We start from the raw sequence: 55,133 nt of genomic DNA on the forward strand, positions 1-55,133 counted from the left end.
GCCGACCCGTGGAGCGCCGGCACCGAGTTCGATCCGGCGCCGGCCTGGTCGCGGGCGCGCGTGCTGCGCGGCGCTTCCTTCGCGGCCCGTTCGCGCATGCGCTCGCCGCGCTGGCGCGGCTTCGCGGCGCCGGGGTGGGATGCCGGCTTCCTCGGCTTTCGCACCTGCGCACCATGACCTGACAGGTCATCGACCGGCGGCCGCGGCGCGGCGACCATGCGTGCACCCCAACGCACACAGGAGATCGCCATGACCACCACCACCGTCGACGCCCGGGCCCTCGCCGGACACTACATCGCGCTGTGGAACGAGCCCGACGCCGCGCGCCGCGCCGAGCTGCTGCGCAGCCACTGGTGCGAGGACGCCGCCTACGCCGACCCGCTGGCCGCCGTGCGCGGCCACGAGCAGATCAGCGCCCTGGTCGGCGCGGTGCAGGAACGCTACCCGGGCTTCCGCTTCGCGCTGGTCGGCACGCCCGACGCGCACGGCGAGCACCTGCGCTTCTCGTGGACGCTCGGCCCGCAGGAGGCGCGCGACCTGATCCAGGGCACCGACTTCGCCGACCTGCAGGGCGGCAGGCTGCGCCGCGTGACCGGCTTCCTGGACAAGGTGCCGGAAGGCGCCTGAGCGGGGTCGCTGCTCAGGCCGCGATCGAGTAGCCGCCGTCCACCGGGATCGCCGTGCCGGTGACGAAGTCCGAGGCGGCGCTGGCCAGGAACACGGCCGTGCCCGCCAGGTCCTTCGGCTGGCCCCAGCGGCCGGCCGCGGTGCGGGCGATGACGCGTTCGTTCAGGCCCTGCACCTGGCTGCGGGCGGCGTCGGTCAGCTCGGTGGCGATCCAGCCCGGCAGGATCGCGTTGACCTGGATGTTGTCGACGGCCCACGAGGCCGCCGTCGCCCGGGTCAGTTGCACGATGCCGCCCTTGCTGGCGCCGTAGGCCGGCGCGTAGGGGGCGCCGAAGATCGACATCATCGAGCCGATGTTGATGATCTTGCCGCCGCCGGCGCGCTTCATCAGCGGATGCGCGGCGCGGCTGCACAGGAAGGCGCTGGTCAGGTTGGTGTCCATCACCTGCTGCCACTCGGCCAGCGCAAGGTGGTCCACCGGCTTGCGCACCGTGGTGCCGGCGTTGTTGACGAGGATGTGCAGCGCGCCGCAGCGCTCGGCCAGGGCGTCGAAGCCGCGCTGCACCGAGGCCTCGTCGGCCACGTCCATCGGCAGCGCGAAGCTGTCCGTGCTGCCGGCCGCGCGCAGCTGCTCGACGGCGCCTGCGGACTTGGCCTCGTTGCGCGCCGCGACCGCCACGCGCGCGCCGGCCTGCGCCAGCCCCAGCGCCAGCCCCAGGCCGATGCCCCCGTTGCCGCCCGTCACCAGGGCGACCTTGCCGCTCAGATCGAACATGTCCCGACTGCCTTCCTCGTTGCCGCAGGTCAAAGCAGCCTATTGAACCAGAGCAGCGACAGCGCGGCCGACAGCAGCGCCAGCAGCGCGGCGCCCAGGGCGAAGAGGGCGGAGATCTCGGTTTCCTTCTTCTCCACCGTCAGGCGCGAACTGAGCGTGTCGTAGACCTTCTTCAGGTCGGTGGCGGTGCCGGCGTAGAAGTACTCGGCGGCGGTCTGCTTGGCCACGGCCTTGAGCGTCTCCTCGTCCAGCCGCACCCGCATCGACCAGCCCTCGAAGCCGATGGTCTCGCCGTCGACCGTGCCGATGCCCACCGTGTAGACGCGCACGCCGCGGTCGGCAGCGGCCTTGGCGGCGTCCATCGGGTCCACGCCGGTGGTGCGCTGGCCGTCGGTGAGCATGATGATCGCGGCCGAGCTGTACGAGCCCGGCGGCACCGGGGTGAACTCCTTCTTCTGCCGCCCGGCCTGCTCGATCGGGATGCCCTGCCGGCGGCTCGCCGGGCTGAAGTCCGTCACCTCGATGCCCGCGTCGGGGAACAGCGTGGCCAGCGAGACGACGATGGCGTTGCCGGTGGCGGTGGCGCGCTGCAGGTGGAAGGAGTCGATCGCCGCCGTCAGGTCGTCGCGGTTGGTGGTGGGCAGCTGGGCCACGTTGGCGCTGCCGGCGAAGGCCACCACGCCCACCTTCACGTTGCGCGGCAGGTCCTTGATGAAGCCCTTGGCCGCCTCCTGCGCGGCCATCAGGCGGTTGGGCTTGACGTCCTCGGCGCGCATGCTGCCCGAGACGTCCATCGCCAGGATGATGGTCTGCTGGTTGGAGGGCAGCGTCACCACCGCCAGCGGCCGCGCGGCCGCGATCATCATCGCCACCAGGGCCAGCAGGAACAGCAGCGGCGGCAGGTGGCGGCGGATCGACTGGCCCGGGCCCATCGCCTCGCGCACGATCGACAGGCTGGCATAGCGCACCGCCAGCTTCTTCTTGCGGCGCAGCAGCCACACGTACAGCAGCACCAGCACCGGCACCGCGGCCAGCAGCCAGAGGAGTTGGGGCCAGAGGAAGCCCATCGGCAGGCCCCGGAGCAAGGTGGAGAAGTCCATATGCATACCGGTAGGGATGATGCGTCACGCCATCGCGGCGGCGGCGCGGCCGTGGCGCACGCGGCGCCGGCGCATGTCGGCGAAGCGCACCACGGCATCGACCAGGTCGTCGTCGGTGGAGAGTTCGAGCGTGTCCACGCCGGCACGGGCCAGCGCCTCGCGCAGCCGCGCCTCGCGCTCGGCCGCGATGCGGGCGAAGCGGCGGCGGAAGCCCGCGTCGTGCGTGTCCACCCACATCTGCTCGCCGGTCTCGGCGTCGGTCAGCGGCACCAGGCCCAGGTCGGGCAGCTCGCGCTCCAGCGGGTCGAACAGGCGCACCGCCACCACCTCGTGGCGCTGCACCAGGTGGCCCAGCGGCTTTTCCCAGCCCGGCTCGGAGAGGAAGTCGGACACCACGAACACCATCGAGCGCCGCGGCATCATGGCCGCCGCCGAGCGCAGCAGCTCGGCCAGCCGCGTCATGCCCTTCTGCGCCTTGGTGCCGCGGGCCTCCGGCACACGGCGCGCCATGCGGTGCAGGAGCTGCAGCACCTGCGGGCGGCCGCCGCGCGGCGGCAGCACCGCCTCCAGTTCGGTGCCGTAGACCAGCGCGCCGACCCGGTTGCCGTGGCGCGTGAGCAGCCGTGCCAGCACGCCGACGAAACCCTGCGAGATCTCGCGCTTGGCGCGCGTGCCGGAGCCGAAGTCCACCGAGCGGCTGAGGTCCAGCACGAACCAGGCGGCCATCTCGCGGTCTTCGGTGAACACGCGCACGTGCGGCTGCTGCAGCCGCGCGGTCACGTTCCAGTCGATGTGGCGCACGTCGTCGTGCAGCTGGTACTCGCGCAGGTCGGCCAGGTCCAGGCCGGCGCCGCGCATCAGCGTGCGGTAGTCGCCCTGCAGCAGGCCGTCGAGGCGGCGCACCACCGTCCATTCGAGCCGGCGCAGCAGCCGCTCGGCGGCCTGCGCCGTCTCCAGCGGGCGCTCGTCGTTGGCGGCGCCGCCGGGCTTGGACTTGCGCCACCAGGCCATCACGCCACCTGTCTTTCGTGTTCCAGCGGGCGCGCGGGCGGCGGCACGGCCTTCATGATGCGCTCGACCAGCACGTCGGGCGTCAGGCCCTCCGACAGGCCCTCGTACGACAGCGTGATGCGATGCCGCAGCACGTCGGGCACGAGGTCGCTCATGTCCTCGGGCAGCGCGTAGCTGCGGCCGCGCAGCATCGCCAGTGCGCGCGCGCCCTCGGTCAGGTTGATGGTGGCGCGCGGGCTGGCGCCGAAGGTGATGAGCGCGCGTGTGTTCTTCAGCCCGAACTTCTCGGGGTTGCGCGTGGCCGAGACCAGCCGCACCGCGTACTGGATCAGCGAGGGGTCGACATACACCTTGCGCGCCTGGGCCTGCAGCTGCGCCAGCTGCAGCGTGGTGGCCACCGGCACCGCCTCCGGCGTGTCGCCGATCACGCGCTGCACGATCACGAACTCCTCTTCCTCGCTCGGGTAGTCCACCAGCACCTTCATCATGAAGCGGTCCACCTGCGCCTCGGGCAGCGGGTAGGTGCCCTCGGTCTCGATCGGGTTCTGCGTGGCCATCACCAGGAAGGGGCGCGGCACCTTGTGCGTCTCGCCGGCGATGGTGACCTGGCGCTCCTGCATCACCTCCAGCAGCGCGCTCTGCACCTTGGCCGGCGCGCGGTTGATCTCGTCGGCCAGCAGCAGGTTGGCGAACACCGGGCCCAGCGCGGTGGTGAAGTCGCCCGTCTTCTGGTTGTAGATGCGCGTGCCCACCAGGTCGGCCGGCACCAGGTCGGGCGTGAACTGGATGCGCTTGAACTGCCCGCGCACGGTGTCGGCCAGCGTCTTGACGGTGAGCGTCTTGGCCAGGCCGGGCACGCCCTCGACCAGCAGGTGCCCGCCGGCGAGCATGGCGACCATCACCCGCTCCAGGAAGCGGTCCTGCCCGACCACCACGCGCTTGACCTGGTAGAGGATCTGCTCCATCAGCTCGGCGGTGGAGGCGGGCGTGGGGGCGGCGGCGGTGATGTCTTCCTGGCTCATGCGTCGGTCCTCGGACTAAAGGTCAGAAGGGCGGCGAGCCCGCGGCCGAGGCCGCGTTCTCGATGGGCACCGCGAAGCCGATGCCGATGAAGGTGCGCTGCTGCGTCGGGTTCAGGATGGCGGTGACGATGCCCAGCACCTCGCCGTCCATGTTCACCAGCGGCCCGCCGGAGTTGCCGGGGTTGGCCGCCGCGTCGAACTGGATCAGGTTGTCCAGTTCCTGCTTGCCCTCGGGCGAGCGGAAGGAGCGCTTCAGGCCCGACACCACGCCGGCCGACACCGACGGCCCGATGCCGAAGGGAAAGCCCACCGCCGCCACCTGGTCGCCCGACCGCAGATCGGCGGTGGAGCGCATCGTGGCGGCGATCAGGTCGTCGGGGATCTTCTGCGCCTGCAGTACCGCGAGGTCGTTCTCGGGCTGCACGCCGGTGAGGGTGGCGGGCGACTCCAGCCCGTCGAAGAAGGTGACCTTGATGGTGTCGGCGCCGGCGACCACGTGCAGGTTGGTGAGGATCACGCCCTTGTCGACGATCACTACGCCGGTGCCCACGCCTCGCTCGACCTCGCCCGGCGGCTCGGCGGCTTCGGGCGCCTTGCCCTTGGCCAGGTTGCGACCGCGCTTTTCCGTCTTGGCGGCGGGCGTCTTCTTCTCCTCGCCGTAGCCGACCACGCGCACCACCGAGGGCCGCACCGCCTCGGCCGCGCGGGCGGCGGGGGAGGGCAGCGTCTCCTTCTGCAGCGTGCGCAGCACGGCGGCGTCGATGTCTTTCTGCGTCAGCACCTGGCCCGGCGCGCGCGGCCACAGGTAGCCGGCACCGCCGGCCAGGCCGAGGGCGGCCGCGGCGAGCACGGCGGCCGCCGCGGCGCGGCGGCCACGCCGGGCCTTCGGGGGGGCCGAAGCCGGCGCGACGGCCGGCGCCTCGGCGGCGGCCTCCGGCGGCGCGCCTTCGGCCTCGGGCGCGGCGCTCCGGGGCGAGCTGCTGTAGTGGGCTGGCCTGCGCATCGTGGACCTCCGCAATGTGTCGGATGCAGGAACGACTTCACGGTAGCACGCTTCGTTGCGCCGTGCATGCGTTGCGGCATCATCCCCGCATGGCGGTCTTCATCGATACACACTGTCACCTCGACGCGCCGGAGTTCGGCGCCGAGGCGCCCGCCGTGAGCGAGCGCACACGCGCCGCCGGCGTGGCGCTGTGCGTCATCCCCGCCGTCGCGCCCGGCAACTTCGCCACGGTGCGCGAGATGGCGCACCGGCAGGGCGACGCCTACGCGCTGGGCATCCATCCGATGTGCACCGGCACCGAGGCGGAAGGGCCGGCGCTGGACGCGCTGGCCGGCGAGCTGCAGCGGCGGCAGGACGATCCGCGCCTGGTCGCGGTGGGCGAGATCGGCCTGGACTTCTTCGTGCCCGGCCTGGACGGCCCGCGGCAGGAGCGCTTCCTGCGCCGGCAGCTCGAGCTGGCGCGCACGCACGGCCTGCCGGTGCTGCTGCACGTGCGCCGCTCCGTCGACAAGGTGCTGATGCACCTGCGCCAGGCCGGCGCCGGCGTGCCCTGGCACGGCATCGCGCATGCCTTCAACGGCAGCGCGCAGCAGGCGCAGGCCTGCATCGAACTGGGCCTGAAGCTCGGCTTCGGCGGCGCCGTGACCTTCGAGCGCGCGCTGCAGCTGCGCCGCCTGGCCGCCTCGTTGCCGCTCGAGTCGATGGTGCTGGAGACGGACGCGCCCGACATCCCGCCCTTCTGGCTCTACCGCACGCGCACCGAGCGCGAGGCCGGGCAGCCGCAGGGGCGCAACGAGCCGTCGCAGTTGCCGCGCATCGCCCGCGACATCGCTGCCCTGCGCGGCCTGGCCGTCGACGCGCTGGCGGCGGCCACCACCCGCAACGCCTGCGCCGCCCTGCCGCGGCTCGCGCCGCTGCTGGCGCCGGACGGCGGCGTGTAGCCGGCGTCCCATCGCCGTGTCATCGCCAGGCCGACGCGCCCTGTAGGCCGAAGGCGCAACCCGCCGGCCAGCCGCGCCAGGCGGCGTTTTTGGTGTCATCCTGCGGTGCATGGCAGGCGTTCGACCTGCGTGGCACCACGCCACGGGCGCGATGCCCCATTCCACAGAAGGAGAACCATTCCATGAAGCAAACGACTCTGCGATTCCTCCCCGCTGCCCTCGTGCTGGCGCTGGCCTCGATGGGCCTGACGGCCGTTGCGCAGACGAATGCCACCACCACCTCCGAGCCCACGGCGACCGAGAAGGCCAAGGAAGTCGGACGCGACGTGAAGGAAACCGGCAAGGACGCCGTGGACGCCACCGAGCGCGGCGCCAAGAAGGCCTGGAGCGCCACCAAGAACACCAGCGAGAAGGCCTACGACGCCACGAAGTCGGGCACCAAGAAGGCCTACAACGCCACCAAGAAGACCAGCAAGAAGGCCTACGACGCGACCAAGAAGGGCGTGGGCAAGGCCGTCGACGCCACCGAGAACGTCGGCCACAAGGCAGCCGACGGCATGCGCAACACGGGCGACAAGATCGGCGAGAAGATCCCCGGCACGCCGCAGCATGACGCGACCAAGCAGTAAGCAGGTTGCGAGAGCGCCATGCAAAAAAAGACCCGCTTCGGCGGGTCTTTTTTTTTGTCGCCGGGCCGCCTCAAGACAAAAAAGCATCCCCTCGGGGGATCGGGCAAGCGCGAAGCGGTTGCCCGAGGGGTCTTTTTTGTCGCCGGGCCGCCCCAAGACAAAAAGCATCCCCTCGGGGGATCGGGCAAGCGCGAAGCGGTTGCCCGAGGGGCCTTTTTCGTCAGGCCGTCCGGCGCTGCACCATCGGCGTTTCGGGCACCGGGTAGCCCGCCGCACCGAAAGTCTGCACGATGGCCTTGTGCGTGTCGAAGTAGACCTGCCAGTAGTGGTCGGTGTGGGTGTAGGGCCGCACGGCCAGCAGCGGGCCTTCGGGGGTGAACTGGAGGATCTCGACGTCCGGTGCCGGGTCCTTCGTCACGTTGGGGATGGCGGCCACCGCCGTCTTCAGCCGGGCGATGGCGTCGTTCACGTCGACGCCGTTGGCGACCTTGGCGGTGGTGTCCACCCGCCGCCAGCCCAGCGTGCTGTAGTTCTGGATGGTGCCCGAGAGCACGCTGTTGTTGCCCACCGTGGCGACCACGTTGTCGGGCAGCACCAGCGTGGTGCCGAACAGGCCCAGCTCCTTCACGGTGCCGGTCACGCCCGCCACGGCGACGAAGTCGCCCACCTTGTACGGGCGCAGCACCTGCAGGAACACGCCGGCCGCGAAGTGTGTCAGCAGCCCGCCCCAGGCCGTGCCGATGGCCAGCCCCGCGCCGGCCAGCAGCGCGGCGAAGGAGGTGGTGCGCACGCCGAACAGCTCCAGGATGGCGAGAATCAGCACCACGTTCAGCAGCACGCCGACGATGGACTGCAGGTAGCCGCTGAGGGTGGGGTCGATCGAGCCGCCGCGCTGCAGGGCGCCGCCCATCAGCCGCAGCGCCATCTTGATGAGCCAGCGCCCGATGAGCCAGGCCACGATGGCGCCCAGCACCTTCAGGCCGAAGTCCACGCCCTGCGTGGTGAGGAAGGCCCAGGCGGATGCCGCAGTGATGTTCTCCATGTTCCCTCTTCCTTCGTTTCTGGTTCGATGACGCCGACCCGCTCCGACGGCCCCGTGCAAGAAGGGCCCTGGCTGGAGGGGCTGCCGCCGCTCGCGTCGCCGCACACGGTGGTGCTGGTGCTCGGCAGCTTTCCCAGCGCCCGCTCCCTCGCGCAGCGCCAGTATTATGCGCACCCCCACAACCAGTTCTGGAAGATCTTGCAAGCCATCTGGCCCCAGGAGCCGCTGCCCGCGGACAGCTATCAGGAACGTGGCAGATGGCTGCTCGACCGCGGCCTGGGCCTGTGGGACGTCTACGCCCGCTGCCGCCGTGTCGGCAGCCTGGACGCCGCCATCCGCGATGCCGAGGCCAACGACATCGCCGGCCTGCACCTGCCGCGGCTGGCGGCCGTGGCGCACAACGGTGCCGAGAGCCACAGGCAGGCGCGCCATGCGGCGCCGCCCGGCGTGCCGGCCTATCGGCTGCCCTCCACCAGCCCGGCGCATGCGGCGATGCGCTTCGAGGACAAGGCCCGCGCCTGGCGCGAGGTGATGGTCCGCCACGGGCTGGTCTGATGGCGGGCCGCGCTCCCCTTTCTTCGTTGTTGCCCGAGGTCAATTTCTCCGACTGGGGCGACGTGCGCTACCTGCACCTGGGCACCGAATGGGTGCAGGGCTCGATGCGGCTGGACGCGCCCTACGAGATCGAGCTGGAGTACGTGCAGCGCATGATGGCCTGGCTGCTGTTCGTGGCGCCGGCCGAGGTGCCGAAGCGCCATGCGATGCAGCTCGGCCTGGGCGCCGGCGCGCTCACCAAGTTCTGCCGCAAGCAGCTGCGCATGCGCACCACCGCCATCGAGCTCAACCCGCAGGTGCTGGCCGCCTGCCGCGGCTGGTTCAAGCTGCCGCCCGAGGACGCGAAGCTGCGCGTGGTGATCGCCGACGCGGCCGGCGAGATCCGCAAGGACGAGTGGCAGGGCGCCGTCGACGCGCTGCAGGTGGACCTGTACGACCACGAGGCCGCCGCGCCGGTGCTCGACAGCGAGGCCTTCTACATCGACTGCCGCCGCCTGCTGACCGAGGACGGCTGCATGACCGTGAACCTCTTCGGCCGCTCGTCCAGCTACGAGCGCAGCCTGGCCAAGATCGCCGCCGCCTTCGGCCCCGAGGCGCTGTGGGCCTTCAAGCCCACGCGCGAGGGCAACACGGTGGTGCTGGCCCAGCGCAGCCCCGAGCGGCCGAAGCGCGAGCGCCTGGCCGAGCGGGCGCAGGCGATCCAGACGCGCTGGGGGCTGCCCGCGCCGAAATGGTTGCGGGTGTTCAAGCCCGTGTCATCATGAATGGCATGAGCGCCGCGCCGGGCCGCCCCAAGCAAGCTCGCACCGCAGTGCGAAGCACGGAGGTTATCCAATGAGCGCTGTCCCTTCCGCTTCCACCCGTGGGCCCGAGGGGCCGCTGCAACTGCGCCAGCTCATCGAGTGGCTGGCGCGCGACGCCGTCATCTCGCCGGCCGAGGCGCAGCGCACCATCGCCCGCTGCGCGCAGGTGGAAAGCCGCCAGCACCCGCTGGTGCGTCTGGCCAACGTGGCGATGGCGCGCGAGGCCGACGGCAAGCCGCTGGACCTGGAATCGCTCACCCAGTGGCTGGCTGGCCGTGCCGGGCTGGAGTACCTGCGCATCGATCCGCTGAAGGTGGACGTGGGCAAAGTGGCCGACACCATGAGCGCCGCCTACGCCGAGCGCCACAAGGTGCTGCCGGTGCAGGTCACGCCCAGCGAGGTGGTGGTCGCCACCGCCGAGCCCTTCCTCGCCGACTGGATCGCCGAGGTGGAGCGCCAGGCGCGCCGCACCGTGCGGCGCGTGGTGGCCAACCCGCAGGACATCCAGCGCTACACGGCCGAGTTCTTCGCGCTGGCCAAGTCGGTGCGCGCGGCGCAGAAGCTCGGCGGCAGCAGCGGCAGCGCCAGCTTCGAGCAGCTGGTGGAGCTGGGCAAGTCCAACAAGCAGCTCGACGCCAACGACCAGAGCGTGGTGCAGGTGGTGGACTGGCTGTGGCAGTACGCCTTCGACCAGCGCGCCAGCGACATCCACCTGGAGCCGCGGCGCGAGCAGGGCGTGATCCGCTTCCGCATCGACGGCGTGCTGCACCCCGCCTACCAGATGCCGCTGGGCGTGATGAACGCCATGATCGCGCGCATCAAGCTGCTCGGCCGCATGGACGTGGTCGAGAAGCGCCGCCCGCTGGACGGCCGCATCAAGACCCGAAGAATGCGTGCCCCCACGCCCGGCTCCGCCGTGCTGCCCCCCGAGGGGGCGCAGCCGCCTTGGGGCGGCCCGGCGGCGGCTGGCGCGACGGAGGAGGTGGAGATGCGCCTGTCGACCCTGCCCACCGCCTTCGGCGAGAAGATGGTGATGCGCATCTTCGACCCCGACAACGCCGTCAAGGACCTGGACGCGCTGGGCTTCCCGCCGCAGGACGCGCAGCGCTGGGAGCAGCTGGTGTCGCGGCCGCACGGCATCGTGCTCGTCACCGGTCCCACCGGCTCGGGCAAGACCACCACGCTCTATTCCACGCTCAAGCGCGTGGCGACGGAGGAGGTCAACGTCAGCACCGTGGAGGACCCGATCGAGATGATCGAGCCGGCCTTCAACCAGACGCAGGTGCAGCCGCAGCTCGATTTCGGCTTCACCGAGGGCCTGCGCGCCCTGATGCGGCAGGACCCGGACATCATCATGGTCGGCGAGATCCGCGACCTCGACACCGCCGAGATGGCGGTGCAGGCCGCGCTCACCGGCCACCTGGTGTTCAGCACCCTGCACACCAACGACGCGCCCAGCGCCACCACGCGGCTGATGGAACTCGGCGTGCCGGCCTACCTGATCAACGCCACGCTGCTGGGCGTGCTGGCCCAGCGCCTGGTGCGCACGCTGTGCCCGGCCTGCAAGCAGCCCGACGAGAGCCTCGACGCCGAGCGCCTGGCCGAGGTGGTGGCGCCGTGGAAGATCAACGGGCAGGTCAGGGCCTACCGCCCGGTAGGATGCGTGGACTGCCGCATGACGGGCTACCGCGGCCGCATGGGCCTGTACGAACTGCTGGCCGTCACCGAGCCCTTCAAGAACCTGCTGGGCAAGGCGCCGAGCATCGACGCGCTGCGGCGGCAGGCGGTGGCCGACGGCATGCGCCCGCTGCGCCTGGCCGGCGTGCTGCGCGTGGCCGAGGGGCTGACCACGCTCGACGAAGTGCTCAGCGCGACGCCGCCGATCGAGTAGCTGCCGGCCGCGCTGCGCCGGTGGCCCATAGGTGTTTTCCCTGGCGCTTCGCTAGGTGGAATCCACATCGAAGCTGACCGCAGGCTGACTAAGAATTCACGGGTTTGATCTGTATCAGGAGAGCTTCGTGAAACTGAAAAGCCGCAAGGACTTTTTTGCGGGCCTGATGTTCGCGGTGGTGGGCGTGGCCTTCGCGTGGGGCGCGACCACCTACACCGTGGGCACCGGCGCCCGCATGGGGCCGGGGTACTTCCCGCTCATGCTGGGCATCCTCATGGCCCTCATCGGCCTCGGCGTGATCTTCGGCTCGCTGGTGGTAGAGACGTCCGACGGCGAGCCGATCGGCAGCATCGCCTGGCGCCCGCTGGTTTTCATCATCGCCGCCAACGTGGCGTTCGGCATCCTGCTGGGCGGCCTGCCCAGCATCGGGCTGCCGGCGATGGGGCTGATCATCGCCATCTATGCGCTGGTCATCATCAGCGGGTTCGCAGCGCCGAACTCGTCGTTCAAGCTGTCGCTGATCCTCGGCACCGTCCTGGCCGTGGGCAGCTATCTCACCTTCATCGTCGGCCTGAACCTGCAGTTCCAGGTCTGGCCGACCTTCATCACCGGCTGAGACCCGCACCATGGAATTGATCGAACATCTCTCGCTCGGGTTCAGCCACGCGATCTCGCTGCAGAACCTGATGTACGCCTTCATCGGCTGCCTGCTGGGCACGCTGATCGGCGTGCTGCCGGGCCTGGGCCCGGTGGCCACCATCGCCATGCTGCTGCCGGCCACCTACGCGCTGCCGCCGGTGGCGGCGCTGATCATGCTGGCCGGCATCTACTACGGCTCGCAGTACGGCGGCTCCACCACCGCCATCCTGGTCAACCTGCCGGGCGAATCGGCCTCGGTGGTCACGGTGATCGACGGGCACCAGATGGCCAAGGCCGGGCGCGGCGGACCTGCGCTGGCGGCGGCCGGCCTGGGCTCCTTCTTCGCCGGCTGCGTGGGCACGCTGATCCTGGCCGCCTTCGCGCCGCCGCTGACCGAGCTGGCCTTCAAGTTCGGCCCGGCCGAGTACTTCAGCCTGATGGTGCTGGGCCTGATCGGCGCCGTCGTGCTGGCCTCGGGTTCGCTGCTCAAGGCGATCGGCATGATCGTGCTGGGCCTGCTGCTGGGCCTGGTGGGCACCGACGTCAACTCGGGCGTGGCGCGCTACAGCTTCGACGTCCCGGAGCTGACCGACGGCATCGGCTTCATCGCCATCGCCATGGGTGTGTTCGGCTACGGCGAGATCATCTCCAACCTGGCCAAGCCGGAGGAAGAGCGCGACGTGATGGTCTCCGAGGTCAAGCACCTGTGGCCGACCAAGGAAGACTTCAAGAACATGGTGCCCGCCGTGCTGCGCGGCACCTCGCTCGGCTGCTGCCTGGGCATCCTGCCGGGCGGCGGCGCGCTGCTGTCGTCCTTTGCGGCCTACACGCTCGAGAAGAAGATGAAGCTCAAGCCGGGCGAAGTGCCCTTCGGCAAGGGCAACATCCGCGGCGTGGCGGGCCCCGAGTCGGCCAACAACGCCGGCGCCCAGACCTCCTTCATCCCGATGCTGACGCTGGGCATCCCGCCCAACCCGGTGATGGCGCTGATGGTGGGTGCGATGACCATCCACAACATCCAGCCCGGTCCGCAGGTGATGACCAGCAACCCGGACCTGTTCTGGGGCCTGATCGCCTCGATGTGGGTCGGCAACCTGATGCTGATCATCCTGAACCTGCCGATGATCGGCATGTGGATCAAGCTGCTGACCATCCCCTACAAGTGGCTGTTCCCCGCCATCGTGCTGTTCTGCGCGATCGGCGTGTACTCCACCAACAACAACACCTGGGACATCTGGATGGTCGCCATCTTCGGCGTGATCGGCTACGGCTTCATCAAGCTGGGCTGCGAACCCGCGCCGCTGATGCTGGGCTTCATCCTGGGGCCGATGATGGAGGAGAACCTGCGCCGAGCGCTGCTGCTCTCGCGCGGCGACTGGTCGGTGCTGGTCACGCGGCCGATCTCGGCGGGGCTGCTGATCGCCTCGGCCCTGATGATCGTGATCGTGCTGCTGCCGGCCGTGAAGTCCAAACGCGAGGAAGCCTTCGTGGAGGAATGACGGGCCTGCGAGCGCGGCAGCCGTTCGGCTGCAGCGGCGCAAGCGCACGCAACGGCACCTTCGGGTGCCGTTTTCTTTGGCGCGGCGCCTCGGTCGGGCCTGAGATAAATGCGCAGAAATCATGGATTCATCAGATAAATCCATTTCCTTCGCGCGGGGCCTCCGGTTCCAATCGGCCGCGACAGCGCCGCGCGCAGGAGGGCCGCGGCGCTTTCCGCCGTGCCGGCGCCTTCACCCGAGACATCCATGCAACGCAGACACCTGATGCTGGCCGCCGCCGCGGCCAACCTGCTTCCCGCTTCCCGCGCCTTCGCGCAGACGTACCCAGGCAAGCCGATCCGCCTGATCGTGCCCTTCCCGGCCGGCGGCGCGACCGACCTGTTCGCGCGCACCCTGTCGCAGAAGATGAGCGAGAAGCTGGGCGCGGCGGTGGTGGTGGACAACAAGCCCGGCGCCGGCGGCGCCATCGGCTCGGACCTGGCCGCCAAGGCGCCGGCCGACGGCTACACGCTGCTGCTGGCCACCACCAGCACCCATTCGATCGGGCCGTCGATCAACAAGCTGCCCTACGACACGGTGCGCGACTTCACGCCCATCGGCCACGTTGGCGACGCGCCCAGCATCATGCTGGTGCCCAACGACTCGCCGGCCAAGAGCGTGCGCGAGTGGATCGACTACGCGAAGAAGAACCCCGGCAAACTCAACTACGCGTCCAGCGGGCCGGGCACCATCGTCCAGCTCACGGCGGAGCTGTTCAAGTCGATGGCGGGCGTGTTCGTCACGCACATTCCCTACAAGGGCACGGCGCTGGCGATGCCCGACCTGATGAGCGGCAAGGTGGACCTGCTGTTCGACGCGCTGCCCACCGGCCTGCCCTTCGTGCGCGACGGGCGGCTGCGCGCGCTGGCCGTCACCTCGCCGAAGCGCAGCCCGCTGGCGCCCGACCTGCCGCCGGTGGCCGACACGCTGCCCGGCTTCGAGTCGACCACCTGGTTCGGCCTGTTCGGGCCCAGGAGCCTGCCGGCCGATCTGGTGGCGCGCGTGAACGCGGCCGCCAACCAGGCGGTGAGCGACCCCGAACTGCGCGACAAGCTGGCCAAGCTGGGCATCGAGCCCGCCACCGGCACGCCGGCGCAGTTCGCCGCCCTGGTGGCGCAGGACGCGGCCAAATGGAAGAAGATCATCGTCGAGCGCAAGATCGTCAACGAGTGATCGCCTTCGGTCCTTTCCCCTGTCCGAGCAGCAGCCCATGAAGCATTTCGACCACGCCAACCCCTACACCTCCACGCGCATCCCGGTGTTCGCGCGCAACGTCGTCTCCACCTCGCACCCGTTGGCCGCGCAGGCCGGCCTGCGCATCCTGCACCAGGGCGGCAACGCGGTGGACGCGGCGGTGGCCGCCGCCGCGGCGATGACGCTGGTGGAGCCCGTGAGCAACGGTCTGGGCGGCGACGCCTTCTGCATCCTGTGGGACGGCCGGCAGCTGCACGGGCTGAACAGCTCCGGCCCGGCTCCCGCGGCCTGGACGCCCGATTACTTCCGGCGCAAGTACGGCAACGACGCGCAGCATCCGCCGCTGCGCGGCATCGATGCGGTGACGGTGCCCGGCGCGGTGGGCGCCTGGGCCGCGCTGTCGGAGCGCTTCGGCAGGCTGCCCTTCGCCGACCTGATGGCCCCGGCCGTCGAGATCGCCGAGCGCGGCTACCTCGTGCCGCCGGTGGTGCGGCAGAAGTGGGCCGCCGCCACGCCGCTGCTGAAGGACGCGCCGGGCTTCGCCGGGACCTTCCTGCCCTGGGGCCGTGCGCCCGAGGTGGGCGAGCTGTTCCGCTTCCCGGCGGCGGCGCGGGCGCTCAGGGCCATCGGCGAGACCAGGGGCGAAGCCTTCTACCGCGGCGAGATCGCGGCGGCGATCGCGAAGTTCGCCGCCGCCAACGGCGGCAGCCTCACGGCCGCCGACCTGGCCGCCTGGCAGCCCGAGTGGGTCACGCCCGTCAGCAAGAGCTACCGCGGCTACACGCTGCACGAGATCCCGCCCAACGGCCAGGGCATCGCGGCGCTGATCGCGCTGGGCATCCTCTCGCACTTCGACGTGGCCGCGCTGCCGGTCGATTCGGTGGCTTCGCAGCACCTGCAGATCGAGGCGATGAAGCTGGCCTTCGCTGACGTATACCGCTATGTGGCCGAGCCATCGTCGATGGAGGTGACCCCCGAGCAGATGCTCGATGACTCGTACCTCGCCAGCCGTGCCAGACTCATCGACGTGAAGCGCGCGCAGGAATTCAAGCCCGGCAACCCCGTCAAGGGCGGCACCATCTACCTCACCGCGGCCGACGAGAGCGGCATGATGGTCAGCTTCATCCAGAGCAACTACATGGGCTTCGGCTCCGGCTGCGTGGAGCCCGGCTTCGGCATCAGCCTGCACAACCGCGGCCACGCCTTCAGCCTCGCCGAGGGCCACTCCAACCAGGTGGCGCCGGGCAAGCGGCCCTTCCACACCATCATCCCCGGCTTCCTCACGAAGGACGGCCAGCCCGTGATGAGCTTCGGCGTGATGGGCGCCAACATGCAGCCGCAGGGCCACATGCAGACCCTGGTGCGCATGCTCGACTACCACCAGGCGCCGCAGGCCGCCTGCGACGCGCCGCGCTGGCGCTTCAACGCCGGCCGGGCGATCAACGCCGAGGCGGCGATGGACCCGCGGACGGTGCAGGGCCTGGTCGACCTCGGCCACGAGGTCGAGGTGATCCAGGACTCCTACCAGGACTTCGGCGCCGGCCAGTTCATCTGGCGCATGGGCGACCCGGCGGTGGAGGGCTACCAGGCCGCCAGCGATCCGCGCCGCGACGGCCTGGCCGCCGGCTTCTGAGCGAGGACGGGTGCCCGCGACGACGTCCACCGCTGCCCCGCCGACCGCCAAGGCATCGACCGCGGCCGGCCTGCTGCTGGCCTGCTTCGGCGCCATCGCCTTCAGCGGCAAGGCCATCATCGTCAAGCTCGCCTACCGCTACGGCGTCGACGCGGTGACGCTGATCATGCTGCGCATGCTGTTCGCGCTGCCCCTCTTCGCCGTCATGGCGTGGTGGGCGGGGCGCGGCAGGCCGGCGCTCACGCGGCGCGACTGGTTCGGCGTGCTGGGCCTGGGCTTCACCGGCTACTACCTGGCCAGCTTCCTGGACTTCGCCGGGCTGGCCTACGTCACGGCCAGCCTGGAGCGGCTGATCCTGTACCTCAACCCCACGCTGGTCATCCTGTTCGGCTGGCTGGCCTACCGCCGGCGCGTGCGCGCGGGCCAGATGCTCGGCATGGCCGTCAGCTACGCCGGCGTGCTGCTGGTCTTCGGCCACGAGGTGCAGATCGGCCAGGGCGGCGCGGCGGCGTGGGGCGCGCTGCTGGTCTTCCTCAGCGCGGTGAGCTATGCCGTCTACATGGTGTGGAGCGGCGAGTTCGTCCGGCGCCTGGGCTCGCTGCGCCTGGTGGGGCTGGCCACCAGCGTGGCCTGCGTGCTGTGCATCGTCCAGTACCTGCTGCTGCGGCCGGCCGGCACGGTGCTGGCCGTGGCGCCGGAGGTGATCTGGCTGTCGGTGCTCAACGCCACCCTGTGTACGGCGGTGCCTGTCCTGGCCGTCATGATGGCCATCGAGCGCATCGGCGCCGCCGCCGCCGCGCAAACGGGCATGATCGGGCCCATGTCCACGATCGCCATGGGCGCGCTCATCCTGGGCGAGCCCTTCACCGCCTGGGTGGCGGCCGGCACGGCGCTGGTGATCGCGGGCATCTACGTCTTCTCGCGCGCCCGCTGAGGCGTGCGCCAACCGACAAGGAGTTTGAAAGCATGGACCTGGGAATCGCAGGCAGGACGGCGCTGGTGTGCGGCGCCAGCAAGGGGCTGGGCCACGGCAGCGCGCTGGCGCTGGTGAAGGAGGGCGTCAACGTCGTCGTCGTCGCCCGCGGCGCCGAGGCGCTGCAGGAGGCGGCCGCGAAGCTGCAGGCCGCGGCGACGGGCGGCGCCTTCGTCAAGGCCGTGGCCGCGGACATCACCACGCCCGAGGGCCGCGCCGCCGCCTTCGCCGCGCATGCCGACTACGACATCGTCGTCACCAACGCCGGCGGCCCGCCGCCCGGCGACTTCCGCGAGTGGGACCGCGAGGCCTGGCTGAAGGCCGTGGAGGCCAACATGCTCACCCCCATCGAGCTGATCAAGGCCACGGTCGACGGCATGGCCGCGCGCGGCTTCGGGCGCGTCGTCAACATCACCTCCAGCGCGGTGAAGGCGCCGATCGACATCCTCGGCCTGTCCAACGGCGCGCGCAGCGGCCTCACGGGCTTCGTCGCCGGCGTGGCGCGCAGCGGCCTGGCGGCCCAGGGCGTGACGATCAACAACCTGCTGCCCGGCGTCTTCGACACCGACCGCGTGCGCACCATGGCCGCCGGCACGTCGAAGAAGACGGGCCAGAGCGTCGAGGCGATCCACGAGGCGCGCCGCAAGGCCATCCCCGCGCGGCGCTTCGGCACGCCGGAGGAGTTCGGCGCCATCTGCGCCTTCCTGTGCAGCGTGCATGCCGCCTACATGACGGGCCAGAACGTCCTGGCCGACGGCGGCGCGTACCCCGGCACCTTCTGACCCAGAGTTTGCATGTCGTTCAGCGTCATCTACAAGATCACCTATCCGAACGGCAAGATCTATATTGGGCAGGACGTTACCGACAGCATCAACTATTTCGGCAGCGCAAGCTCGGCACTCATCGCCGCGGATTTCACGAGAGAGCAACGACGGACATTCACTGTCACAAGAGAGATTCTCTGGGAGATGCCGGACGCGCCGAAGGCCGAGGTCAATGCAAAGGAGATCGAGTTCATCCTTGCTCTACGAGCAAATGATCCAGCGATCGGATACAACCGATGGCCCCAGCAAAGACGGTTTCGCCCGAAACACGGTAATTCCCATCTACAGATCAGCATGACCACCAGCCGCGCCATCCGCATCGACCGCAACGGCGGCCCCGAGGAACTGAAGCTCGTCCAGGTCGAGGTCGGCGAGCCGGGGCCGGGCGAGATCCGCATCCGCCACAAGGCCGTGGGCCTGAACTTCATCGACATCTACCAGCGCAGCGGCCTGTATCCCTTCCCGATGCCGCTGCAGCTGGGCATGGAGGCCGCCGGCGTCGTCGAGGCGGTGGGCGAGGGCGTGACGCACCTCGCGCCCGGCGACCGCGCCGCCTATGCCAGCGCGCCGCCCGGCGCCTACTGCGAGCTGCGCGTGATGCCGGCCCGCAGCGTGTGCCGCCTGCCCGACGCGATCTCCTTCGAGACCGGCGCGGCGATGATGCTCAAGGGCCTGACGGCGCAGTACCTGCTGAAGAAGACGCTGCCGGCCGAGGGCCTGCAGCCGGGCGACTTCATCCTCTTCCATGCCGCCGCCGGCGGCGTCGGCCTGATCGCCTGCCAGTGGGCGAAGGCGCTGGGGCTGAAGCTCATCGGCACCGCCGGCTCCGACGCCAAGTGCAAGCTGGCGCTGGAGCACGGCGCGGCGCACTGCATCAACTACAGCACCGAGGACTTCGCGGCCCGCGTCAAGGAGATCACCGGCGGTCAGGGCGTGAAGGCGGTCTACGACTCGGTGGGCAAGGACACCTTCGAGGGCTCGCTGAACTGCCTGCGCCCCTTCGGCCTGCTGGCCAGCTTCGGCAACGGCTCCGGGCCGGTGCCGCCCTTCAACCTGGGCGTGCTGGGGCAGAAGGGCTCGCTGTACATCACGCGGCCCACGCTGTTCACCCACATCGCCACGCGCGAGGCCACGCAGGCCATGGCGGACGACCTGTTCGCCGTGGTGGAAAGCGGCGCGGTGAAGATCCCGATCGACCAGCGCTACCCGCTGGCCGAGGTGCAGCAGGCGCACCGCGACCTCGAGGCACGCAAGACCACCGGCTGCACCATCCTCACCCTGGACTGACACCCTGTTGCCGCCGCATGCCGGCGGCAACATCGTGGATCAGGCTCCACACCCGCTGCGCCAGCGGCGAGGGCGCGCGGTTGCGCCGGTGCACCAGCACGATGTCGCGCTCCACCGTGGGCCGCAGCGGCCGCACCGCCAGCCCGGGGATGCCGCCCGGCGGCAGGGCCAGCGCCGGCATCACGCTGATGCCGATGCCGGCCTCGATCATGCGGAAGACGGTGGTGGCGTGGCCCAGCTCCTGCGCCACCTCGCAGCGCGCGCCGTGGCGCTCCAGTGCGGCGTCGATCAGGCGGCGGCTGCCGGAGGCGTGGTCCAGCAGCACCAGCGGCCGGCCCGAGAGCGCCGGCCAGCGCACGCTGGCCGCCTTGGCCAGCGGGTGGTTCTCGGGCGCCACGAGCACGAAGGGGTCCTGCAGGATCGGCTCCTGATGCAGGTCGTCGGCGTCCTGCGGCTCGATCACCACGCCGAAATCCACCTCGCCGGCACGCACGCTGCCCAGCACGTCCTGCTGGATGCGGTCGAGCAGCACCAGCTGGATGCCGGGCTCGCGCTCGCCGCAGGCGGCGATGCACTGCGGCATCAGGTTGGCCGAGAGGGTGGGGCTGCTCGCCACCCGCACCTTGCCGCGCCGTGCGCGCGCCAGGCCGCCCACGTCCAGCAGCATCTGGTCGAGTTCGTCCAGCAGCCGGTCCAGCCGCAGCGCCAGCGCCTGGCCGGCCTCCGTCAGCGCCACCTCGCGCGTGGTGCGGTCCAGCAGCTTCACGCCGAGCTGCGACTCCAGCTCCAGGATCGAGCGGCTCACCGCCGGCTGCGTGAGGCCGATGCCGTCGCCGGCGCGGCTGAAGTTGCGTTCCAGCGCGACGGCGCGGAAGACGCGAAGCTGGCGCAACGTGACGTTCATGCGGTGCAATTATGGATTCATCAGATAAATCCATTTCACTTTTGAATGCGCCGCGGGCCCAATCGGCGGCATGGCCCGTTCGCGCTTCCTCCCCGACAACTTCACGCTCGCGCTGGTGGGCACCGTCGTGCTCGCCACGCTGCTGCCGGCCAGCGGCGGCACGGCCCGCTTCTTCGAGGGGCTGACCACGGTGGCCATCGGGCTGCTGTTTTTCCTGCACGGCGCCAAGCTCTCGCGCGAGGCCGTCCTGTCCGGCGTCACCCACTGGCGGCTGCACCTCCTGGTGTTCGCCGCCACCTTCGTGATGTTCCCGGTGTTGGGATGGGTGCTGCGGCCGGTGCTGGCGCCGCTGGTCACGCCGGAGATCTACACCGGCGTGCTGTTCCTGTGCGTGCTGCCGGCGACCGTGCAATCGGCCATCGCCTTCACCTCGATGGCGCGAGGCAACATCCCGGCGGCGGTGTGCAGCGCCTCGGCCTCGACGCTGCTGGGCGTGTTCGTCACGCCGCTGCTGGCCAACTGGCTGGTGGCGCAGGGCCATGCGGATTCCCAGCTCGACGCGATCGGCCGCATCCTGCTGCAGCTGATGGCGCCCTTCGTCGCCGGCCACCTGCTGCGGCCGTGGATCGGCGGCTTCGTCAAGCGGCACGCCAAGGTGCTGACGCTGGTGGACCGGGGCTCGATCCTGCTGGTGGTCTACACCGCCTTCAGCGCGGCGGTGATCGAGGGGCTGTGGAAGCAGGTGCCGCTCACGGCCCTGGCCGGGCTGCTGGTGGTGTGCGCGGTGCTGCTGGCGCTGGCGCTTTTCTTCACCACCTTCGCGGCGCGGCGGCTGGGCTTTTCCAAGGCCGACGAGATCACCATCGTCTTCTGCGGCTCCAAGAAGAGCCTGGCCAGCGGCGTGCCGATGGCCAAGGTGCTGTTCGCCTCGTCGGCGGTCGGCGCGATCGTGCTGCCGCTGATGCTGTTCCACCAGATGCAGCTGATGGTGTGCGCGGTGCTGGCGCAGCGCTATGCGCGGCGGCCGGCGGACGAGGAAGGCGCGGCTCCCAAGGCCGCGTCGACGGCGGCGGGCTGAGGCGACCCCAGCCAAGCCGTTCACGCTGAGCCTGTCGAAGCGTGGCACCCGGCTTCGACAAGCTCAGCCCGAACGGCTGTTGTTGCTTGCCGCCCGGACGGGCGCAGGCTTCAGAGCGCCAGGCTCTTGAGGTACTCGCGGAACGAAGCGCCCACCTCCGGGTGCGCCAGCGCCAGCTCGACGGTGGCCTGCAGGAAGCCTTCCTTGCTGCCGCAGTCGTAGCGCACGCCCTTGTAGGCGTAGGCGTAGACGCTCTCCTTCTTCAGCAGCGAGGCGATGCCGTCGGTGAGCTGGATCTCGCCGCCCGCGCCCTTGGGCTGGTTGCGGATCTCGTCGAACACGCCGGGCGTCAGGATGTAGCGGCCGGCCACCGCCAGGCGCGAGGGCGCCTTCTCGGGCGAGGGCTTCTCGACCATCGCGCTGACCTTGGTGATGTCGTCGCCCTTGGACTCGCCGGCCACGATGCCGTAGCGCTTGACCTGGTCCAGCGGCACCTCCTGCACGGCCAGCACCGAGCCGCCGAGGTTGTTGTAGGTGCGCACCATCTGCGCCAGCACGCCTTCGCCGCCCTCGGGGCCGACCATCAAGTCGTCGGCCAGCAGCACGGCGAAGGGCTGGTCGCCCACCAAGTGCTCGGCGCACAGCACGGCGTGGCCCAGGCCCAGCATGCGCGGCTGGCGCACGTAGGAGCAGGTCATGTCCTCGGGCGCGACCGAGCGGGCGATCTCCAGCAGGGCGCTCTTGCCGCTGGCTTCCAGCTGGCTTTCCAGCTCGTAGGCGGTGTCGTAGTGGTCCTCGATGGCGCGCTTGTTGCGGCCGGTGACGAAGATCATGTCGCGGATGCCCGCGGCGTACGCCTCCTCGACCGCGTACTGGATCAGCGGCTTGTCCACCACCGGCAGCATTTCCTTGGGCTGGGCCTTGGTGGCGGGCAGGAAGCGGGTGCCGAAGCCGGCCACCGGAAAGACGGCCTTGCGGATGCGAGTCGAGATGGGCATGGGCTTGGAAACTGTGGACGGTGGTATCAACAAATGCGCTCTCTATCCTACGGGACAGCCCTGTGACAGGATGTCAGCCGAGGCGCTGCAACTGTGACTGAAGACGCGCCAGCGTCGCGCCGAAGTCCGCCACGCGCTGTTTTTCCTGCGCGATGACGGCGGCCGGCGCCCGGGCGACGAAGGATTCGTTGGCCAGCTTGCCCTGCGCCTTGGCGATCTCGCCCTCGATGCGCGCGACCTCCTTGCCGAGGCGCGCGCGCTCGGCCGCCACGTCGATCTCCACGTGCAGCGCCACCCGCGCGGCGCCGACCACGGCCACCGGCGCCGCCTGCGCGGCGGCGGTCCAGGCGGCCTCGTCGTCGAAGACCTTGACCTCCGACAGGCGGGCCAGCGTCTGCAGCACCGGCGCCGCGCCGCGCAGGAAGGCGGCTTCGTCGGCGCTCTCGGCCAGCGCATACAGCGGCAGGCGCTGCGCGGGAGAGACGTTCATCTCGCCGCGCAGCTGGCGGCAGGCGGCCACCAGCGACTTGAGCCGGGCCACGTGCGCCTCGGCTGCCTCGTCGATCTTCTCGGGCTGGGCGACGGGGTAGGGCGCGACCATGACCGAGTCGCCGGCGCGGCCCGCCACGGGCGCGACCTGCTGCCACAGCGCCTCGGTGATGAAGGGGATGACCGGATGCGCCAGGCGCAGCAGTGCCTCCAGCGTGCGGATCAGCGTGCGGCGGGTGGCGCGCTGCTCGGCCTCGCCGCCCTGCTGGATCTGCACCTTGGCGATCTCCAGGTACCAGTCGCAGAACTCGTCCCAGGCGAACTGGTAGATGGCGTTGGCCACGTTGTCGAGCCGGTAATCGGCGAAGCCCTGCGCCACCTCGGCCTCCGCGCGCTGCAGCCGCGAGGCGATCCAGCGGTCGGCCTGGCTGAAGTGCATGTAGCCGTGGAAGGCGCCGCCCGGTTCGCATTCGGCCTTCGTGTGTTCCAAGAAAGCGCCGGGCCGCCCCAAGCTTTCTTGCTCCCCTTGGGGGACGGGCTGGGCGCAGCCCAGCCCTGGGGGCTCTTGTATGCCGCAGTCGTGGCCTTCGCAGTTCATCAGCACGAAGCGGGTGGCGTTCCAGAGCTTGTTGCAGAAGTTGCGGTACCCCTCGCAGCGCTTGGAATCGAAGTTGATGCTGCGGCCCAGCGAGGCCAGCGCGGCGAAGGTGAAGCGCAGCGCGTCGGCGCCGTAGGCCGGGATGCCCTCGGGGAATTCCTTGCTCGTGTTCTTGCGCACCTGCGGCGCCGTCTCGGGCTTGCGCAGACCCTGGGTGCGCTTGTCCAGCAGCGGCTCCAGCGCGATGCCGTCGATCAGGTCCACCGGGTCGAGCACATTGCCCTCGGACTTGCTCATCTTCTTGCCCTGCGCGTCGCGCACCAGGCCGTGGATGTAGACGTGCCTGAACGGCACGCGGCCGGTGAAGTGCGTGGTCATCATGATCATCCGGGCGACCCAGAAGAAGATGATGTCGTAGCCGGTCACCAGCACGGTGGAGGGCAGGTACAGGTCGTAGTCCTTCAGCGCGTTCTTGTCGTCGAGCGCCTCCGGCCAGCCGAGCGAGGAGAAGGGCACCAGCGCCGAGGAGTACCAGGTGTCGAGCACGTCCTCGTCGCGCGTCAGCGTCTTGCCGGGGGCCTGCTGCTGCGCCTCTTCCTCGCTGCGCGCGACGTAGACCTTGCCGTCCTCGTCGTACCAGGCCGGGATCTGGTGGCCCCACCAGAGCTGGCGGCTGATGCACCAGTCCTGGATGTTGTTCATCCACTGGTTGTAGGTGTTGACCCAGTTCTCGGGCACGAAGCGCACTTCGCCGGACTGCACGGCGTCGATGGCCTTCTGGGCGATCGACTTGCCCTTCGCGTCGGGCGCCCCGGCGCCGGGCCGCCCCAAGCCGGGGCCGGCCCCCTCGGGGGGCAGCGAACCACGCGAAGCGGGGAGCGTGGGGGCCTTGTTCATCGCGACGAACCACTGGTCGGTCAGCATCGGCTCGACCACCTGGCCGGTGCGCGCGCAGCGCGGCACCATGAGCTTGTGCTTCTTCGTCTCGACCAGCAGGCCCTGCGCTTCGAGGTCGGCCACCACCGCCTTGCGCGCGGCGAAGCGGTCCAGGCCGCGGTATGGCTCCGGCGCGTTCTCGTTGATCTTCGCGTCGAGCGTCAGCACGCCGATGACGGGCAGGCCGTGGCGCTGGCCGACGGCATAGTCGTTGTGGTCGTGCGCGGGCGTCACCTTCACCACGCCGGTGCCGAACGCGCGGTCGACGTAGTCGTCGGCGATCACGGGGATCAGGCGGTCGACCAGCGGCAGCTTCACGTTCCTGCCGATCAGCGCCGTGTAGCGCTCGTCCTCCGGGTGCACCATCACCGCCACGTCGCCCAGCATCGTCTCCGGCCGCGTGGTCGCCACCGTCAGCGTGCCCGAGCCGTCCTCCAGCGGGTAGGCGATGTGCCAGAGGAAGCCGTCCTCCTCCTCGCTCTCCACCTCCAGGTCGCTCACCGCGCTCTTGAGCTCCGGGTCCCAGTTCACCAGGCGCTTGCCGCGGTAGATCAGGCCCTCCTCGTACAGGCGCACGAAGGTCTCGGTCACCACCTTCGAGAGCTTCCCGTCCATGGTGAAGTACTCGCGGCTCCAGTCCACCGTGTCGCCCATGCGGCGCATCTGCTGGGTGATGGTGTTGCCCGACTGCTCCTTCCACTCCCACACGCGGGCCACGAAGTTCTTGCGGCCCAGGTCGTGGCGGTTCTGCCCCTGGCCCTGGAGCTGGCGCTCCACCACGATCTGCGTGGCGATGCCCGCGTGGTCGGTGCCCGGCACCCACAGCGTGTTCGCGCCCGCCATGCGGTGGTAGCGCGTCAGGCTGTCCATGATGGTCTGGTTGAAGGCATGCCCCATGTGCAGCGTGCCCGTCACGTTGGGCGGCGGGAGCTGGATGGCGAAGGAGAGCGCGCCCTCTTTCGGCTGCTGCGTGCCGCGGAAGCCCGCCCGCGCGTAGCCGCGGCGTTCCCACTCGGGGCCCCAGTGCGCTTCGATGGCGGCGGGTTCGAAGGACTTGGCGAGGCTCTGGAGGCCGGGTTGGGCAGGGGTGTCGCTCATGGCGTGAAAGGGTGTCGGGTGCGGCCGCAGGGGCCGCGCCGTGCCAGGGGAATCGGGGGAAACACGCGATTTTATCGAGGGGGTTGCCGCCCCGGGCCGCTGGTGATAATCCCGCGATGCTCTTCCTGCTCTCGCCTGCCAAATCCCTGGACTACGAATCGCCCCTGCCCGCCGGCATCGAGGCCACGCAGCCGGTGTTCGAGGGCCCGCGCAGCCCGGCGGCCGAGCTGATCCGCCTGATGCGCGGGAAGTCGCCGCAGCAGGTGGCCGAGCTGATGCACCTGTCGGACAAGCTGGCCGCGCTCAACGTGGCGCGCTACGCTGCCTGGAAGCCGCGCGGCACCGAGGCCAACGCCCGGCCCGCGGCGCTCGCCTTCGACGGCGACGTGTACGGCGGCCTGCAGGCCAGGAGCCTGACGCCTGCCCAGCTCACCTGGGCGCAGGCGCACGTCGTCATCCTCAGCGGCCTGTACGGCGTGCTGCGCCCGCTGGACCGCCTGCAGCCCTACCGCCTGGAGATGGGCACGCCGCTGGCCAACCGCCACGGCAAGGACCTGTACGCCTTCTGGGGGGAGCGCATCGCCGGCTACCTGAACGAGCGCGCGGCCGCGGACGCCTCGCCGGTGATCGTCAACCTGGCCTCGCAGGAGTATTTCCGCGCGGTCGACCGCCGGGCCTTGAAGGCGCGCGTGGTCGAGTGCCAGTTCGAGGACTGGAAGAACGGCCAGTACAAGATCATCAGCTTCTTCGCCAAGCGCGCCCGCGGCCTGATGGCGCGCTGGGCGATCCAGCACAAGGCCGGCACGCCGCGCCGGCTGGAGGGCTTCGACCTGGAGGGCTACGCTTTCGCGCCCGACACTTCGACGCCCGAACGCCTGGTTTTCCGACGCAAGACAGCCTCCTGAAGCCCATGCAACCGATCAGTCCCGAACTGCGCGAATGGATCGTCGCTCAACTGGCGGCGGGCCATTCCGTCGCCGCGCTGCGCGCCTCCATGCACGCCGCCGGGTGGCGCGACGACGCCACCGACGCGGCGCTGGCCGAGGTGGAGCGCGCCGCGCTCGGCGGTGCGTCCGCCGCTGCCGCGCCCGCCGAGCCGGCCGGCCCCGCGCGCACCGAGATGCCCGGCCCCGACCTGGAGGGCGCGCCGCTGTACATCGATGCCGGCGACCGCCGCGTGCAGGTGCTGCAGACGGTGCAGCATCCGCGCGTGATCGTCTTCGGCAACCTGCTGGGCGGCGAGGAGTGCGAGGCCCTGATCGCGGCGGCGCGCGCCCGCCTGGCGCGCTCGCTCACCGTGGAGACCAAGACCGGCGGCGAAACGCTCAACGTCGACCGCACCAGCGAGGGCATGTTCTTCGAGCGCGGCGAGAACGAGACGGTGCAGCGCATCGAGGCGCGCATCGCGCGCCTGCTGAACTGGCCGCTGGAGTTCGGCGAGGGCCTGCAGATCCTGCGCTACGCGCCCGGCGCGCAGTACCGCCCGCACTACGACTACTTCGACCCGCGCGAGCCCGGCACGCCCACCATCCTGCGCCGCGGCGGGCAGCGCGTGGGTACGCTGGTGATGTACCTGCAGGAGCCCGAGCGCGGCGGCGGCACCACCTTCCCCGACATCGGGCTGGAGGTCGCCCCGGTGCGCGGCACCGGCGTCTTCTTCAGCTACGACCGGCCCGACCCGGCCACCCGCACCCTGCACGGCGGCGCGCCGGTGCTGGCGGGCGAGAAGTGGGTCGCCACCAAGTGGCTGCGCGAGCGGGAGTTCAGGTGAAAGTCAGCGCCAACGGCATCGCCATCGAGGTCGAGGACACGGGCGGCGACGGCCCGGTCGTGCTGCTGATCATGGGCCTGGGCATGCAGCTGATCGCCTGGCCCGAGCCCTTCGTGCAGGGGCTGGTGCGCTCCGGCTACCGCGTGGTGCGGCACGACAACCGCGACATCGGGCTGTCGCAGTCCTTCGACGGCGCGCGGCGGCGCAACCTGCTGTGGGAGGCGCTGCGCCAGAAGCTCGGCCTGCCCGTGCGCGCGCCCTACACCCTGCAGGACATGGCGCTGGACGCCATCGGCGTGCTCGATGCGCTGGACATCCGCGACGCGCACATCGTCGGCGCCTCGATGGGCGGCATGATCGCGCAGCGCGTGGCCGCCACCGCGCCGCAGCGCACGCGCTCGCTGGTCAGCATCATGAGCTCCAGCGGCGCGCGCGGCCTGCCCGGCCCGCGGCCGGAGGTGGGCTCGGCGCTGATGCGCCGCCCCCGGTCGCAGGACGAGGCGTCGCTGGTCGAGTACTCGCTGGGCCTGGTGCGCATGATCGCCAGCCCCGGCTGGCCCTTCGACGAGGCCGCCAACCGCGAGCGCATCGCCATCGGCCTGCGCCGCAGCTGGCGGCCCGAGGGCATCGTGCGGCAGATGCTGGCCATCGGCGCCGACACCGGCCTGCGCTGCGAGGTGCTGCCGAAGATCACCGCGCCCACGCTGGTGCTGCACGGCGACGCCGATCCGCTGGTGCCCATCGCCTGCGGGCGCGACACCGCGCGGCGCATCCCCGGCGCGCGCTTCGAGGCCATTCCCGGCTTCGCGCACGACCTGCCGCCGGGCGCGCAGGAGGCGCTGCTGGCGCACATGATCCCCTTCCTGCAGGCCGCGGACGCGAGATGAGCATCGGCAACACCCCCGAGCAGTCGCAGCTGGGCCGCAGCTCGGCCTACGTGGACCGCTACGACCCCTCGCTGCTGTTCCCGCTGTCGCGCGCGCCGCAGCGGCAGGCGCTGGGCATCGCCCCGCCGCCGCCCGGCGAGGCGCCGCGCCTGCCCTTCTTCGGCGCCGACATGTGGAGCGCCTTCGAGCTGTCGTGGCTCAACCCGCGCGGCAAGCCGCAGGTGGCGATCGCGCACTTCACCATCCCCTGCGAGTCGCCCAACATCATCGAGAGCAAGTCCTTCAAGCTCTACCTCAACAGCTTCAACGGCAGCGCCTTCGCCGACGCCGAGGCGGTGCGCGAGCGCCTGCGCGCCGACGTGGCCGAGGCCCTTTGGAGGGGCAGCGAGCGCAGCGGCAGCATCGGCCTGAAGCTGCTGGCGCCCGACCACTTCGACCGCGAAGGCGTGGCCGAACTCGACGGCCTGGACCTGGACCGGCTGGACCTGGACTGCACGCACTACGAACCCGCGCCCGAGCTGCTGACGGCGCAGTTCGACGAGGCGCCCGTCACCGAGGTGCTGACCAGCCGCCTGCTCAAGAGCAACTGCCGCGTGACCGGCCAGCCCGACTGGGGCAGCGTGCAGGTGCGCTACAACGGCCCGCCGATCGACCAGGCGGGCCTGCTGCGCTACATCGTGAGCTTCCGCAACCACAACGAGTTCCACGAGCCCTGCTGCGAGCGCATCTTCATGGACATCCAGGCGCGCTGCCGGCCCACCAAGCTGGCCGTGTACTGCCGCTACACGCGGCGCGGCGGGCTGGACATCAACCCCTTCCGCGCGAGCTGGCCGCAGGCGCTGCCGCCGAACGTGCGGACCGCGCGCCAGTGAGCCGGCCGCCGCGGCAGGCGCGCATGAAGGCCAGCAGCCGCGCCTCGGCCGCGAGCAGGCCGCGCGCCGGCCGGCCGGCGCTGCGCCGCCAGGCCTTGGCCAGTGCCTGCGGCGCGTCGTCGTCCAGGCGGCTGCCCAGCGCCAGCACCTCGGGGTGGATGTAGGCCTTGCGGCACACGGCGGGCGTGTTGCCGAGCTGGCGCGCCACCGCGCCCACGATCTCCCGGGCGCCCCAGCGCGCCGCGTCGTCCTGCGCCGCGGCGCGCTCGCAGGCCAGGCGCGTCAGCTCCAGCGCCTGCACGGTGCCGTGCCAGGTGCGGAAGTCCTTGGCGGTGAAGTTGCTGCCCGAGGCCTCGCGCAGGTAGTCGTTCACGTCGCCGGAGCCGATGGCATGCCGCGCGCCGGCCTCGTCCTCGTACTGGAAGAGGGCCTGGCCGGGCAGCTCCTGGCAGCGGCGCACCACCCTCGCGACCCGCGCGTCCTCCACCTCGGCCTCGTGCTCGATGCCGCTCTTGCCCTTGAAGCGCAGCCGCAGCCGCCCGCCGCGCACCCGGGCATGGCGGCTGCGCAGCGTGGTCAGGCCGAAGGAGCCGTTGGCGCTGGCGTACTCCTCGTTGCCCACGCGCAGGTAGGTCGTGTCCAGCAGCCGCACGACGGCCGCCAGCACGGCCGGGCGCGTGGGCGCCGCGCCGGGGCGCATCGCCTTCAGGTCGCGCCGCACGCGGGCGCGGATGCGCGGCAGCGCATGGCCGAAGGCCTCCAGCCGGTCGAACTTGGCCTCGTCCTGCACCCGGCGCCACTGCGCGTGGTAGCGGTACTGCCGTCGCCCGCGCGCATCGAGGCCCACCGCCTGCAGGTGGCCGTTGGGCAGGGGGCAGATCCAGACCGCGGTATAGGCGGGCGGGATGGCCAGCGCCCGGATGCGGGCGATCTCGTCCGGGTCGCGGATCCAGCGGCCGCGCGGGTCCTTGAAGCGGAAGCGCTCGCCGCTGCGCACGCGCGAGCAGCCCGGCATCTCGGGCGAGACGTACACCAGGCCGGGAGCGATCGGCGCGGGGCGGGCGGTGGTGGCGGGCATCGTGGCCGACATGCTGCCGCGGCGGCGGCGCGGCGGCTGTAGGACGCGCGCCGCGCCGCGGGTGCGCGGGCGGCGCGCTGCGTAGACTGTCGCACCGTCCGTTCCAGCGAGGCCCCGCCATGCGTCCCATCGTCTTCCTCCTCCGTCCCCTGCGCCTGTGCGGCGCGGCCGTCCTGGCGGCCGCCGCGCTGCTGGCCGGCTGCGCCGCTCCCGGCGGCGCGTCCACCTCCGCCTCCCCGCAGGCCGCCGCGCCGGTGAAGGTCAAGGTCTTCGTCGCCGCCATGTTCGAGATCGGCCAGAACACCGGCGACCGCGCCGGCGAGTTCCAGCACTGGTACGAGCGCTACTGGAAGGGCGCCGCGCCGGTGCCGGTGCGCGGCGCGCTCGGCCCGGTCTACTGCAACGCCGACGGCGTGTGCGGCGCGGTGCTGGGCATGGGCAAGGTGAACTCCTCCTCGTCCATGCAGGCCATCCTGCTCGACCCGCGCTTCGACTTCTCGCAGGCCTATTACGTGATCTCCGGCGTGGCCGGCACGCCGCCCTCGCGCGGCACCATCGGCATGGTGAGCTGGGCCACCTGGCTGGTGGACTACGACCTGGGCCACCGCTGGGCGCCCGAGGAGAACAAGGCCGGCGAGCCGACCTTCATGCCGCGCAAGGGCTACGAGAACTACCGCCGCTTCCGGCTCGACCCGCAGCTCGTCGCCTGGGCGATGAAGCTCTCGGCCGGCGTGCCGCTGGCCGACGCCGACTCGGCCCGCCGCTACCGCCAGCGCTATCCCGACGCCGCCGCGCGGCGCGCGCCCTTCGTCGGCACCGGCACCCACATGACGGGCGACACCTTCTTCCACGGCCCCGGCCTGTCGAAGGAGGCGCAGTACATCGCCAAGCTCTACGGCGCCGACGACTACGTCATCACCGAGATGGAAGCGGCGGCGATCGCCCTGGTCATCAATCGCACCCACGGCACCGGCCGCGTGATGAGCCTGCGCGGCGCCGTCAACTTCGACCAGGGCAACCCGCGCGAGAGCACGCTGGCGCACCTGGACCCGGCCCCCGGCGAGACGGCCGGCGGCTTCGCCGAGACGGTGGAGAACATCGAGCGCGTGGGCTCGCGGGTGGTGGACCACATCGTGGCGAACTGGACGCAGTGGCAGGCGGGCGTGCCCGCGCTGCGCTGAACCCGTCGGCTCGACCGGAAGGCTTCCCATGCACCCTCACGACGAACTGCGCCTCATCGACTGCACCGAAGCCGAGCACGCGCCGGCCATCCTGGAAATCCTGAACGAGGCCATCGCGAACTCGACGGCGCTGTACGACTACGCGCCGCGCCCGCCGCAGGCCATGGCCGCCTGGTTCGCCGCCAAGCGCGCGGGCGGCTTCCCGGTGGTCGGCGCGGTCGACGCGGCGGGCCGGCTGGCGGGCTTCGCCAGCTGGGGCACCTTCCGGGCCTTCCCGGCGTACAAGTACACGGTCGAGCACAGCATCTACGTGCACCACGCGCACCGCGGCCGCGGGCTGGGCCGGGTGCTCCTGCTCGAACTGATCCGCCGGGCGCAGGCGGCCGGCGTGCACGTGATGGTCGGCTGCATCGACGCCTCCAACGCCGCCAGCATCGGCCTGCACCAGCGGCTGGGCTTCGTCCACGCCGGCACCTTCCCCCAGGTCGGGTTCAAGTTCGGCCGATGGCTGGACGCGGCCTTCTACCAGCTCACCTTCGAGGGCTCGCCGGCGCAGCCTGTGGACGGCTGAGGCGCCGCCGCGTCAGCCCTCGGCCGTCGCCGGCACCCGGCTGGCGCCTTCCATCATGCGGCTGTAGGCGGCCTGCCACTCGACGGAGTCGTCGATCTCGAAGTAGCCGCTGCGCGCGTCGGTCATCAGCGCCGGGTCGTCCACGCCCGGGGCGGGCGTGCCCGCGGCGAAGGCCCGGGCGGCGGCCAGCGCGCGGCGCCGCGTGCGGGCGATCATCAGGTCCCCGGGGCCCAGGTGCTCCCTGGCGTGGTCGGTGATCGCGCCCATGCTCTCGGTCACGGCCTGGTCCTGCAGGCCGATGTGGTCGATGCCCGAGTAGATGCGGTTGGTGCGCTGCGCCTCGCGGTCGATCAGCCAGTCGTTCGACTCGTCGGCCTTCACGCGGTAGCGCCCCAGCCAGCTCGTGTCCACCGGGACGAACTCCGGCTGCGCCCGGCTGCCGCCCAGCGGCTTGCCGTCCTTGAGCGGCTCGTTGGTGCCGCGCGGGCCGCCGGCGCGGCGGCGCCAGAAGATCATCATCGTGTGCTCGTCGTCCAGCGGCACCCAGGCGCGCGCCTGGATGTTGATCGGGAATTCGCCCTGCGGCGTCTGCGTCCAGAACGGGAACATGTAGTTCGCGAAGCGCCAGTAGGTGGTCTTCGGCCGCACCGTGCGGTAGGCGCCGTAGGTGGTGCCCCAGGGCGCGTCCTTCACGTGGTATTCGGGCGCGCGCTCGCCGGCAGTGTGCTGCAGGGGGTGGCCCTCGGGGACGTTGTCCGGGTCCAGGTGGCCCACGTGCAGGAAGCCGAAGTGCGAGGTGTCGATGTCGCCTTCGAGCGACTGCATCCAGTTGCAGCTGCGCATCATGAAGAAGATGTCGACCTCATCCTCCTTCAGCAGGGTGGCTTCCACCATCGGCAGCGGCGGCGGGCTGGCCTGGCGCTCGCCCATGTAGACCCAGATGATGCCGTTGCGGTCGACGGCCTTGTACGCGCGCGCCTTCACCTTCTCCTTGAAGTCCTGCGAGGGCGCCACGCTGGGCATCTCCACGCAGTTGCCGTCCACGTCGAACTTCCAGCCGTGGTAGATGCAGCGGATGCCGTTCTCCTCGTTGCGGCCGAGCACCAGCGAGGCGCAGCGGTGCGGGCACAGGTGGTCCATCACGCCGACGCGGCCGCTGGAGTCGCGGAAGGCGACCAGCTTCTCGCCCAGCAGCATCAGCCGCATCGGCGTGCCGTCCTCGGAGAGCTCGTTCGAGCGCGCGGCGGGTATCCAGTACTGCCGCATGAAGTTGCCCATCACGGTCCCGGGGCCGGTGCGCGCGATCTCCTCGTTGTCCTTCGAAAGTTTCATCGTTGCTCCACGTTTGAGAAAGAGGGGGCTGCGGTGTCGGCGGTGGCGCCGCGCCGCAGGCGGATACCGCCGACCTGGCCCGCGGGGCCGAGCCCCGCATAGCCGTCGACGCGGTCGAGGTCCACGAGCACGGGCACGCCGAGCATCGCGAAGTCATGGGCCTGCTCGGCCTGCGGCGCGCGCGCGAAAACGCGCTGCCGGTCCGCCTGCGAGTCGCTCACGCGCGCGCGGCCCTGGAAGTGGTAGGTGGCCTTGCTGTCCTCGTTGCGGTAGACCAGCGCCACGCGCGGGTTGGCGCGGATCGCGCGCACGAAGGCGCCTTCGGGGCTGCGGATCCACATGGCCAGGCGGTCGTCGCCGTCGGCCTGCACCGAGCCGCGGAAGCTCATCACCGGCTGCCCGTCGGCGTCGACATACGCCAGCAGCATCGGGTGGCGCTCGACGAGCGCACCGTCGATCATGGCCTTGAGCTCGGCCGGCAGCACCAGCGGCGCCTCGGCGGGCGGCGGCGGCGGGGTGCGCTGCTGCTGCACGAGGACGATGCGGGCATCGTCGTCGAAGCCGAGCGTCATGACGAGCCCGCGGTCGCTCGTCCCCGGCTGCCGCTCGCCGACCAGGCGCACCGCCTCGCCGACGGCCAGCGGCGGCTGCCAGCGCAGGCGGCGCGCCAGGTCGCCGTTGGGCCCCTGGGCGATCTCGCGGGCCGCGGCCGCCGCGCCCTCGGCCTGCTTGCCGAGCGTCATGAAGCGGGCGCGGGGATGCAGCAGGGCGGCCAGCGCCGCCTCGGCCTCGGGCGCGGCGGCGCCCAGCGCGGCCACGAGGTCGGCCGCGGCGCGCAGCGTGCGGTCGCCGGACGTCATGCGTCCTCCCGCTGGTAGCCGCTGGCTTCCACCAACTGCGCGAAGCGCCTGCGCTCCTGCGCCAGCGACGCGGCGAGCGCCGGCCCGTCCAGCGGCGCCGGCACCATGCCCTGGGCCGTCATCTTGGCCACCACCTCGGGCTTGGAGAGCATCGGCGTCATCGCCGCATACAGGCGCTCGACCAGCTCGCGCGGCATCTTCGCCGGGCCGTAGAGGCCGGCCGAATTCTGGATGGCGACCTTCACGCCGGCCTCCACCAGCGTCGGCACTTCGGGCACCAGCGGCGAGCGCTGTTCGCCCGAGACCGCCAGGATGCGGATCTTCCCGGTCTTGTGCATCTCCACCAGCGGGCTGGTGCCGGTGATGAGGATCGGCAGGCGCCCCGACGCGAGGTCGATCAGGCCCACGCCGCTGTCCTTGTACTGCACGGCCGTCATCGGCACGCCGGTGGCCAGCGCGGTCGCGATGCCGACGAAGTGCGACGACGAGCCGGCGCCCGGCGCCGCGCCGTACACCGCGTCCTTGCCCTTGGCATGCGCCCAGTCCACGAGCTGGCGCATGTCGCCGATGCCGCTGTGCTGCGGGCTCGCGGCCAGGCCCACGTCGAACCAGCACAGCCCGCCGATGAAGCTGAAGTCAGCCACGGGGTCGTAGTCGAGCCGGTTGTAGATGTTCGGGTAGATCGCGAAGGCGCTGCTGGTGGAGAACATCAGCGTGCGCCCGTCGGGCGCCGAGCGCTTGAGCTCGCCCAGCGCCACGCGCCCGCCTGCGCCGAGCTTGCTGAGCACGACGACCGGGCGGCCGAGCACCTCGCGCAACTGGTCGGCCACCAGCCGCGCCGTGAAGTCCATCGACGAGGCCGCGCCGACGAGCAGCGTGATCGGCTGCTTGTCCTCCTGCGCCAGCAGCCGGGGCGCGGCCAGTGCGGCGGCGGCGCCCGCGGCCAGGCCGAGCGCCGCGCGGCGCCGTGTGATGGTGCCCGGAGTGCCCATTGGAACCTCCGTGCTTCGCACTGCGGTGCGAGCCCCCTTCGGGGCGGCCGGGCGGGGGCTCATGCATCCTCCCGCACGTAGCCGCTGGCCTTCACCAGCCCGGCGAAATGCTCGCGCTCCTGCGCCAGCGCCGCGGCCAGCTCCTTCGGCGTGGCGGCCCACGGCGTCATGGCCTGGCCGGCGAGCTTGTCCAGGATGGCGGCGTTGCCGAGCATCGGCACGACCGCGTCGTGCAGGCGCGCCACCAGGTCCGCCGGCATCCGCGGCGGGCCGAACAGCCCGGTGGAAGTGCTGCTGCTGACGTTCACGCCGGCTTCCTGCAGCGTCGGGACCTCGGGCACCAGCGGCGACCGCACGCTCCCCGAGACGGCGAGCAGCCGGACCTTGCCGGCCCGGTGCATCTCCACCAGCGGGCTCAGCCCGGTGATCATCATCGGCAGGCGGCTGGAGGCCAGGTCGATGATGCCCACGCCGCTGTCCTTGTAGGCCACGTGCGTCATCGGCACGCCGGTGGCCAGGCTGATGGACAGGCCCAGGAAGTGCGACAGCGAGCCGTTGCCCGGCGCCGAGCCGAACACCGCGTCGCCCCGCTTGCGCGTCTTCTGCCACGCGATCAGTTCCTTGAGCGTGGTGGCGCCGGTCATCGGGCCCGTGGCCACCGCGACGTCGAACTTCGAGATGCCCGCGATGGGCGTGAAGTCCGCCACCGGGTCGTAGTCGAGCCTGTTGTAGATGTGCGGATAGATCGCGAAGGGGCCGCTGGTGGCGAACACCAGCGTGCGCCCGTCGGGCGCAGACCGCTTGACCTCGCCGAGCGCGAGCCGCTGGCCGGCGCCGAGCTTGCTCAGCACGACAGCCGGGCGGCCGAGCGCCTCGTGCATCTGCTCGGCCACCAGGCGCGCGGTGAAGTCCATCGAGGAGGCCGCCCCGACGAGCACGGTGATGGGGGTGGTGTCCGCTTGCGCGGGCGCGGTGCGGGCGAGTGCGGCTGCCGCGGCGCCGAAGGCGCCCTGAAGAACGGCGCGTCGGGTTGTCATGCGTGTCTCCTTGTCGTTGTGCTGTCGTGGGGAAGGAAGGCGAGGGCGTGCCGGGCGCGTTCCGCAGGAACGGCCGGTCCCGCCTGGCATGCCGCGAAGACCGGGCATGAGGGGCCTCGTGGGCCCGCAAGGGATGTCTCCATCGTGGTTCATCACTTGCCGAAGTGACGTTTGTTAATCAGAATATAATTCCATTTTTCGAATCCGACAATCCACATGTCCCGCATCGTCCTCGGCATCGGCACCTCCCACACCCCCATGCTCAATGCGCCCGTGAGCGACTGGAGCCGCTTCATCGAGCGCGACCGCGTGCGGCCGCACCTGGACAAGCAGGGCCGCCCCGTCAGCTACGAAGAGCTGCTGGCGCAGGCCGATGCCTCGATGGAAGCGCAGTTGCGGCCGGAGCGGCTGGCCGAGCGGCATGCGCGCGCGCTGGCCGAGGTCGAGCGGCTCGGCACGGCTGTGCGCAACGCGCGGCTCGACGCGCTGATCGTGGTGGGCGACGACCAGAAGGAGCTGTACGGCGACGACAACATGCCGGCCATCCTGCTCTACCGCGGCAAGACCATCCGCAACGTGCCGCTGGCGGACCACCCCGGGCCGGACTGGGCGCGCGATGCTTCGGCGCGCTACTTCGAGAAGGAGGCGCCGCGCGACTACCCGGTCGACGATGCGCTGGCGCACCACCTCATCGACCACCTGATCGAGCGCGAGTTCGACATCGCCTGCGCCGACAGCCTGGCCGACGGCTACGGCGAAGGGCATGCCTTCGGCTTCGTGCACAACCGCCTGCTGGCGGGCGAGGTCATCCCCGTGGTGCCGGTGTTCCTCAACACCTACTACCCGCCCAACCAGCCGACGCCGGCGCGCTGCTACAAGCTGGGCCGCGCCATCCGCGAGGCGGTGGAAAGCCATCCGGGCGACCTGCGCGTGGGCATCCTGGCCTCGGGCGGCCTGAGCCACTTCACGGTCGACGAGGCGCTCGATGCGCAGGTCATCGCCGCCCTGCGCGCCAAGGACGAGGCGGCCTTCGCCGCGCTGCCGCGCGCGCTGCTGAACTCGGGCAACTCCGAGATTCGCAACTGGATCTGCATGGCCGGCGCCACGGGCCACCTGGCGCTGCGCGGCCTCGAGTACATCCCGGCCTACCGCACGCCCGCCGGCACCGGCACCGGCCTGTGCTTCGCCGACTGGAGCTGACCGGATGGGCACGCAGGCGCCTTCCGCCCTGCTCGAGCTGCGGCTGCACGCCATCCGCTACGAGGGGGAGGGCATCCACAGCTTCGACTTCCGCGACCGCGGCGGCGCGCCGCTGCCCGCCTTCACGGCCGGCGCGCACGTCGACGTGCACCTGCCCAACGGCATGGCGCGCCAGTACTCGCTGTGCAACCCGCAGGACGAGCGGCACCGCTACGTGGTCGGCGTCAAGCGCGACGATGCCGGGCGCGGCGGCTCGCGGCTGCTGCACGAGAAGGTGCACGTGGGCGACGTGCTGCGCGTGAGCGAGCCGCGCAATCATTTCGGGCTCGTCGAAGGCGCGCCGCATTCGGTGCTGCTGGCCGGCGGCATCGGCATCACGCCGATGGTGTGCATGGCGCGCCGCCTGGCGGCGCTGGGGCGCCCGTTCGAGCTGCACCATGCGGTGCGCCGCCGCAGCGAGGCGGCCTTCGCGCAGGCGCTCGCCGGCATCGACCGCCGCCTGCACGTGGACGAGGAGCACGGCGGCAGGCCGCTGGCGCTCGCGCCGCTGCTGGCGCAGGCGCCGGCCGGCACGCACTTCTACTGCTGCGGCCCGGCGCCGATGCTGGACGCCTTCGAGGACGCCGCCGCCGGGCTGCCCGCGCAGCAGGTGCACGTCGAGCGCTTCAGCGCCGCGCACGAGGCCGACCACTCGGGCGGCTTCGTCGTGCGGCTCGCGCGCAGCGGCGCCAGCGTGGAAGTGCGGCCGGGCCAGACCATCCTGGAGGCGCTGCGCACCTGCGGCGTCGACGTGCCCGCGTCGTGCGAGCAGGGCATCTGCGGCAGTTGCGAAACGCGCGTGCTCGACGGCACGCCCGAGCACCGCGACAGCCTGCTGTCGGACGAGGAGAAGGCCTCCAACAGCGTCATGATGGTCTGCTGCTCCGGCAGCCGAGGGCCGCAGCTCGTGCTCGACCTGTGAGAGGCGCCCGCCGGACATGGACCACGCCCCCGCTTCGCTAGACTGGCAGCCCTTTGGTCACTTCACGAGACACAGCGTGGGACGCCCGAGCCGCAAGGACAAACCCATCCTTCCCGACTACTCGGAAGGCATCCAGATCAAGACCGAGGACGACGACCCCCGGTTCAACAACGCCCTGGCCCGCGGCCTGGCGATCCTGCGCAGCTTCCAGCTCGACCAGCAACTGCTCGGCAACGTGGAGCTGGCCGAACTCACCGGCCTGCCCAAGTCGACCATCTCGCGCCTGACCTTCACCCTCACGCAACTGGGCTACCTGCACTACCGCGAGGAACTCGGCAAGTACGAGCTGGCGGCCGGCGTGGTGAGCCTGGCCTATCCGTACATCGCCAACATGGCCCTGCCGGCGGTCGCCCGGCCGCTGATGGAGCAACTGGCCGAGCGCACCCGCACCAACGTGGGCCTGGGCGTGCGCGAGGGCATGTCGATCCTGTACCTGGAATACGCGCTGGGCGAGCCCAACCCGAACCGCCGCCAGCGGGTGGGCTTCCGCGTGCCGCTGGTGCGCACCGCGATGGGCCGCGCCTGCATCGCGGCCATGCAGCCGTCGGCGCGGCAGCGGCTGTACGAGGAACTGAGCGGGTACTACCGCAAGGACTGGCCCAGCCTCTACGGCGAGCTGGAGGACGCGGTCGAGCAGGTCGAGAGGCGGGGCTTCTGCATCGCCGCGGGCACGTTCCAGCGCAGCACCCACTCGGTGGCGGTGCCCTTCATCCATGCCGACGGCCGGATGCTGTGCGCCTTCAACTCGCAGGGCGCCGCGCACCTGCTGTCGACCGCGGTGATGGAGCGCAACGGCAGGCGGCTGATCGAGCTGGCCGCCGAGGTGCGCCAGCAGCTGGCCGCGCAGCCGCCCACCCCCAGCCTCGGCCGCCGCTGAGCCATGCGGCAGCCGGACGCCCCTCTCGTCGAGACGCCGCTGGGCATGCTGAGCGGCGTCGTGGCGCGGCCCGGCGTGGCCGCCTTCCTGGGCATCCCCTATGCGGCGCCGCCGGTGGGCGCGCTGCGCTGGCGCGCGCCGCAGCCGGCGGCGCCGTGGGCCGGCGTGCGCGACGCGGCCGCCTTCGGCCCCGACGGCCCGCAGCTGCCGAACCCGCGCCTGCGCGCCGGGCGGCAGGACGAGGACTGCCTCTACCTCAACGTCTGGGCGCCGCAGGGCGCCGCGCCGGGAAGCTGCCCGGTGGTGGTGTGGGTCCACGGCGGCGGCTTCGCGGGCGGCAGCGGCTCGGACGCGCGCAGCGACGGCGCGCGGGTGGCCGCCCACGGCGTGGTGGTGGTGAGCTTCAACTACCGCTCGGGGCTGCTCGGCTTTCTCGCCCATCCGGCGCTCAGCCGCGAGAGCCCGCAGGGAACCTCCGGCAACTGGGGGCTGCTCGACCAGATGGCGGCGCTGCGCTGGGTGCGCACCTACATCGCGGCCTTCGGCGGCGACGCACGGCGCATCACGGCCTTCGGCGTCTCGGCGGGCTCGGCCTCGCTGTCGCTGATGCTGGCCTCGCCGCTGGCGGGCGGGCTGTTCGAGCAGGCCATCCTGCAAAGCCCCGGCGCGGGCCGGCCGCTGGCCTCGCTCGCCCAGGCCGAGCAGGCCGGCCGCGCGCTTGGCGACGACATCGAGGCGCTGCGCGCCCTGCCGGCGCACGAGCTGCTGCAGCGCACCCCGCTGCTCGCGCCGAAGGTCCGGGGCCTCACGACGCCGCGGGTGCTCCGGCCCATCTGCGACGGCTGGCTGCTGCCCGAGGACGAGCGCCCGGTCTTCCAGTCCGGGCGCCTGCATGCGATGCCATTGATCGTCGGCAGCAACGCGGACGAGGGCACGCAGCTCACCCGCCCCTGGCCCGTCGACACCCTGCAGGCCTACGAGGCGCAGATCGAGGCCAACTTCGCCGGCGCGCAGGAGCAGGCGCGTGCGCTGTACCCGGCGGCGACGGATGCCGAGGCCCGGCCCGCGGTCGCGCAGATGTTCGCCGACACCCAGTTCAACTACGGCACGCGCCTGCTGGCGCGCTCGATGGCCGCGCGCGAGCCGCGCACCTGGCGCTACCTGTTCACCCGGCGCGCGCCCGACGCCGCGGACGGGCCGCACCACGGCGAGGAGGTGGGCTACGTGTTCGGCAACCTGGACCAGGTGCCGGGCGCCGGCGACCAGGACCGCCGGTTGAGCGACGCGATGATGCAGGCCTGGATCGGCTTCGCACGCGAGGGGGACCCGAATGCCGGCCGGCCCGGCGCCGAATGGCCCCGCTACGACCCGGCTGCCGACAACCACCTGGAGTTCGGCGACCGCGTGGCCGCGGGCGCGCGCTGGCGCACGGCGCAACTGGACTTCCTCGAGCGTTATCACGGCGGGCTGCCGGCGCGCGCCTGAGCGCTTCCCGCACGGACAATCGGGAGGCGGCGCCCCTGCCGCTCAGAGCCGTCCCCAGGCCCCACGCCATGTACATCCCCGCCCATTTCGACGAGCCGCGCAGCGAGGTGCTGCACGCGCTGATCCATGCGCACCCGCTGGGCCTGCTGGTCACCCACGGTGCCGGCGGCCTGGACGCCAACCACATCCCCTTCGAGCTGGAGCCGCGGCACGGCGGCGCCGGGCTGCTGCGCGCCCACGTGGCGCGCGCCAACCCCGTGTGGCAGCAGGTGCAGGCGGGCGACGAGGTGCTGGTCGTCTTCCGCGCCGGCGAGGCCTACGTCTCGCCCAACTGGTACCCGAGCAAGCACGAGGCGCACCGCCAGGTGCCGACCTGGAACTACCAGGCGGTGCACGTGCACGGCCGCATCACCGTGCACGACGACGTGCGCTGGGTGCGCGGCCTGGTCGCGCGCCTGACGCGGCGGCACGAGGCCGCCGAGCCGCGCCCCTGGAAGATGGGCGACAGCGCGCCCGAATTCATCGACGGCCTGCTCGCCGCCATCGTCGGCCTCGAGATCGAGATCACGCGCATCGAGGGCAAGCGCAAGCTCAGCCAGAACAAGGAGGTGCGCGACATCGAGGGCGCCGCCGCGGCGCTCGACGCGCGCGGCGAGACCATCGTCTCCGCCGCCATGCATGCGGCCGCCAGGGCCAAGGCCGGTTGAAAACGCTGGGGCCGCGCAGGCACGGCCCGTTACAACCCCGCCGGTTAGACTGCCGGGTTTTTCGAGTTCGGCAAAGGCAGCAGGTGGCAGCGCGCACAGCTTGGAGCCCCGCATGGGCTGAGTCGGCGCTGGTGCGCCTGCTGGCGCGGCTGGCACCGGCCGACGCACCGGCCGCGCCGCCGCCGGAACTGGCCGACGGCCTGGCCCAGTGGCTGGGCTGGACCGACGCCATCGCCCTGTCGGCGGCGCTGGACGGCGCGCCGGGCGCCGACGCCCCGCAAGCGCCGGCCGCCGCGCCGCTGGACGACGAAGCCGAGCGCCTGCGCGGCCTGCTGCGCCACGCGATCGAAGCCGATCCGGTGCTCAGCGGCGCGCCGGCCGTGCCGGCGGCCCGGCTGGCACGTTCGGCCAGCCCCGCGGCCGTGGCCGCCGCCGCGGCGCAGGCCGCGGCCGAGCCGCCGCCGGAGTTCGCCGTCTACCGCCAGCGCTACCTGGCGCGCCAGCAGGCGATGGAGACGGCCATCGGCGCCTCGCGCGGCGGCCTGCGCGACGCGCTGGCGGCGCGCTCGCCCGCGCTGGCGCGGCTGGCGGCGGTGGACGCGGTGATGGAGCAGGCCCTGGCCGCGCGCGAGCAGGCGCTGCTGGGCATGCTGCCGACGCGGCTGCAGAAGCACTTCGAGCGCCTGCGCCACGAGGCCGGCCCGGAGGCGCCGCCCGCGGCCTGGCTGCCGGCCTTCCGCCGCGACCTGCAGGCGCTGCTGCTGGCCGAACTCGACTTCCGACTGCAACCGCTCGAAGGGCTGATGCAAGCCTTGAGGACCCCATGAACCGATCGCTTCTCCTCATCGTCTTCCTCGCCGGCCTCGCGGCCGTGGGCTGGGTTGGCGCCGGCTATGTCGGCAACCACGCGCTCGCGCTGGCGACCATCGTGCTCATCGCCGTCGTCTATCTCGCCGGCGGCCTGGAACTGCGCCGCTTCGACCAGGCCACGCAGGCGCTCGGGCGCGTCGTCGATGCGACCGGCGAGACCCCCGCCACGCTGGCCGCCTGGCTGGAGCAGGTGCCCGCCCCGCTGCAGGGCGCCGTGCGCCAGCGCGTCGAGGGCGAGCGTGCGGCGCTGCCCGGCCCCGCGCTGTCGCCCTACCTGGCCGGCCTGCTGGTGCTGCTGGGCATGCTGGGCACCTTCATGGGCATGGTGCTCACGCTGCGCGGCACCGGCGTCGCGCTGGACAGCGCGACCGAGCTGTCGGCCATCCGCAATTCCCTCTCCGCGCCGGTCAAGGGGCTGGGGCTGGCCTTCGGCACGTCCGTCGCCGGCGTGGCGGCCTCGGCCATGCTGGGCCTGCTCACCGCGCTGCTGCGGCGCGAGCGCCTGCGCGTCGGCCAGCGGCTGGACGCGCGCATCGCCACGCACCTGCGGCCCTTCTCGCGCACCCACCAGCGCGAGGCCGCCTTCGAGTTGATGCGCCGCCAGGCCGATGCGCTGCCGGTGCTGGCCGAATCGCTGCAGTCGCTGGTGAGCAGCATGGAGCGGCAGAACCAGTCGCTGCAGGAGCGCCTGCTCGCCAGCCAGGAGGCCTTCCACGGCCAGGCCGAATCGTCGTATCGGCAGCTCGCCGTCTCGGTGGACGAATCGCTGCGCGCCAGCCTGGCCGAGAGCGCCCGCATCGCCAGCGCCGGCCTGCAGCCGGTGGTGGAGGGCGCGATGGCCGGCATCGCCCGGGAGTCCGCCGCGCTGAACGACGCGCTGACCCAGCGGGTGCAGCAGCAGCTCGATGCGCTGACGCAGCGCTTCGAGGCGACCAGCGCCGAGGTCGCGCGCACCTGGCGGGGCGCGCTGGCCGAACACCAGCGCGCCAGCGACGCGCTGGCACAGCAGATGACGGCGGCGCTGGACGGCGCGGCCGGCACGGTGGAGCAGCGCAGTGCGGCGCTGGTGGACGGCATCGGCACGCAACTGCAGGGCGCGGCCGCGCAGATCGCCGGGCAGTGGCGCGCCACGCTCGACGAACACCGCCGCGCGGGCGAGCAGCAGGCGGCCGAGCTGCGCCAGCACCTGGCCGAGACGGCCGCCGGCTTCGAGCGCCACGGCGCCGACCTCGCGCGCACGGTGGACGAGGCCCACGCCCGCCTGCACGAACGCATCGCCCAGGCCGACGAGGCGCGGCTCGCCGCCTGGCAGGCCGGCCTCGGCAGCCTCGCCGAAGGACTGCGCACGCAATGGGCCGAGGCCGGTGCGCAGGCCGGGCGCGGGCAGCAAGCCATCGTCGATGCCCTCGCGCAGCGGGCGAGCGAGGATGCGCAGCGCCTCGCAGCCTGGACGCAGTCGCTCGATGCGATGGCCGCCTCGCTGCGCGGCGAATGGCAGCAGGCCGGCGAGCAGGCCGCGGCGCAGCAGCAGGCCGTGATGGACGCGCTGGCCCGGGCCGCGCAGGGCGACGAGGCCCGCCTGGCCGCGTGGACGCAGACGCTGGAAGCGATGGCCGGCGGCCTGCGCGAGCAATGGCAGCAGGCCACCGAGGCGCAGGTGCAGCGCCAGCAGGCCATCGTCGACGCGCTGGCCGAGGGCACGCGCGCCGTCGCCGCCCAGACCGAGGCGCAGGCGAAGAACACGCTGGCCGAGATCGGCCGGCTGGTGGAGGCAGCCGCCGAGGCGCCGCGCGTCGCCGCCGAGGTGGTGGCCGAGCTGCGCGGCAAGCTCGACGACAGCCTGGTTCGCGACAACACCATGCTGGAGGAGCGCGCGCGCATCCTCGAGACCCTCTCCACCCTGCTGGACGCCGTGAACCACGCCAGCACCGAGCAGCGCAGCGCCATCGACGCGCTGGTCGGCACCTCGGCCGAGCTGATGGAGCGCGTGGGCAGCCGCTTCGGCGAGCAGGTGCAGGCGCAGGCCGAACGCATGGGCGACAGCGCCGCGCAGATCAGCGCCGGCGCCGTCGAGGTCGCCAGCCTGGGCGAGGCCTTCGGCGCCGCCATGCAGCAGTTCAGCGAGACCAGCGAGCGGCTGGGCGCGCAGCTCGAACGCATCGAGCAGGCCCTGGACAAGTCGCTGGCCCGCAGCGACGAGCAGCTCGCCTACTACGTGGCGCAGGCGCGCGAGGTCATCGACCTGAGCGTCATGTCGCAGAAGCAGATCGTCGAGGACCTGCAGCAGATCGCGGCCCGCCAGGCCGCCGCCGCGTGATGCTGGCCGGCGACGAGCAGTTCGACGGCGGGGCGCCGGCCGGCGCCAGCGACGCCACGGTCTGGGCCGTCTTCGGCGACCTGATGGCCGGGCTGCTGGGCGCCTTCGTGCTCATCCTCATCTACGCGCTGGGCGTGCAGCTCGACCTGGCGACGAAGCTGGAGACCGAGGTGCACCGGCGCGAGGTCGAGTCGCAGCGCCGCCAGGCGCTGGAGCAGGCGCTCGCCGGCCCGCTGGCCGCTGGCCGCGTCACGCTGAACAACGGCCGCATCGGCATCAGCGGCAGCGTGCTGTTCGCCTTCAACTCCGACGAGCTGCAGCCCGAGGGCCGGCAGTTGCTCGCCAGCCTGTCCGGCCCGCTGGCGGCGTACCTGAAGTCGCGCGACGAGATCCTGATGGTCAGCGGCTTCACCGACGACCGCCCGATGCGCAGCGACGCCAAGCGCTTCGCGGACAACTGGGAGCTGTCGGCGCAGCGCGCGCTCACGGTGACGCGCGCGCTGATCGAGGCGGGCGTCCCGTCGTCCTCCGTCTTCGCCGCCGCCTTCGGCTCCGAGCAGGCCGTGGCCTCCAACGCCGACGCCGAGGGCCGCGCGAAGAACCGCCGCGTGGAGATCGCGCCGACGGCGCGGCCGGTCAACGAGCCGGCCAAGGAGTGAAGCGGTGAGCGGCACCGGGGCGACGGACGTCCAGGCCACGCTGGCGGCCTGGCGCGCGCAGGGCGCGCAGCGGCTGGACCCGGTGCGCTTTCGCATGATCGAGGCCATGGCCCGGCGCGGCGCCGCCTACGCCGGCGAGGCGCGGCGCCGCATCGACCTGCGGCTGGCGGCGCTGGTGGCCGACTACGCGCAGCGGCTGGCGCAGGGCGCAGGGCCTGCTGCGCGCGGCGCGGAGGAGGCCAGCACGCCGTCGCCCGGCCCGCTGGCCGGCCTGCTCGCCGGGCTCGCGCCGCCCGAAGAGGGCGACGCATCCGCCGCCCCGCGCGAGCTGAAGGCCATGCGCGCCTTCCGCCGCACTTTCACGCGCGTGCATGCCGAGCGCCGCCTGACGAAGGCGCTGGCCCAGGCGCCCGCCCATGCCGGGCCGCTCAACTCCCATCAGCTGGTGCACCGCTCGCTCGGCCTGATGCAGGAACTCGCGCCCGGCTACCTCGCCCACTTCACCCGCCACGTCGATGCGCTGATGGGGCTGGAGGCACTGCAGGCGGCGTTGTCGGCGGCCCCTGCCGCGCGCGCCGAGTCAGCGCGCCGGAACGGCCGCCGGCGCAGCGGCTGACGCGGCCCGCGGCAGGCGCCAGGTCACGTTGAAGTCGAACGGCGTCCACGGCGCCACCGGCACGCCGGCGCGGCGCAGCAGGCGGCCGGTCCAGGTGTTGCAGGTCTCGAAGAGGTGGTAGCGGCCGGTGGCCTCGTAGAACGCGTCGTTGTCCGCGTAGCCGGCGCCGGCGATGTGCACCGCGCGGCCGCCGGGCAGCATGGCGCGCAGATCGCCGGCCAGCCGCTGGTACTGCGCGCGGCTGAGCGGCACGCGCCAGGTGGCGCCGGGCGGCATCTGGGCGCGCGTCAGCCAGGTGACGTGCAGCAGCGCGGCGTTGCGGCCGAGCGCGGCATCGACGGCGTGGCGCAGCGTCAGGTCGGCCCAGGTGGGCGTGTTCAGGTAGAAGGCGCGGTCGCCCCAGCCGATGGCGACGAAGGCCGTGTCGGCCGGCGCCGCGCGTGCGTCGGTGGGCGGGAAGTGCGCGCGCCAGTCGATGCCGGCAGCCGCCAGCGGCACCACGATGTCGGTGTGCACGCCGTTGCTGATGACGTAGGCCTCGATGCCGGCCGGCGCGTCGTCGTCGCCGGCCCCGCCGTGCGGCCACAGCATCGCCGCGCAGGCGGCTGCCAGGTACAGCAGCGGCAGCGCGAGCACGAGGGCCAGCGCCCGCGCGGCGCCCTTCAGGAGCCGCCGGCGCGCGGGCGCCGCATGCAGTGCGTCAGAAGAGCGAGCCGGTGAGTGCATCGGCATCGCGCGCCGGCTGGGCCCGGGGCGCCGGCCGCGCCGGCACGGCAGGCGCACGTGCCTCGGGGCTGTCCGCGCGCACCAGCGAGCCGACGCGCACGCCGAGCAGGCGCAGCGGCTTCTCGAGCGGCACGCGCTTGAGGGCCAGGCCGGCGGTGCGGCGGATCAGCTTCGCGTCGGCCGTGTACTGCGCGATGCTCTGGTCGCGCGTGGCCGTTTTGAAGTCGTCGTAGCGCAGCTTGATGCCGATGGTGCGGCCGACGTAGCCCTTGCGCTGCAGGTCCTCGGCCACGCGCTCGCACAGGTCGGTGAAGATGGCGCCCAGCTCGGCGCGGTCGCGCACCGCGTGCAGGTCGCGCTCGAAGGTGGTCTCGCGGCTCATCGAGACGGGCTCGCTCTCGGTCACCACCGGCCGTTCGTCGCGGCCCCAGGCCATGTCGTGCATCCACGCGCCGCTGGCCTTGCCGAAATGCGTGACCAGCCACTCGCGGCTGCATGCGGCCAGCTCGCCCACGGTGCGCACGCCCAGGCGCTCCAGCTTGGCGTCGGCCTTGGGCCCGATGCCGTTGACCTTGCGCGCGGGCAGGGGCCAGATCTTCTGCTGCAGGTCGTGCTCGTACAGGATGGTGATGCCGTTGGGCTTGTTCATCTCGCTGGCCAGCTTGGCCAGCAGCTTGTTGGGTGCCACGCCGATGGAGCAGGTCAGCCCCGTGGCCTCGAAGATGGATTTCTGGATCAGCCGCGCCAGCACGCGCCCGCCCTCGCGCTGGCCGCCGGGCACGTCGGTGAAGTCGATGTACACCTCGTCCACGCCGCGGTCCTGCATCACCGGCGCGATGCCGGTGATGACGGCCTTGAACTGGCGCGAGATGCGGCGCACCTCGTCGAAGTCCACCGGCAGCGTGATCGCCTGCGGGCACAGCTTCGCCGCCTTCATCATGCCCATCGCCGAGCCCACGCCGAACTGCCGCGCCGGGTAGGTGGCGGTGGTGATGACGCCGCGGCCCACGTAGTCCCGCAGGAGCGGGAAGGCCTCGACCGGGATCTCGTGCCGCGGCACGTGCGCCCAGTCGCGCGCCAGCATCTCGTCCACCTTGCGCCGCCCGCCGCCGATGACCAGAGGCAGCCCCTCGAGCTGCGGATAGCGCAGCAGCGCCACGGACGCGAAGAACGCGTCCATGTCGAGGTGGGCGATGCGGCGGATCGGGGCCGCGGCGGCAGCGTGGTCGGGCACGGTGCGATTGTCGGCGGACCGCGGGCACGCGCGCTTGCGCCGCCGCGCCGGGCGGGCCATCATCCGCGCCATGCAGACCGTAGCCACCATCCTCTGGCGCCGGCTCGACAGGCCGGGACACGACGCCTGCCGCCTGGAGCGCAACGACACGGCCTGGCAGATCGACGGCGCCGCCGCGTTCCGCATGGAGGACGGGCGCGTGGCCCAGCTGCACTACCGCGTGCGCTGCGACCGGCACTGGCACACGCAGTGGGGCACGGTGCGCGGCTGGGTGGGCGAGCGCGCCGTCGACATGGCCATCGCCCGCGGCACCAGGGGCTGGACGCTCAACGACGCGCCGGTCACCGACCTGGCCCACTGCGCCGACCTGGACCTGGGCTTCACGCCCGCGACCAACCTGCTGCCCCTGCGGCGCCTGAAGCTGCAGGACGGCGAGGCCGCCGAGGCGCCGGCCGCCTGGGTCGACGTGGCCGAGGGCGGGCTGCAACTGCTGGAGCAGCGCTACGAGCGCATCAGCGCGACGCGCTGCGCCTACGCCGCGCCGCGCTTCCAGTTCAGCGCCGAGCTGGCGCTGTCGCCCGAGGGGCTGGTGCTCGACTATCCCGGCCTCTGGCGCGCCGAGGACTGAAAGGCGCTCACTCGAACACGGCCCGCCCGCCGGCCACCAGCGCGCGGTTGCGCCGGCGGTCCGCCGCGATCTCGCGCGCGAAGCGTTCGCTGCTGCCGCCCGCGGGCAGGTTGTAGGACTCGCGCAGCCGCTGGCGCAGCGATGCGTCCTGCTGCAGCAGCCGGTCCACCTCGCGGTTGAGGCGCTGCACCGCCGCCGGCGGCGTGCCGGCGGGCGCGAAGATGCCGAACAGCGAATCGCGGTTGGCCCGCTCGTAGCCCAGCTCGGCCAGGGTGGGCACCTCGGGCAGCGCCTCGATGCGCTGCGGCGCGCCCACCGCCAGCGCCTGCAGGCGGCCCTCGGCGATGTACTGCAGCTGCTGCGCCGCGACGTTGGTCGACAGCACCTCGAACTGGCCGCCGAGCGCGTCCGTGAGCTGCGGCCCGCCGCCGTGGTAGGGCACGTGCGTGATGACGGTGCCGCTCTGCGCGCGCACCTGCGCCAGCACCAGGTGGCCGAGGGTGGCCACGCCCGAGGTGGCCCAGCGCACCGCGCCGGGCGCGCGCCGCGCCGCGTCGATCAGGTCGTGGAAGCCGCGGCCGGCGAAGGCCGGCGTGCCCACCACCAGGACCGGCGTGTGCATCACGCCGATCACCGGCACGAAGCCGCGCAGCGGGTCGTAGGGCACGCGCGCGACCAGCGGCTGCAGCGTGAGCGGCGTGATCGCCGAGAAGGCCAGCGTGAGGCCGTCGGCCGGGGCCCGCGCCAGGATGGCGAGGCCGACGCTGCCGCCGGCGCCGCCGCGGTTGTCGACCACCACCGGCACGCCCAGCGCCTGCGCGAGCGGCTCGGCCAGGGCGCGCGCCATGCCGTCGCTGACGCCGCCGGGCGGGTAGACCACGATGAGCCGCAGCGGCCGCGCGGGCCAGGCGGCTTCGCCGGACGCGTCCGCCGCGTGCGTCCATGCGCCCGGGCAGGCCGCGGCGGCGGCCAGCGCGGCGGCGACGGTGCGGCGCGGCAGGCGCGCGGGCCCCGCCGTCATCGGCGCACCTCGCGCGCGGCCAGCTCGCGCAGCAGCCCGGCGAAGCGCTGCGCCGGCAGGTTGTCCTCCTCGGCGCGAGAGGCCAGCGTGAGCGGCGCATCGAGCGCGCCGCCGTCGGCCAGCGGCAGGTAGGCGATGGCGTGCGCGTGCACGCCCGCCATCGAGGCCGGCACCACCGACAGCCCCACGCCGGCGGCCACGAGGTTCAGGTTGGTCATCATGCGTTCGACCTCGGCCACCACGCGCGGGCGCAGGCCGCGCGCATGGCACAGCGCCAGCAGCTCGGCGTATAGCCCCGGCGCGCCGGGCCTGCGCACGAGGATCAGCGGTTCCTCGCACAGCCGCGCCAGCGGCAGCGCCCGGCGCGAACGCCCGGGCGCGGCGAAGCGGTGGTCGCTGGGCGTGGCGGCGAGCACCGGCTCGCGCAGCAGCGTCTCGAACACCAGCCCCGGCGGCGCGGCCACCGGCATGCGCAGCAGGCCGCAGTGCAGCCGGCCGGCGGCCAGCGCGGCGGTGATCTCGGCGGCGTTGTTCTCGCTGATGCGCAGTTCCACGTCGGGATGCGTGCGGCGGAAGGCGCGCAGCGCCTCCGGCATGAAGCGGTGCGCCGCGGCCGAGCTGGTGAAGCCCACCGCCAGCATGCCGGCCTGGCCGCGCGCCACGCGCGCCATGCGCTCGCGCATCGCCTCCATGTCGTGCAGCAGGCGCTGCGCCTCGCCGAGGAAGGCGCGCCCCGCATCGGTCAGCGCCACGCCGCGCGGATGGCGCCGGAACAGCACCATGCCCAGCTCGCGCTCCAGTGCCTTGATCTGCACGCTCAGCGGCGGCTGCTGGATGCCCAGCCGCTCGGCGGCGCGCGTCATGTGGCCCATCTGCGCGACGGCCAGGAAGTAGCGCAGCGCCCTTATCTCCATACTTTTTTCATATCGAAAGTGGCCGATTATTTTATTTGACCCTATGTCACCCCGCTCCTATCGTGCGCCCCCGCGGACCCTTCCACAACGAGCGGCTGCCAGCCGCGATACCGGAGACAGACACCATGCGCCGTGCGCGCTCCCACGCCACCCTTCATCCCCTTTCCCTGCTGCGCGCCGGCGGCGCCGCGCTGGGCCTGTGCCTGTGGCTCGCCGGATGCGGCGGCGGAGGGGGCGGCGGAACCGCCTTCTTCCCCGCGCTGCCGCCGGCGGCGGGCCCGGGCGCGGAGCCCGGCCCGGGCGGCGGCGACGACGGCGAGCCGCCCGTCGGCCCGCCGCCGCCCCCGCCGCCGGTGGTGAGCTGCGCGTCGCTGGCCGGCCGCACGCTGCCGCCGTCCGCGATCGGCCTGCCGACGCAGGGCGCCACGGTGACGAGCGCCGAGCCGGTGGCCGTCGACGACCCGGCCAACCTGCTGGGCGCCTACTGCCGTGTGCGCGGCACGATCCAGTCGGTGGACCCGGCCGCGCAGTCGATCCAGTTCGCGCTCAACCTGCCCGCGCAGTGGAACGGCAAGACCATCCACTTCGGCGGCGGCGGCTTCAACGGCCGGCTCATCGACGGCACCGAGCCGCTGCGCTTCGGCCCGCCCGACAAGCCCGCGCCGCTGGCGCTCGGCTACGCCACCTACGGCGACGATTCGGGCCATCAGTCCGGCAGCATCACCGACGGCCGCTTCGCCGCCAACGACGAGCAGCTTGCCAACTACGGCGGCCTCACGCTCAAGAAGACGCGCGACGTGGCGCAGGCGCTGGTGCTTGCCTACTACGGCACCGCGCCGAAGAAGACCTACTTCCTCGGCACCTCCACCGGCGGGCGCGACGCGCTGGCCTACATCCAGCGCTGGCCGGCGGACTACGACGGCGTGATCGCCAACGAGCCCGCGCTCAACTACACGGGCACGCGGCTGTCGAACGTGGCGGTGGGCCGCGCGCTGTACGCCAACGGCGGTGCGGGCTGGATGAACGTGGCCAAGACGCTGCTGGTGCAGCGCACCGTGCTGCAGGCCTGCGACCGGCTGGACGGCGCGGCCGACGGCATCGTGAGCAACGTGGAGAGCTGCCGCCAGCTCAACGGGCAGATCCTGGCCTCGCTGCGCTGCAGCGGCGGCACCGACGCGGGCGACGGCTGCCTGTCGGACGCGCAGCTCGCGACCGTGCGCGCGATCGAGTCGCCGCTGGAATTCACCACCTACGCGCTGGCCCACGGCGTGACGCGCGCCGGCGGCTACAACCTGCTCGAAGGCGCGCTGGTGGCCGGCCCCTACACCACGCGCGACCTCGGCACGCGGCCGGTGCCGGCGAACCCGGCCACCTCGGCCGACGCCAACATGTACGTCACCGGCGACCAGTGGGTGAAGCACTTCGTCACCCGCATCGAGAACTTCGACGCGCTCGGCTTCGACCCGCTCGACCCGGGGCCCTACGCGGCGCGCGTGACCGAGGTGTCGGCGCTCACCGATGCCGGCGACCCGAACCTCGCGCCCTTCTTCGCGCGCGGCGGCCGGCTCATCCTGCTGCACGGCCTGGCCGACGAGGTGATCAGCCCGAACTCCACCATCGACTATTACCAGCGCGTGGTTTCCGCGCTGGGCCAGGCGGCGGTGGACGAGCACGTGCGCTTCTACACCGTGCCCGGCATGGGCCACGGCACCGGCGTGTTCATCCCCGGCTGGGACTCGCTGGCCGCGCTGGAGGCCTGGGTGGAGCAGGGCCTGGCGCCCGCCACGCCGGTGGCGATGGACACCGTGGCCGGCAGCTTCGGCCGCACGCGCCCGCTGTGCCGCTTCCCGGCCTGGCCGAAGTACCGCGGCAGCGGCAGCCTCGACGCGGCCGTCAACTACGCCTGCGTGACCGAGGTGGGCGATCCGCTGGCCTGCCCGAGCCTGCCCGCCTCGCCCGCCACCTACAAGGGCGGCAACACGGCCGGCGAGGAGCTGCGCGTGCAGATCGACCCCGCGACCCTGGCCTACACCGTGACCATCGACGCCAGCGCGCAGCGCGCCGCCGGCACGCAGCGCAGCGGCACGCTGGCGCAGCAGGGGCAGTGCAGCTACACCAGCGGCGAGGACGGCGCGCTGTTCACCTTCGCGCCCGGCGGCGTGCTGCTGGGCGGGGTGAGCGCGGCCGCCGGCGGCGGCTTCGCACCCCTGCTGGCCTTCCAGAACACCTTCGAGAACGCCGCCTCGCCGACCGTGTTCAACCCGGTGGCGCACATCTTCAACGCGGTGGGCGTGCAGCAGGACGCCGGCGGCACGGCGGCCTACGCTGCCGCGGGCCGGTTGCGCAACGCAGGCACCTTCCAGTACTGCCGCGATCCCGGCGGCACTGGCTTCATGGTGTACGACGCCGACTGCACGCAGACCGAGAAGGGCTACATCACCTACAACACCGCCCGCGGCGCCTTCGACCTGTTCACCACCTCGCCGACCGGCAGCGCCACCACCACCGGCGGCACGCTGACCGGCTCGATGGTGATCGGCCTGGTCAACGGCGAGCCGGTGCCGCTGCACCTGGTGCGCGACCCGGGCGGCACCACCGGCATGCGCCTCGTCGCGGAACAGCAGAGCCTCATCGCCGGCACGGCCGACGGCGCCTACGTCGTGGCCGCCGTGAACGGCGAGCAGCGCGACGCCGCCGTCGCCGGCAGCAGCCTGCAGCTCGGCAGCGCGACGGCGTCGCTGAGCTACGACGTGCCGGCGCCCGGCGTGGCGCAGGCCGACGCCGGACGGCCCGGCCACCTCATCTACAACAGCGGTGTCCTCGGCTTCGTGTCCGACCCCGGCGCGAACGCGGCACTGGAAATCGGAGTACGTCACTGATGACCCAGCCTCGCAGACTTGCATTCGCCGCGGCCCTCGCGGCCGCGGGACTCGCCTTGCCCGCCGCGGCGCGAACCGCTGCGCCTTCCGCGCCACGGCCGGCCACCTGCCCGGCCGCGGTGCCGGCCGACGCGCGCTGCTACACCGGCGCGGACGGGCAGGGCGCCTTCTACTGGATCGCCATCCCGAAGGACTGGAACCGCGTGCTGGTGATGCACGCGCACGGCGGGCCCGAGACCGGGCCGCCGCGCCCGCAGCGCAGCGAGGAGGACCTGCAGCGCTGGGCCGTGACGGTGAAGGCGGGCTACGCCTGGGCCGGCTCCACCTACCGGCGCGGCGGCTACGGCGTGACCATGGCCGCCGAGGACACGGAGCGGCTGCGGCGCATCTTCGTGGCGCACTTCGGCACGCCGCGGCGCACGCTGCTGCACGGTCAGAGCTATGGTGCGGGCGTCGCGGCCAAGGCGGCCGAGCTGTACGCGCCCGCCGGCGGCGCGAAGAGCCCCTACGACGGCCTGGTGCTCACCAGCGGCGTGCTCGGCGGCGGCAACACGGCCTACGACTTCCGGCTCGACCTGCGCGTGGTCTACCAGTACGTGTGCCGCAACCACCCGGCCGCGGACGAGCCGCAGTACCCGCTGTGGCAGGGCCTGCCGCCGGACTCGACGCTCACGCGCAAGGAACTCGCCGAGCGCGTGCGCGCCTGCACCGGCGTGGGCCTGCCGGCGGCGCAGCGCACGCCGGCGCAGGCCGCGCGGCTGAAGACCATCCTCACCGCGGTGCGCATCCCCGAGCGCACGCTGGTCGCGCACCTGAACTGGGGCACCTGGCTGTTCCAGGACGTGGTGCAGAAGCGCCTGGGCGGACGCAATCCCTTCGGCAACGTGGGCGTGACCTACGCCGCGGCGCCGGAGGAGGCCGCCGCGCTCAACGCCGGCGTGGCCCGCTACGCGGCCGATCCGCAGGCGCAGGGCGCGCTCGCGGCCGACAGCCTGCCCACCGGGCGCACCGCGCTGCCCACGGTCACGCTGCACGCCATCGACGACCCCACCGCCTTCGTCGAGCTGGAGGACAGCTACCGCCGCATCCGCGAGGCCGCCGGCACCGCCGACCGGCTGGTGCAGGCGTTCTCGACCGAGCGCAGCCACAGCTACCTGAGCGATCCCGAATACCCGGCGCTGTTCGACGCGATGCTCGACTGGATCGACCGTGGCGAGAAGCCTTCGCCCGACAGCCTCGCGCAGCGCTGCGCGGCACAGGTGCCGCGCTTCACCGGCGAGAGCGCCAGCGGCTGCCACCTGCAGCCGGCCTGGCGGCCGCAGCCGATCGAGCACCGCGTGCCGCCGCGCGCGCCGTGACGCCCGTCCATCGTTCTTCCTTGAAACCTGGAGCCATTCCTTCCATGTCCCCGATCCGCCTCCTTCCCCTGACCGCCGCCCTCGCCCTGTCCGCCTTCGGCGCGCAGGCGCAGACCTTCCCCGACGGCAAGCCCATCACCTTCGTGGTGCCGTTCGCCGCGGGCGGGCCCACCGACAAGGTCGCGCGCGACCTGGCCGAGGCCATGCAAAAAGCCCTGGGCACCACCATCGTGGTGGACAACGCCGCCGGCGCCGGCAGCACCATCGGCACCGCCAAAGTCGCCCGCGCGCGCAACGACGGCTACACCCTGCTGGTCACCCACGTGGGCATGGCCACCACCCCGGTGCTGTACCGCAAGCTCACCTACAACTACGAGACCGACTTCGAGTACCTGGGCATCATCAACGACGTGCCCATGACGCTGATCGGCAAGCCCCAGCTGGAAGCCAAC

General features: G+C 72.2%; 52 protein-coding genes (1 of these 52 running past the window's edge). 34 read left to right on the forward strand and 18 right to left on the reverse strand.

Annotation, left to right across the window (positions count from 1 at the left end; genetic code table 11):
• A protein-coding gene (locus Q392_RS09255; RefSeq protein WP_038205221.1) for an SUMF1/EgtB/PvdO family nonheme iron enzyme crosses the window boundary here: on the forward strand, positions 1-177 show its 3' end. Its footprint begins 1,113 nt before the window's first position; the window shows 177 of its 1,290 coding nt (coding positions 1,114-1,290); its start codon lies beyond the left edge, outside the window; its stop codon occupies positions 175-177.
• Between the two features lie 72 nt (positions 178-249).
• Positions 250-627, forward strand: a complete 378-nt coding sequence (locus Q392_RS09260) for a nuclear transport factor 2 family protein (RefSeq protein WP_038205225.1) — start codon at positions 250-252, stop codon at positions 625-627.
• Between the two features lie 13 nt (positions 628-640).
• Here Q392_RS09260 and Q392_RS09265 read toward each other — a convergent pair whose 3' ends face one another.
• From Q392_RS09265 to Q392_RS09285, 5 genes are read right to left on the reverse strand one after another with little or no spacing between them, the layout of a single operon-like run.
• Complete coding sequence (locus Q392_RS09265; RefSeq protein ID WP_038205228.1) at positions 641-1,402, reverse strand: SDR family NAD(P)-dependent oxidoreductase; 762 nt, start codon at positions 1,400-1,402, stop codon at positions 641-643.
• Between the two features lie 29 nt (positions 1,403-1,431).
• Positions 1,432-2,469, reverse strand: a complete 1,038-nt coding sequence (locus Q392_RS09270) for a VWA domain-containing protein (protein WP_038205473.1) — start codon at positions 2,467-2,469, stop codon at positions 1,432-1,434.
• A gap of 57 nt (positions 2,470-2,526) precedes the next feature.
• Positions 2,527-3,516, reverse strand: a complete 990-nt coding sequence (locus Q392_RS09275) for a DUF58 domain-containing protein (protein ID WP_038205231.1) — start codon at positions 3,514-3,516, stop codon at positions 2,527-2,529.
• Positions 3,513-4,535, reverse strand: coding sequence for an AAA family ATPase (locus Q392_RS09280; protein ID WP_038205234.1), 1,023 nt, complete (start codon positions 4,533-4,535; stop codon positions 3,513-3,515). Before Q392_RS09280 ends, Q392_RS09275 begins: the two co-directional genes overlap by 4 nt.
• A gap of 22 nt (positions 4,536-4,557) precedes the next feature.
• Positions 4,558-5,538, reverse strand: a complete 981-nt coding sequence (locus Q392_RS09285) for a S1C family serine protease (protein ID WP_038205236.1) — start codon at positions 5,536-5,538, stop codon at positions 4,558-4,560.
• An 89-nt stretch (positions 5,539-5,627) separates the two neighbouring features.
• On the opposite strand from Q392_RS09285, the gene Q392_RS09290 reads away from it, so the two are divergent.
• Positions 5,628-6,479 carry a TatD family hydrolase gene (locus tag Q392_RS09290; RefSeq protein ID WP_038205247.1) on the forward strand — a complete coding sequence of 284 codons (852 nt, stop codon included), beginning with the start codon at positions 5,628-5,630 and terminating at the stop codon, positions 6,477-6,479.
• A 182-nt stretch (positions 6,480-6,661) separates the two neighbouring features.
• Complete coding sequence (locus Q392_RS09295; RefSeq protein WP_038205249.1) at positions 6,662-7,108, forward strand: hypothetical protein; 447 nt, start codon at positions 6,662-6,664, stop codon at positions 7,106-7,108.
• Positions 7,109-7,328: 220 nt separating this feature from the next.
• On the opposite strand, the gene Q392_RS09300 is transcribed toward Q392_RS09295, so the two are convergent.
• On the reverse strand, positions 7,329-8,150 hold the full coding sequence (locus Q392_RS09300; protein WP_038205252.1) for a mechanosensitive ion channel family protein: 822 nt from the start codon (positions 8,148-8,150) through the stop codon (positions 7,329-7,331).
• A gap of 27 nt (positions 8,151-8,177) precedes the next feature.
• Between Q392_RS09300 and Q392_RS09305 the strand changes: the two genes are divergently transcribed.
• From Q392_RS09305 to Q392_RS09350, 10 genes are all read left to right on the forward strand, one after another.
• Positions 8,178-8,705 (forward strand): DNA-deoxyinosine glycosylase, encoded by a 528-nt coding sequence (locus tag Q392_RS09305; protein ID WP_051953151.1) that lies wholly within the window; start codon positions 8,178-8,180, stop codon positions 8,703-8,705.
• Positions 8,705-9,469, forward strand: coding sequence for a class I SAM-dependent methyltransferase (locus tag Q392_RS09310; RefSeq protein WP_038205257.1), 765 nt, complete (start codon positions 8,705-8,707; stop codon positions 9,467-9,469). The genes Q392_RS09305 and Q392_RS09310 overlap by 1 nt, the downstream gene beginning before the upstream one ends.
• A 70-nt stretch (positions 9,470-9,539) precedes the next feature.
• The gene (locus Q392_RS09315; RefSeq protein WP_038205259.1) at positions 9,540-11,399 is read left to right on the forward strand and encodes a GspE/PulE family protein; all 1,860 of its coding nucleotides are present in this window, start codon (positions 9,540-9,542) and stop codon (positions 11,397-11,399) included.
• Between the two features lie 127 nt (positions 11,400-11,526).
• Positions 11,527-12,015, forward strand: coding sequence for a tripartite tricarboxylate transporter TctB family protein (locus tag Q392_RS09320; RefSeq protein WP_038205262.1), 489 nt, complete (start codon positions 11,527-11,529; stop codon positions 12,013-12,015).
• Between the two features lie 10 nt (positions 12,016-12,025).
• Positions 12,026-13,537, forward strand: a complete 1,512-nt coding sequence (locus tag Q392_RS09325; RefSeq protein WP_038205265.1) for a tripartite tricarboxylate transporter permease — start codon at positions 12,026-12,028, stop codon at positions 13,535-13,537.
• Between the two features lie 246 nt (positions 13,538-13,783).
• Complete coding sequence (locus Q392_RS09330; RefSeq protein WP_038205268.1) at positions 13,784-14,749, forward strand: Bug family tripartite tricarboxylate transporter substrate binding protein; 966 nt, start codon at positions 13,784-13,786, stop codon at positions 14,747-14,749.
• A 37-nt stretch (positions 14,750-14,786) separates the two neighbouring features.
• Positions 14,787-16,403, forward strand: a complete 1,617-nt coding sequence (locus tag Q392_RS09335) for a gamma-glutamyltransferase family protein (RefSeq protein WP_038205283.1) — start codon at positions 14,787-14,789, stop codon at positions 16,401-16,403.
• A gap of 10 nt (positions 16,404-16,413) precedes the next feature.
• A complete protein-coding gene (locus Q392_RS09340; RefSeq protein WP_038205286.1) occupies positions 16,414-17,337 on the forward strand; it encodes a DMT family transporter in 924 nt (307 codons plus the stop codon).
• Between the two features lie 32 nt (positions 17,338-17,369).
• Positions 17,370-18,158: an SDR family oxidoreductase gene (locus Q392_RS09345; protein ID WP_038205290.1), complete on the forward strand. Its 789-nt coding sequence runs from the start codon at positions 17,370-17,372 to the stop codon at positions 18,156-18,158.
• A 336-nt stretch (positions 18,159-18,494) separates the two neighbouring features.
• Positions 18,495-19,487 (forward strand): quinone oxidoreductase family protein, encoded by a 993-nt coding sequence (locus Q392_RS09350; protein ID WP_038205294.1) that lies wholly within the window; start codon positions 18,495-18,497, stop codon positions 19,485-19,487.
• Here the strand turns inward: Q392_RS09350 and Q392_RS09355 are convergent.
• Positions 19,474-20,391 (reverse strand): LysR family transcriptional regulator, encoded by a 918-nt coding sequence (locus Q392_RS09355; protein WP_038205296.1) that lies wholly within the window; start codon positions 20,389-20,391, stop codon positions 19,474-19,476. The genes Q392_RS09350 and Q392_RS09355 overlap by 14 nt on opposite strands.
• A 70-nt stretch (positions 20,392-20,461) precedes the next feature.
• On the opposite strand from Q392_RS09355, the gene Q392_RS09360 reads away from it, so the two are divergent.
• Positions 20,462-21,469 carry a bile acid:sodium symporter family protein gene (locus tag Q392_RS09360; protein WP_038205299.1) on the forward strand — a complete coding sequence of 336 codons (1,008 nt, stop codon included), beginning with the start codon at positions 20,462-20,464 and terminating at the stop codon, positions 21,467-21,469.
• A 110-nt stretch (positions 21,470-21,579) separates the two neighbouring features.
• Here the strand turns inward: Q392_RS09360 and galU are convergent, their stop codons facing one another.
• Together galU and Q392_RS09370 are read right to left on the reverse strand one after the other, a co-directional pair.
• The gene (gene galU, locus Q392_RS09365; RefSeq protein ID WP_038205302.1) at positions 21,580-22,467 is read right to left on the reverse strand and encodes a UTP--glucose-1-phosphate uridylyltransferase GalU; all 888 of its coding nucleotides are present in this window, start codon (positions 22,465-22,467) and stop codon (positions 21,580-21,582) included.
• Between the two features lie 73 nt (positions 22,468-22,540).
• The gene (locus Q392_RS09370; RefSeq protein ID WP_038205305.1) at positions 22,541-25,588 is read right to left on the reverse strand and encodes a valine--tRNA ligase; all 3,048 of its coding nucleotides are present in this window, start codon (positions 25,586-25,588) and stop codon (positions 22,541-22,543) included.
• A 116-nt stretch (positions 25,589-25,704) separates the two neighbouring features.
• Here Q392_RS09370 and yaaA point away from each other — a divergent pair, with 116 nt between their 5' ends.
• The 4 genes from yaaA to queF are packed head-to-tail and all read left to right on the forward strand — an operon-like array spanning position 25,705 to position 29,118.
• A complete protein-coding gene (gene yaaA / locus Q392_RS09375; RefSeq protein ID WP_038205308.1) occupies positions 25,705-26,493 on the forward strand; it encodes a peroxide stress protein YaaA in 789 nt (262 codons plus the stop codon).
• Positions 26,494-26,498: 5 nt separating this feature from the next.
• Positions 26,499-27,359 carry a 2OG-Fe(II) oxygenase gene (locus tag Q392_RS09380; RefSeq protein ID WP_038205324.1) on the forward strand — a complete coding sequence of 287 codons (861 nt, stop codon included), beginning with the start codon at positions 26,499-26,501 and terminating at the stop codon, positions 27,357-27,359.
• Positions 27,356-28,246, forward strand: a complete 891-nt coding sequence (locus Q392_RS09385) for an alpha/beta fold hydrolase (protein WP_038205327.1) — start codon at positions 27,356-27,358, stop codon at positions 28,244-28,246. Before Q392_RS09380 ends, Q392_RS09385 begins: the two co-directional genes overlap by 4 nt.
• Positions 28,243-29,118, forward strand: a complete 876-nt coding sequence (queF, locus tag Q392_RS09390; protein ID WP_038205330.1) for an NADPH-dependent 7-cyano-7-deazaguanine reductase QueF — start codon at positions 28,243-28,245, stop codon at positions 29,116-29,118. Before Q392_RS09385 ends, queF begins: the two co-directional genes overlap by 4 nt.
• Here queF and Q392_RS09395 read toward each other — a convergent pair.
• Positions 29,054-30,196 (reverse strand): DNA topoisomerase IB, encoded by a 1,143-nt coding sequence (locus Q392_RS09395; protein ID WP_051953164.1) that lies wholly within the window; start codon positions 30,194-30,196, stop codon positions 29,054-29,056. The genes queF and Q392_RS09395 overlap by 65 nt on opposite strands.
• 119 nt (positions 30,197-30,315) lie before the next feature.
• Between Q392_RS09395 and Q392_RS09400 the strand changes: the two genes are divergently transcribed.
• Both Q392_RS09400 and Q392_RS09405 read left to right on the forward strand, forming a co-directional pair.
• Positions 30,316-31,377: a purine-nucleoside phosphorylase gene (locus Q392_RS09400; protein ID WP_038205335.1), complete on the forward strand. Its 1,062-nt coding sequence runs from the start codon at positions 30,316-30,318 to the stop codon at positions 31,375-31,377.
• A 28-nt stretch (positions 31,378-31,405) separates the two neighbouring features.
• Positions 31,406-31,948, forward strand: a complete 543-nt coding sequence (locus Q392_RS09405; protein WP_038205336.1) for a GNAT family N-acetyltransferase — start codon at positions 31,406-31,408, stop codon at positions 31,946-31,948.
• Positions 31,949-31,960: 12 nt separating this feature from the next.
• On the opposite strand, the gene Q392_RS09410 is transcribed toward Q392_RS09405, so the two are convergent.
• Genes Q392_RS09410 through Q392_RS09425 form a run of 4 tightly spaced genes read right to left on the reverse strand, consistent with a single transcriptional unit; the run spans position 31,961 to position 36,169 of the window.
• Positions 31,961-33,280 carry a Rieske 2Fe-2S domain-containing protein gene (locus tag Q392_RS09410; RefSeq protein WP_038205338.1) on the reverse strand — a complete coding sequence of 440 codons (1,320 nt, stop codon included), beginning with the start codon at positions 33,278-33,280 and terminating at the stop codon, positions 31,961-31,963.
• The gene (locus Q392_RS09415; protein WP_038205352.1) at positions 33,277-34,140 is read right to left on the reverse strand and encodes a pyridoxamine 5'-phosphate oxidase family protein; all 864 of its coding nucleotides are present in this window, start codon (positions 34,138-34,140) and stop codon (positions 33,277-33,279) included. Before Q392_RS09415 ends, Q392_RS09410 begins: the two co-directional genes overlap by 4 nt.
• Positions 34,137-35,132: a Bug family tripartite tricarboxylate transporter substrate binding protein gene (locus tag Q392_RS09420; RefSeq protein WP_051953153.1), complete on the reverse strand. Its 996-nt coding sequence runs from the start codon at positions 35,130-35,132 to the stop codon at positions 34,137-34,139. Before Q392_RS09420 ends, Q392_RS09415 begins: the two co-directional genes overlap by 4 nt.
• 59 nt (positions 35,133-35,191) lie before the next feature.
• Positions 35,192-36,169 carry a Bug family tripartite tricarboxylate transporter substrate binding protein gene (locus Q392_RS09425; RefSeq protein ID WP_051953154.1) on the reverse strand — a complete coding sequence of 326 codons (978 nt, stop codon included), beginning with the start codon at positions 36,167-36,169 and terminating at the stop codon, positions 35,192-35,194.
• Positions 36,170-36,385: 216 nt separating this feature from the next.
• On the opposite strand from Q392_RS09425, the gene Q392_RS09430 reads away from it, so the two are divergent.
• The 9 genes from Q392_RS09430 to Q392_RS09470 all read left to right on the forward strand — a co-directional run bounded on the left by Q392_RS09430 (position 36,386) and on the right by Q392_RS09470 (position 45,921).
• Positions 36,386-37,369, forward strand: a complete 984-nt coding sequence (locus Q392_RS09430) for a DODA-type extradiol aromatic ring-opening family dioxygenase (RefSeq protein WP_211260219.1) — start codon at positions 36,386-36,388, stop codon at positions 37,367-37,369.
• Between the two features lie 4 nt (positions 37,370-37,373).
• Positions 37,374-38,330 (forward strand): PDR/VanB family oxidoreductase, encoded by a 957-nt coding sequence (locus tag Q392_RS09435; RefSeq protein WP_038205355.1) that lies wholly within the window; start codon positions 37,374-37,376, stop codon positions 38,328-38,330.
• A gap of 76 nt (positions 38,331-38,406) precedes the next feature.
• Positions 38,407-39,267 (forward strand): IclR family transcriptional regulator, encoded by an 861-nt coding sequence (locus Q392_RS09440; RefSeq protein ID WP_051953155.1) that lies wholly within the window; start codon positions 38,407-38,409, stop codon positions 39,265-39,267.
• Between the two features lie 3 nt (positions 39,268-39,270).
• The gene (locus tag Q392_RS09445) at positions 39,271-40,752 is read left to right on the forward strand and encodes a carboxylesterase/lipase family protein (protein WP_051953156.1); all 1,482 of its coding nucleotides are present in this window, start codon (positions 39,271-39,273) and stop codon (positions 40,750-40,752) included.
• 68 nt (positions 40,753-40,820) lie between these two features.
• On the forward strand, positions 40,821-41,459 hold the full coding sequence (locus Q392_RS09450) for an FMN-binding negative transcriptional regulator (RefSeq protein WP_038205358.1): 639 nt from the start codon (positions 40,821-40,823) through the stop codon (positions 41,457-41,459).
• Positions 41,460-41,542: 83 nt separating this feature from the next.
• A complete protein-coding gene (locus Q392_RS09455) occupies positions 41,543-42,286 on the forward strand; it encodes a DUF3348 family protein (RefSeq protein ID WP_038205361.1) in 744 nt (247 codons plus the stop codon).
• Positions 42,283-44,646, forward strand: a complete 2,364-nt coding sequence (locus Q392_RS09460; protein ID WP_038205364.1) for a DUF802 domain-containing protein — start codon at positions 42,283-42,285, stop codon at positions 44,644-44,646. Before Q392_RS09455 ends, Q392_RS09460 begins: the two co-directional genes overlap by 4 nt.
• A complete protein-coding gene (locus Q392_RS09465) occupies positions 44,646-45,305 on the forward strand; it encodes an OmpA family protein (protein ID WP_038205366.1) in 660 nt (219 codons plus the stop codon). The genes Q392_RS09460 and Q392_RS09465 overlap by 1 nt, the downstream gene beginning before the upstream one ends.
• A gap of 4 nt (positions 45,306-45,309) precedes the next feature.
• On the forward strand, positions 45,310-45,921 hold the full coding sequence (locus tag Q392_RS09470; protein ID WP_038205369.1) for a DUF2894 domain-containing protein: 612 nt from the start codon (positions 45,310-45,312) through the stop codon (positions 45,919-45,921).
• On the opposite strand, the gene Q392_RS09475 is transcribed toward Q392_RS09470, so the two are convergent.
• Both Q392_RS09475 and Q392_RS09480 read right to left on the reverse strand, forming a co-directional pair.
• Positions 45,886-46,647, reverse strand: a complete 762-nt coding sequence (locus Q392_RS09475; protein WP_051953165.1) for a TIGR02117 family protein — start codon at positions 46,645-46,647, stop codon at positions 45,886-45,888. The genes Q392_RS09470 and Q392_RS09475 overlap by 36 nt on opposite strands.
• Positions 46,622-47,827, reverse strand: coding sequence for a Y-family DNA polymerase (locus Q392_RS09480; protein WP_051953167.1), 1,206 nt, complete (start codon positions 47,825-47,827; stop codon positions 46,622-46,624). The genes Q392_RS09475 and Q392_RS09480 overlap by 26 nt, the downstream gene beginning before the upstream one ends.
• Before the next feature lie 124 nt (positions 47,828-47,951).
• Here Q392_RS09480 and Q392_RS09485 point away from each other — a divergent pair, with 124 nt between their 5' ends.
• On the forward strand, positions 47,952-48,509 hold the full coding sequence (locus tag Q392_RS09485; protein ID WP_038205494.1) for a putative glycolipid-binding domain-containing protein: 558 nt from the start codon (positions 47,952-47,954) through the stop codon (positions 48,507-48,509).
• A 7-nt stretch (positions 48,510-48,516) separates the two neighbouring features.
• Here the strand turns inward: Q392_RS09485 and Q392_RS09490 are convergent, their stop codons facing one another.
• On the reverse strand, positions 48,517-49,530 hold the full coding sequence (locus Q392_RS09490; RefSeq protein ID WP_038205372.1) for a Bug family tripartite tricarboxylate transporter substrate binding protein: 1,014 nt from the start codon (positions 49,528-49,530) through the stop codon (positions 48,517-48,519).
• A complete protein-coding gene (locus Q392_RS09495) occupies positions 49,527-50,444 on the reverse strand; it encodes a LysR substrate-binding domain-containing protein (protein ID WP_038205374.1) in 918 nt (305 codons plus the stop codon). Before Q392_RS09495 ends, Q392_RS09490 begins: the two co-directional genes overlap by 4 nt.
• A 125-nt stretch (positions 50,445-50,569) precedes the next feature.
• Between Q392_RS09495 and Q392_RS09500 the strand changes: the two genes are divergently transcribed.
• The 3 genes from Q392_RS09500 to Q392_RS09510 form a co-directional block, all read left to right on the forward strand.
• Positions 50,570-53,323, forward strand: a complete 2,754-nt coding sequence (locus Q392_RS09500) for a tannase/feruloyl esterase family alpha/beta hydrolase (RefSeq protein ID WP_038205377.1) — start codon at positions 50,570-50,572, stop codon at positions 53,321-53,323.
• Positions 53,323-54,681: an alpha/beta hydrolase family protein gene (locus tag Q392_RS09505; protein ID WP_038205379.1), complete on the forward strand. Its 1,359-nt coding sequence runs from the start codon at positions 53,323-53,325 to the stop codon at positions 54,679-54,681. Before Q392_RS09500 ends, Q392_RS09505 begins: the two co-directional genes overlap by 1 nt.
• Positions 54,682-54,725: 44 nt before the next feature.
• On the forward strand, positions 54,726-55,133 hold a 408-nt coding region (locus Q392_RS09510), incomplete at its 3' end, for a Bug family tripartite tricarboxylate transporter substrate binding protein (protein ID WP_038205395.1).

It is taken from the genome of Xenophilus azovorans DSM 13620 (assembly GCF_000745855.1).
GTDB lineage: Bacteria > Pseudomonadota > Gammaproteobacteria > Burkholderiales > Burkholderiaceae_C > Xenophilus > Xenophilus azovorans.

Bases quoted from the DNA above. Each gene is read 5' to 3' on its own strand.
- Q392_RS09485 (WP_038205494.1), top strand. From the start codon at position 47,952: ATGCAGACCGTAGCCACCATCCTCTGGCGCCGGCTCGACAGGCCGGGA.
- Q392_RS09435 (WP_038205355.1), top strand. From the start codon at position 37,374: ATGGGCACGCAGGCGCCTTCCGCCCTGCTCGAGCTGCGGCTGCACGCC.
- Q392_RS09445 (WP_051953156.1), top strand. From the start codon at position 39,271: ATGCGGCAGCCGGACGCCCCTCTCGTCGAGACGCCGCTGGGCATGCTG.
- Q392_RS09310 (WP_038205257.1), top strand. From the start codon at position 8,705: ATGGCGGGCCGCGCTCCCCTTTCTTCGTTGTTGCCCGAGGTCAATTTC.
- Q392_RS09260 (WP_038205225.1), top strand. From the start codon at position 250: ATGACCACCACCACCGTCGACGCCCGGGCCCTCGCCGGACACTACATC.
- Q392_RS09285 (WP_038205236.1), bottom strand. From the start codon at position 5,538: ATGCGCAGGCCAGCCCACTACAGCAGCTCGCCCCGGAGCGCCGCGCCC.
- Q392_RS09405 (WP_038205336.1), top strand. From the start codon at position 31,406: ATGCACCCTCACGACGAACTGCGCCTCATCGACTGCACCGAAGCCGAG.
- Q392_RS09505 (WP_038205379.1), top strand. From the start codon at position 53,323: ATGACCCAGCCTCGCAGACTTGCATTCGCCGCGGCCCTCGCGGCCGCG.
- Q392_RS09300 (WP_038205252.1), bottom strand. From the start codon at position 8,150: ATGGAGAACATCACTGCGGCATCCGCCTGGGCCTTCCTCACCACGCAG.
- Q392_RS09325 (WP_038205265.1), top strand. From the start codon at position 12,026: ATGGAATTGATCGAACATCTCTCGCTCGGGTTCAGCCACGCGATCTCG.
- Q392_RS09315 (WP_038205259.1), top strand. From the start codon at position 9,540: ATGAGCGCTGTCCCTTCCGCTTCCACCCGTGGGCCCGAGGGGCCGCTG.
- Q392_RS09410 (WP_038205338.1), bottom strand. From the start codon at position 33,280: ATGAAACTTTCGAAGGACAACGAGGAGATCGCGCGCACCGGCCCCGGG.
- Q392_RS09370 (WP_038205305.1), bottom strand. From the start codon at position 25,588: ATGAGCGACACCCCTGCCCAACCCGGCCTCCAGAGCCTCGCCAAGTCC.
- Q392_RS09355 (WP_038205296.1), bottom strand. From the start codon at position 20,391: ATGAACGTCACGTTGCGCCAGCTTCGCGTCTTCCGCGCCGTCGCGCTG.
- Q392_RS09415 (WP_038205352.1), bottom strand. From the start codon at position 34,140: ATGACGTCCGGCGACCGCACGCTGCGCGCCGCGGCCGACCTCGTGGCC.
- Q392_RS09265 (WP_038205228.1), bottom strand. From the start codon at position 1,402: ATGTTCGATCTGAGCGGCAAGGTCGCCCTGGTGACGGGCGGCAACGGG.
- Q392_RS09500 (WP_038205377.1), top strand. From the start codon at position 50,570: ATGCGCCGTGCGCGCTCCCACGCCACCCTTCATCCCCTTTCCCTGCTG.
- Q392_RS09490 (WP_038205372.1), bottom strand. From the start codon at position 49,530: ATGACGGCGGGGCCCGCGCGCCTGCCGCGCCGCACCGTCGCCGCCGCG.
- Q392_RS09425 (WP_051953154.1), bottom strand. From the start codon at position 36,169: ATGACAACCCGACGCGCCGTTCTTCAGGGCGCCTTCGGCGCCGCGGCA.
- Q392_RS09480 (WP_051953167.1), bottom strand. From the start codon at position 47,827: ATGGACGCGTTCTTCGCGTCCGTGGCGCTGCTGCGCTATCCGCAGCTC.
- yaaA (WP_038205308.1), top strand. From the start codon at position 25,705: ATGCTCTTCCTGCTCTCGCCTGCCAAATCCCTGGACTACGAATCGCCC.
- Q392_RS09495 (WP_038205374.1), bottom strand. From the start codon at position 50,444: ATGGAGATAAGGGCGCTGCGCTACTTCCTGGCCGTCGCGCAGATGGGC.
- Q392_RS09420 (WP_051953153.1), bottom strand. From the start codon at position 35,132: ATGGGCACTCCGGGCACCATCACACGGCGCCGCGCGGCGCTCGGCCTG.
- Q392_RS09280 (WP_038205234.1), bottom strand. From the start codon at position 4,535: ATGAGCCAGGAAGACATCACCGCCGCCGCCCCCACGCCCGCCTCCACC.
- Q392_RS09350 (WP_038205294.1), top strand. From the start codon at position 18,495: ATGACCACCAGCCGCGCCATCCGCATCGACCGCAACGGCGGCCCCGAG.
- Q392_RS09430 (WP_211260219.1), top strand. From the start codon at position 36,386: ATGTCCCGCATCGTCCTCGGCATCGGCACCTCCCACACCCCCATGCTC.
- Q392_RS09330 (WP_038205268.1), top strand. From the start codon at position 13,784: ATGCAACGCAGACACCTGATGCTGGCCGCCGCCGCGGCCAACCTGCTT.
- Q392_RS09295 (WP_038205249.1), top strand. From the start codon at position 6,662: ATGAAGCAAACGACTCTGCGATTCCTCCCCGCTGCCCTCGTGCTGGCG.
- Q392_RS09395 (WP_051953164.1), bottom strand. From the start codon at position 30,196: ATGCCCGCCACCACCGCCCGCCCCGCGCCGATCGCTCCCGGCCTGGTG.
- Q392_RS09450 (WP_038205358.1), top strand. From the start codon at position 40,821: ATGTACATCCCCGCCCATTTCGACGAGCCGCGCAGCGAGGTGCTGCAC.
- galU (WP_038205302.1), bottom strand. From the start codon at position 22,467: ATGCCCATCTCGACTCGCATCCGCAAGGCCGTCTTTCCGGTGGCCGGC.
- queF (WP_038205330.1), top strand. From the start codon at position 28,243: ATGAGCATCGGCAACACCCCCGAGCAGTCGCAGCTGGGCCGCAGCTCG.
- Q392_RS09290 (WP_038205247.1), top strand. From the start codon at position 5,628: ATGGCGGTCTTCATCGATACACACTGTCACCTCGACGCGCCGGAGTTC.
- Q392_RS09345 (WP_038205290.1), top strand. From the start codon at position 17,370: ATGGACCTGGGAATCGCAGGCAGGACGGCGCTGGTGTGCGGCGCCAGC.
- Q392_RS09270 (WP_038205473.1), bottom strand. From the start codon at position 2,469: ATGGGCTTCCTCTGGCCCCAACTCCTCTGGCTGCTGGCCGCGGTGCCG.
- Q392_RS09360 (WP_038205299.1), top strand. From the start codon at position 20,462: ATGGCCCGTTCGCGCTTCCTCCCCGACAACTTCACGCTCGCGCTGGTG.
- Q392_RS09400 (WP_038205335.1), top strand. From the start codon at position 30,316: ATGCGTCCCATCGTCTTCCTCCTCCGTCCCCTGCGCCTGTGCGGCGCG.
- Q392_RS09475 (WP_051953165.1), bottom strand. From the start codon at position 46,647: ATGCACTCACCGGCTCGCTCTTCTGACGCACTGCATGCGGCGCCCGCG.
- Q392_RS09335 (WP_038205283.1), top strand. From the start codon at position 14,787: ATGAAGCATTTCGACCACGCCAACCCCTACACCTCCACGCGCATCCCG.
- Q392_RS09305 (WP_051953151.1), top strand. From the start codon at position 8,178: ATGACGCCGACCCGCTCCGACGGCCCCGTGCAAGAAGGGCCCTGGCTG.
- Q392_RS09460 (WP_038205364.1), top strand. From the start codon at position 42,283: ATGAACCGATCGCTTCTCCTCATCGTCTTCCTCGCCGGCCTCGCGGCC.
- Q392_RS09380 (WP_038205324.1), top strand. From the start codon at position 26,499: ATGCAACCGATCAGTCCCGAACTGCGCGAATGGATCGTCGCTCAACTG.
- Q392_RS09465 (WP_038205366.1), top strand. From the start codon at position 44,646: ATGCTGGCCGGCGACGAGCAGTTCGACGGCGGGGCGCCGGCCGGCGCC.